This is a genomic window from Flavobacterium sandaracinum (genome assembly GCF_004349135.1).
Lineage (GTDB): Bacteria > Bacteroidota > Bacteroidia > Flavobacteriales > Flavobacteriaceae > Flavobacterium > Flavobacterium sandaracinum.
In genome coordinates, this window is the sequence record NZ_SMFN01000008.1 from 115,343 (window position 1) to 161,475 (window position 46,133).

The 46,133-nt window shown below is 35.7% G+C and carries 43 protein-coding genes (1 of these 43 cut by a window edge); 22 read left to right on the plus strand and 21 right to left on the minus strand.

Features of this window, described 5'->3' with window-relative positions; translation table 11 throughout:
- The 3 genes in view from E0F91_RS08765 to E0F91_RS08775 are tightly spaced (at most 48 nt apart) and all read left to right on the plus strand, a layout consistent with a single transcriptional unit that may run on beyond the window.
- On the plus strand, nucleotides 1-597 hold the end of the coding sequence (locus E0F91_RS08765; protein WP_132066047.1) for a LysM peptidoglycan-binding domain-containing protein. Its footprint begins 1,446 nt before the window's first position; only the last 597 of its 2,043 coding nucleotides appear in the window; its start codon lies beyond the left edge, outside the window; its stop codon occupies nucleotides 595-597.
- 48 nt (nucleotides 598-645) lie between these two features.
- Entirely contained in the window at nucleotides 646-1,629 is a 984-nt protein-coding gene (locus tag E0F91_RS08770; RefSeq protein ID WP_132066049.1) for a DUF4837 family protein, read from the plus strand.
- Nucleotides 1,630-1,666: 37 nt separating this feature from the next.
- Nucleotides 1,667-2,113: a GNAT family N-acetyltransferase gene (locus E0F91_RS08775; RefSeq protein ID WP_132066050.1), complete on the plus strand. Its 447-nt coding sequence runs from the start codon at nucleotides 1,667-1,669 to the stop codon at nucleotides 2,111-2,113.
- Here E0F91_RS08775 and E0F91_RS08780 read toward each other — a convergent pair whose 3' ends face one another.
- The 3 genes from E0F91_RS08780 to rnpA all read right to left on the minus strand — a co-directional run bounded on the left by E0F91_RS08780 (nucleotide 2,114) and on the right by rnpA (nucleotide 5,072).
- The gene (locus tag E0F91_RS08780; protein ID WP_132066052.1) at nucleotides 2,114-2,920 is read right to left on the minus strand and encodes an OmpA family protein; all 807 of its coding nucleotides are present in this window, start codon (nucleotides 2,918-2,920) and stop codon (nucleotides 2,114-2,116) included.
- A complete protein-coding gene (locus tag E0F91_RS08785; protein ID WP_132066054.1) occupies nucleotides 2,920-4,554 on the minus strand; it encodes a S41 family peptidase in 1,635 nt (544 codons plus the stop codon). The genes E0F91_RS08780 and E0F91_RS08785 overlap by 1 nt, the downstream gene beginning before the upstream one ends.
- 107 nt (nucleotides 4,555-4,661) lie before the next feature.
- Entirely contained in the window at nucleotides 4,662-5,072 is a 411-nt protein-coding gene (rnpA, locus tag E0F91_RS08790) for a ribonuclease P protein component (protein WP_132066056.1), read from the minus strand.
- Nucleotides 5,073-5,196: 124 nt separating this feature from the next.
- Here rnpA and E0F91_RS08795 point away from each other — a divergent pair, with 124 nt between their 5' ends.
- The 3 genes from E0F91_RS08795 to E0F91_RS08805 all read left to right on the plus strand — a co-directional run bounded on the left by E0F91_RS08795 (nucleotide 5,197) and on the right by E0F91_RS08805 (nucleotide 7,673).
- Entirely contained in the window at nucleotides 5,197-5,931 is a 735-nt protein-coding gene (locus tag E0F91_RS08795; RefSeq protein ID WP_132066058.1) for a lysophospholipid acyltransferase family protein, read from the plus strand.
- Between the two features lie 10 nt (nucleotides 5,932-5,941).
- Nucleotides 5,942-6,931: an acyl-ACP desaturase gene (locus E0F91_RS08800; RefSeq protein ID WP_132066059.1), complete on the plus strand. Its 990-nt coding sequence runs from the start codon at nucleotides 5,942-5,944 to the stop codon at nucleotides 6,929-6,931.
- Between the two features lie 88 nt (nucleotides 6,932-7,019).
- Nucleotides 7,020-7,673 carry an HD domain-containing protein gene (locus E0F91_RS08805; protein ID WP_132066061.1) on the plus strand — a complete coding sequence of 218 codons (654 nt, stop codon included), beginning with the start codon at nucleotides 7,020-7,022 and terminating at the stop codon, nucleotides 7,671-7,673.
- A 223-nt stretch (nucleotides 7,674-7,896) separates the two neighbouring features.
- Here the strand turns inward: E0F91_RS08805 and E0F91_RS17965 are convergent, their stop codons facing one another.
- The 9 genes from E0F91_RS17965 to E0F91_RS08850 form a co-directional block, all read right to left on the minus strand.
- Nucleotides 7,897-8,301: a hypothetical protein gene (locus E0F91_RS17965; protein WP_231380072.1), complete on the minus strand. Its 405-nt coding sequence runs from the start codon at nucleotides 8,299-8,301 to the stop codon at nucleotides 7,897-7,899.
- A gap of 153 nt (nucleotides 8,302-8,454) precedes the next feature.
- Nucleotides 8,455-11,106 carry a TonB-dependent receptor gene (locus E0F91_RS08815; protein ID WP_132066063.1) on the minus strand — a complete coding sequence of 884 codons (2,652 nt, stop codon included), beginning with the start codon at nucleotides 11,104-11,106 and terminating at the stop codon, nucleotides 8,455-8,457.
- Nucleotides 11,107-11,109: 3 nt separating this feature from the next.
- Entirely contained in the window at nucleotides 11,110-11,826 is a 717-nt protein-coding gene (locus E0F91_RS08820) for a GLPGLI family protein (protein WP_132066065.1), read from the minus strand.
- Nucleotides 11,827-12,253: 427 nt separating this feature from the next.
- Nucleotides 12,254-13,036 (minus strand): enoyl-CoA hydratase/isomerase family protein, encoded by a 783-nt coding sequence (locus E0F91_RS08825; protein ID WP_132066067.1) that lies wholly within the window; start codon nucleotides 13,034-13,036, stop codon nucleotides 12,254-12,256.
- Nucleotides 13,037-13,046: 10 nt separating this feature from the next.
- Nucleotides 13,047-14,519 carry a sensor histidine kinase gene (locus E0F91_RS08830; protein ID WP_424955342.1) on the minus strand — a complete coding sequence of 491 codons (1,473 nt, stop codon included), beginning with the start codon at nucleotides 14,517-14,519 and terminating at the stop codon, nucleotides 13,047-13,049.
- Nucleotides 14,520-14,593: 74 nt separating this feature from the next.
- Nucleotides 14,594-15,142 carry a CopD family protein gene (locus tag E0F91_RS08835; protein WP_132066069.1) on the minus strand — a complete coding sequence of 183 codons (549 nt, stop codon included), beginning with the start codon at nucleotides 15,140-15,142 and terminating at the stop codon, nucleotides 14,594-14,596.
- A complete protein-coding gene (locus tag E0F91_RS08840) occupies nucleotides 15,129-16,484 on the minus strand; it encodes an MATE family efflux transporter (protein WP_132066071.1) in 1,356 nt (451 codons plus the stop codon). Before E0F91_RS08840 ends, E0F91_RS08835 begins: the two co-directional genes overlap by 14 nt.
- On the minus strand, nucleotides 16,485-17,540 hold the full coding sequence (gene hemH, locus E0F91_RS08845; protein ID WP_132066134.1) for a ferrochelatase: 1,056 nt from the start codon (nucleotides 17,538-17,540) through the stop codon (nucleotides 16,485-16,487).
- Between the two features lie 159 nt (nucleotides 17,541-17,699).
- Nucleotides 17,700-18,575 (minus strand): helix-turn-helix domain-containing protein, encoded by an 876-nt coding sequence (locus E0F91_RS08850; protein ID WP_132066073.1) that lies wholly within the window; start codon nucleotides 18,573-18,575, stop codon nucleotides 17,700-17,702.
- A 228-nt stretch (nucleotides 18,576-18,803) separates the two neighbouring features.
- Here E0F91_RS08850 and hemA point away from each other — a divergent pair, with 228 nt between their 5' ends.
- The 12 genes from hemA to E0F91_RS08910 all read left to right on the plus strand — a co-directional run bounded on the left by hemA (nucleotide 18,804) and on the right by E0F91_RS08910 (nucleotide 29,792).
- Nucleotides 18,804-20,060, plus strand: coding sequence for a glutamyl-tRNA reductase (gene hemA / locus E0F91_RS08855; RefSeq protein ID WP_132066075.1), 1,257 nt, complete (start codon nucleotides 18,804-18,806; stop codon nucleotides 20,058-20,060).
- A 185-nt stretch (nucleotides 20,061-20,245) separates the two neighbouring features.
- Complete coding sequence (gene hemC, locus E0F91_RS08860; protein ID WP_132066077.1) at nucleotides 20,246-21,166, plus strand: hydroxymethylbilane synthase; 921 nt, start codon at nucleotides 20,246-20,248, stop codon at nucleotides 21,164-21,166.
- Nucleotides 21,166-21,843, plus strand: a complete 678-nt coding sequence (locus E0F91_RS08865; RefSeq protein WP_132066079.1) for a uroporphyrinogen-III synthase — start codon at nucleotides 21,166-21,168, stop codon at nucleotides 21,841-21,843. Before hemC ends, E0F91_RS08865 begins: the two co-directional genes overlap by 1 nt.
- An 84-nt stretch (nucleotides 21,844-21,927) precedes the next feature.
- Nucleotides 21,928-22,995 carry a uroporphyrinogen decarboxylase gene (gene hemE / locus E0F91_RS08870; RefSeq protein ID WP_132066080.1) on the plus strand — a complete coding sequence of 356 codons (1,068 nt, stop codon included), beginning with the start codon at nucleotides 21,928-21,930 and terminating at the stop codon, nucleotides 22,993-22,995.
- Nucleotides 22,996-23,300: 305 nt separating this feature from the next.
- The gene (locus E0F91_RS08875; protein ID WP_165930110.1) at nucleotides 23,301-23,834 is read left to right on the plus strand and encodes a GNAT family N-acetyltransferase; all 534 of its coding nucleotides are present in this window, start codon (nucleotides 23,301-23,303) and stop codon (nucleotides 23,832-23,834) included.
- The gene (gene hemF, locus E0F91_RS08880; protein ID WP_132066082.1) at nucleotides 23,831-24,739 is read left to right on the plus strand and encodes an oxygen-dependent coproporphyrinogen oxidase; all 909 of its coding nucleotides are present in this window, start codon (nucleotides 23,831-23,833) and stop codon (nucleotides 24,737-24,739) included. Before E0F91_RS08875 ends, hemF begins: the two co-directional genes overlap by 4 nt.
- Nucleotides 24,740-24,851: 112 nt before the next feature.
- On the plus strand, nucleotides 24,852-25,847 hold the full coding sequence (gene hemB, locus E0F91_RS08885) for a porphobilinogen synthase (protein WP_132066084.1): 996 nt from the start codon (nucleotides 24,852-24,854) through the stop codon (nucleotides 25,845-25,847).
- Between the two features lie 2 nt (nucleotides 25,848-25,849).
- A complete protein-coding gene (locus E0F91_RS08890; RefSeq protein WP_132066086.1) occupies nucleotides 25,850-26,359 on the plus strand; it encodes a DinB family protein in 510 nt (169 codons plus the stop codon).
- Nucleotides 26,360-26,398: 39 nt separating this feature from the next.
- The gene (locus E0F91_RS08895) at nucleotides 26,399-26,785 is read left to right on the plus strand and encodes a c-type cytochrome (RefSeq protein WP_132066088.1); all 387 of its coding nucleotides are present in this window, start codon (nucleotides 26,399-26,401) and stop codon (nucleotides 26,783-26,785) included.
- A 187-nt stretch (nucleotides 26,786-26,972) separates the two neighbouring features.
- Nucleotides 26,973-27,443 carry a methylated-DNA--[protein]-cysteine S-methyltransferase gene (locus E0F91_RS08900; RefSeq protein ID WP_132066090.1) on the plus strand — a complete coding sequence of 157 codons (471 nt, stop codon included), beginning with the start codon at nucleotides 26,973-26,975 and terminating at the stop codon, nucleotides 27,441-27,443.
- A gap of 82 nt (nucleotides 27,444-27,525) precedes the next feature.
- Nucleotides 27,526-28,239 carry a 3'-5' exonuclease gene (locus tag E0F91_RS08905; RefSeq protein WP_132066092.1) on the plus strand — a complete coding sequence of 238 codons (714 nt, stop codon included), beginning with the start codon at nucleotides 27,526-27,528 and terminating at the stop codon, nucleotides 28,237-28,239.
- Between the two features lie 113 nt (nucleotides 28,240-28,352).
- Nucleotides 28,353-29,792: a nucleoside recognition domain-containing protein gene (locus E0F91_RS08910; protein ID WP_132066094.1), complete on the plus strand. Its 1,440-nt coding sequence runs from the start codon at nucleotides 28,353-28,355 to the stop codon at nucleotides 29,790-29,792.
- Nucleotides 29,793-29,904: 112 nt separating this feature from the next.
- Here the strand turns inward: E0F91_RS08910 and E0F91_RS08915 are convergent, their stop codons facing one another.
- From E0F91_RS08915 to E0F91_RS08950, 8 genes are all read right to left on the minus strand, one after another.
- The gene (locus E0F91_RS08915) at nucleotides 29,905-30,564 is read right to left on the minus strand and encodes a CoA transferase subunit B (protein WP_132066096.1); all 660 of its coding nucleotides are present in this window, start codon (nucleotides 30,562-30,564) and stop codon (nucleotides 29,905-29,907) included.
- A 51-nt stretch (nucleotides 30,565-30,615) separates the two neighbouring features.
- Nucleotides 30,616-30,963, minus strand: a complete 348-nt coding sequence (locus tag E0F91_RS08920; RefSeq protein ID WP_132066098.1) for a four helix bundle protein — start codon at nucleotides 30,961-30,963, stop codon at nucleotides 30,616-30,618.
- A 30-nt stretch (nucleotides 30,964-30,993) separates the two neighbouring features.
- Nucleotides 30,994-31,695, minus strand: a complete 702-nt coding sequence (locus E0F91_RS08925) for a CoA transferase subunit A (RefSeq protein WP_132066100.1) — start codon at nucleotides 31,693-31,695, stop codon at nucleotides 30,994-30,996.
- A 91-nt stretch (nucleotides 31,696-31,786) separates the two neighbouring features.
- A complete protein-coding gene (locus tag E0F91_RS08930) occupies nucleotides 31,787-34,096 on the minus strand; it encodes a penicillin-binding protein 1A (protein ID WP_132066102.1) in 2,310 nt (769 codons plus the stop codon).
- A gap of 9 nt (nucleotides 34,097-34,105) precedes the next feature.
- Nucleotides 34,106-34,585: a gliding motility lipoprotein GldH gene (locus E0F91_RS08935; protein ID WP_132066104.1), complete on the minus strand. Its 480-nt coding sequence runs from the start codon at nucleotides 34,583-34,585 to the stop codon at nucleotides 34,106-34,108.
- Nucleotides 34,569-35,825: a PSP1 domain-containing protein gene (locus tag E0F91_RS08940; RefSeq protein ID WP_132066106.1), complete on the minus strand. Its 1,257-nt coding sequence runs from the start codon at nucleotides 35,823-35,825 to the stop codon at nucleotides 34,569-34,571. Before E0F91_RS08940 ends, E0F91_RS08935 begins: the two co-directional genes overlap by 17 nt.
- A 186-nt stretch (nucleotides 35,826-36,011) precedes the next feature.
- The gene (gene trhO / locus E0F91_RS08945; protein ID WP_132066108.1) at nucleotides 36,012-37,379 is read right to left on the minus strand and encodes an oxygen-dependent tRNA uridine(34) hydroxylase TrhO; all 1,368 of its coding nucleotides are present in this window, start codon (nucleotides 37,377-37,379) and stop codon (nucleotides 36,012-36,014) included.
- A gap of 1,760 nt (nucleotides 37,380-39,139) precedes the next feature.
- Nucleotides 39,140-39,931 (minus strand): DUF6503 family protein, encoded by a 792-nt coding sequence (locus tag E0F91_RS08950; protein WP_132066110.1) that lies wholly within the window; start codon nucleotides 39,929-39,931, stop codon nucleotides 39,140-39,142.
- 369 nt (nucleotides 39,932-40,300) lie between these two features.
- Between E0F91_RS08950 and metG the strand changes: the two genes are divergently transcribed.
- The 4 genes from metG (at nucleotide 40,301) to E0F91_RS08970 (ending at nucleotide 45,794) form a co-directional block, all read left to right on the plus strand.
- A complete protein-coding gene (gene metG, locus E0F91_RS08955; RefSeq protein ID WP_132066112.1) occupies nucleotides 40,301-42,358 on the plus strand; it encodes a methionine--tRNA ligase in 2,058 nt (685 codons plus the stop codon).
- 284 nt (nucleotides 42,359-42,642) lie between these two features.
- Nucleotides 42,643-43,560, plus strand: coding sequence for a DMT family transporter (locus tag E0F91_RS08960; protein WP_132066114.1), 918 nt, complete (start codon nucleotides 42,643-42,645; stop codon nucleotides 43,558-43,560).
- Nucleotide 43,561: 1 nt separating this feature from the next.
- Complete coding sequence (locus E0F91_RS08965; protein WP_132066116.1) at nucleotides 43,562-44,251, plus strand: HAD family hydrolase; 690 nt, start codon at nucleotides 43,562-43,564, stop codon at nucleotides 44,249-44,251.
- Between the two features lie 283 nt (nucleotides 44,252-44,534).
- Nucleotides 44,535-45,794: an OmpA family protein gene (locus E0F91_RS08970; RefSeq protein WP_132066117.1), complete on the plus strand. Its 1,260-nt coding sequence runs from the start codon at nucleotides 44,535-44,537 to the stop codon at nucleotides 45,792-45,794.
- Nucleotides 45,795-45,870: 76 nt separating this feature from the next.
- On the opposite strand, the gene E0F91_RS08975 is transcribed toward E0F91_RS08970, so the two are convergent.
- Nucleotides 45,871-46,133, minus strand: a 263-nt coding sequence (locus E0F91_RS08975; protein ID WP_165930111.1) for an IS3 family transposase, incomplete at its 5' end; no start/stop codon positions are given.

Below are 46,133 nucleotides of genomic sequence, written 5' to 3' on the forward strand. Positions count from 1 at the left end.
GTAAATAGTGCTTCAAGCACTTCTGCAACGGAGGAAGCAAAACTTTATTTGGTACAAAAAGGAGATAATCTAGGGAGCATTGCTACTAAATATGATGTTACAGTAGCAGATCTTCAAACCTGGAATGGGCTTTCGAGCGATGCAGTTCAAATAGGGGCTTCCTTGCAAATAGCGAATAACGAACTGGAGGCAAAACCAGCATTAGCTTCGATCCCAGAACGAAAAGATGTTGAATATATAGTTTTGAAAGGAGATAATTTAGGAGCTATTGCAAGTAAATTCGGAGCTTCCGTCGTGGATTTAAAACACTGGAATAAGTTGCCAGATAATACGATTACTATTGGAAAAACATTAATTGTTGCCAAAGATGAAATTGCCATTGTCACTGACAAGGCTACTGTTAATTCCTTCAAGAGTAAATCAAGTATAACGGCCTCCTCTAAAAAAGCACCTTCTAATTATTATGTCAAAAAAGGAGACTCTTTATTTAGTATAGCCAAAAAATATCCTGGCGTTACCACTTCGGATTTAAAAAAATGGAACGGTATTAGCGGTGAAGAAATCAAGCCTGGAATGAAGTTAAAAATTAACGGATAAATCAATTAACTTCTATAAATTTGGGTTTTACTTTATAATCGAATCGTAATGAATAAAGCCCATTTTTTATTTCTTTTTGTTTCTCTGCTTTTATTTTCTTGTAAAAAAGAGAATAATCTTGTACCACGTAAAACAACTGGTAAAATCAACACGATTTCTGTAATTATCGATGATCAGCTATGGAACGGGGATATTGGTGATAGCATTCGGAACAAGTTTGCCTCTCCGGTGATTGGATTACCGCAAGAGGAACCTTTATTCAATATCAATCAATATCCAGTCAAGCTTTTAGAAGGATTTATGACGGATACGCGAGCGATTATAGTGGTCAAAAAGGCAGAAGAAAACAAGTTTGAAATTCGAAAAAATCAATACGCTTCCCCTCAAAATGTATTCCATATTTCTGGAAAAACCAATGCCGATATTCTCGCTTGCATTGAAAAAAATGCGCTGCAAATGGTTCAGATGATCAAACAAGCTGAAATTGCCGAGAGCCAACGAATAAACAGCCTGTCCCTAATAGATCCTAAAATTATAGAGAACAAGTTTCACATTGGTCTACAGGTTCCCTCAGGATATGCCTATGTGCTTCAAAAAAGTAATTTTATGTGGCTAAAAAAGGAAATCATAGGCGGGAATACTAGTTTATTGCTCTATCAAGTTCCTTTGAATACCATTAATAAAGACACGGATTTAATTACCAGTATTATAAAAATGCGGGATTCCATAGGTCATCTGTACATAAGTGGAAAAGAACCAGAAACTAACATGATGACGGAAGAGGCCTACGCGCCTTATCTATTTAAGATCAATCTTGATGGAAAAGTTACTTATGAAACTAAGGGAACTTGGCAATTAAACAATGATTTTATGTCCGGACCTTTTATTAATTATGCTATTATTGATGCCGATTATAACCGAGTTTTGGTTTTAGAAGGGTTTTGTTACGCGCCTTCAAAAGATAAAAGGGATTTAATGCATGAACTCGAATCGATTATAAAATCAGTGGTAGTTGTTAAAAGAGTGCCTTAAATTTCTTTTATTTGCATTTTATAAAAAATATCTAGGCATGACAATACAATGGGAAATTAAGGCATTTGATGCCCTGACGGTACACGAGCTTTATGATTTATTACGCTTAAGAAGCGAAATTTTTGTGGTAGAGCAGAACTGTGTTTACCTAGATCTCGACGGAAAAGACAAAGTAGCATTGCATCTTATTGGTTCGTTTGAAGGCAAAATTGTCGCTCATTCCAGATTGTTTAAACCGGGAATCAGTTTTGATTATGCTTCTATCGGAAGGGTAACTGTTGATGCAAATTACCGCGACAGAAAATGGGGACATGATCTTATGCGGGAATCAATTGCTGGAATTGCGCATCATTTTGGCGAAAGCAAAATCACTATTGGAGCACAATTGTACCTGAAAAAATTCTATGAAAGTCATGGTTTTGTGCAAACCAGCGAAATGTATCTGGAAGATGATATTCCACATATTGAAATGAAACGAGAATAATTAGATTTTCAGAATTACAAACTCAACTCTGCGGTCCAGTGCTTCTCCTTGGCCTAAAGGAAACTTGTTTCCACTGCCTATATAATGCATTCTAAGGCTATTTATTCCTTTGTTCATCAGATAGCGATAGACATTTTTTGCACGATTCAAAGATAGTTTTCGTTCCTGTGTGTCTTTATCTATGGCATCTTGGTAATGACTAGGCGTGCAGCATACATGTCCTCTGATTTCGAATTCCATTGTTTTTTGCTGTTGCAAAAGTAGTACAATGGCATCCAATTCTTTCTTGGACTGTTCCGTTAATTTACTGCTGCCAAGGGCAAAAAGAATCTTTTCCAGATAAATACGATCTCCCACTTTATGGCTTTCCTGAAATGAAGTATAAATACCCTTCCCAAAACTATTTTTCTTAACAATAAATAAATCAACTCGCCTGTTTTTAGATCGGGTTTCGGACAGGTTTTCCACCTTATCTTTTTGTACAATTATACGTCCTTTGCCTTCAATAATGACAATCTTATTTTTGTTAAAACCATTTTCCGTAAGAATATTTTGAACCGTAATTACCCTGTTTTTTGACAATTCAAAATTATAATCGTTGGCGCCTCGATCATCGCAGTAGCCATAAATTTGTATCGATTCGATTTTGGTTGTATCGACTTTTTTTATAAAATCAACTATCGTTTGTATTTGATTGTTATTAAGTGTGAATTTGTCAAATTCAAAATATACCGTTTCTACAGGTTTACCCTGGGCTGATAAATAGCCCGAAAAAAGAAGCAGTACTATAACAGACAAATTTTTCATTATATTTTTAGAATAGATCTGTACTCGGTATTATTATTCAAAATGGTGATGGCTCTTTTGATCTCCGAATTGTTTTTGGTGTAATATTGGTACAATCCTTCTTGATACTGGTAGCGTTTGATGATTTCATCGACCATCAGGTTTTTGATTTCTTTTTGGTTTTTGTCCAATAAAGCATTCTCACTTTTCTGCAATGCGGTTAATAATTGTTGGTATTCGGCCTGGATAGATTCGTCCAGTTTCTCTTTTTTGGCTACAGCCAAAGTATTTTTCAAAGCCAATTCCGTTTCCGTGTCAAAGGAGAATTTTTCTACTTTCAGAAACTGTTTGAAATCGGAATAATCTGCATCCGAAATAACGGGAATCTGATTTCCTAAATTCGGATTTTTGTAATAATACCTCGTGGCATAGTTAAAAATTCCGTCGTTGCGAAGCAAAGCATTCGTTATTGGACTCGATTTTGTCTCTTCCAGTTCCACATCCGGCTGAATTCCTCCACCGTCATAAACGGTTCTGCCTTTTCTGGTTTTAAAAGCATTGAAGTTTTTCTCTTCCGTTTTGATGGCCACTCCATTTTTATCTTTTCGAGAATAATCCAAAGCCTGAATGCACCTCCCGGAAGGCGTGTAATAACGAGAAATGGTTACTTTTAGCTGCGTTCCATAGGTCAAATCTACCGGTCTTTGAACCAGTCCTTTTCCAAAACTACGGCTGCCCACTACCACAGCACGATCTAAATCCTGAAGTGCGCCAGCGACTATTTCTGATGCGGAGGCACTGCGGCCATTAACCAGAATGATCAATGGAATTTCAGTATCTACGGGATCTTTGGTTGTTTTGTAGGTGCTGTTGTGTTTTTCTATCTTGGATTTTGTTGTAACAATAATTTCGTTTTTTGGAACAAATAAATTACAGATATTAACGGCTTCATTCAAAAGTCCGCCCGGATTGTCTCGTACATCTAATATGATTCGTTCCGCACCTTCTCTTTTAAGTTGTTCCAAAGCTTCTTTGGTTTCCAAGGACGCTTTTTTGTTGAAATGCGATAGTACAATGTAACCCGTTTTATCGTCAATTTTTCCAAAGAAAGGAACTGACTTAATTTCGACTTCGTCAAGGACAATCTGAGTAGCGCTTACTTTTCCCTGACGGATGTATTTGATATCAATTTTCGTGTTTTTAGTACCTTTGAAAAGCTGAGAAGCCTCGTCTTTGAAATCAGATAAAAGTACGTCTCCTACCTGAATGATTTCATCACCTGCTTTCAAGCCTGCTTTGTCGGCAGGAAAATCTTTATAAGGTTCCTTGACGATTAATTTGGCTTCTTTCCGAGTCAATAAAGCGCCAATTCCAGTATATTCTCCAGTATTGTTGATCTTGAATCGCACCACATCCTGCTCGTTGAAATAGACGGTGTACGGATCTAAATTAGCCAACATTCCTTTGATGGCCTTGTCCATTAATTCACCGGGATTTGTCTCATCGACATAGTTCCGGTTCAATTCCTTGAAAAGTGTGGTAAATATCTCGATTTGCTTGGCAATTTCGAAAAAATCATCTTTGAAACTGGTTCCAATAAACAGAAATGCCGAAGCGACAACGGGAATTATGAATTTTTTTTTCAGGAAGTTCATAGGTTTAGATAGCTAAATTTGAGTCCACTAAAATAAGAATAAATCACCAAATAATTGTTCGGAGAGAATCTAAAGGCAACTTTGTTCAATTAAAACAGGTCAAATGTTTAAATTTCAGAAATAGAATCGCTTTCTGGTTCTGGCTTTTTACTGTTTTGAGCAATAAACTTCTCAAACAATTGAATGGTTTTGATATTAATTTCCTCGTACGTCAATCGGTCCTTCGTTTGGTAAAAAAACATAAAGGAATATGGTTGGTCTAGATTGTCAATCAATAGGTGTTTGTTCAGACGATAAGTTTCACGCAATACACGTTTGAAATAATTGCGGTCTACGGCTTTCTTGAAATTCTTTTTGGAAACAGAAACGCCCATTTTTATTTTTTCACTTTCGTCAAAAGAACCAGCTTTATACACCAATCGCAACGGATATTTAGATACTGATTTCCCTTCGGTAAACAATAATCCAATCGTAATTTTGCTTTTCAGCTTTTCGGTTTTCGGGTAAGTGAAATTCATTTTAATAGAAAAAATTCGTGGTTTTTGACTCGCAAAGTTACGATTAAACGTTGAGTCGGGATATTGTTTCCGATTTAAATAACGCTAAAAATATATTTCTTACTTTTGCCTTAAATTTTTAAGCATGCAAAAACTGATTTCGTATCCCATTTCCGTTATTTATTATTTATGTTTCGGTCTAACTTTGGTTATTTTTCATCCAATTCAGTGGGTTTGCTTCCATGTTTTTGGCTATCAAGCCCATAAAAAAAGTGTTGATTATCTGAACTTTTTCTTAGTGAAATGCACAAATCTGCTAGGAACAACATACAAGTTTGAAAATATTGAGAATATTCCAAAGAATGTACCCTTAATTTTTGTCTCTAATCATCAAAGCATGTACGATATTATTGCTATGATTTGGTTTTTTCGCCGTTTTCATTGTAAATTTGTTAGTAAGAAAGAATTAGGAAGTGGTATTCCAAGTGTATCGTTTAATTTGCGTCATGGGGGTTCAGTGCTTATCGATCGTAAAGATCCCAAACAAGCTATTCCTGCCATTAAAGGATTGGCAGAATATATTGAAAAACACAACCGTTCGGCCGTTATTTTTCCAGAAGGAACGAGAAGTAAGACTGGAAAACCAAAAGAGTTTTCTCAAACGGGATTGAAAATATTGTGCAAAAATGCTCCTTCAGCTTTCGTGGTTCCAATAAGCATAAACAATTCTTGGAAAATAGTTAAATACGGGTTTTTCCCCTTAGGTCTAGGAAATCGCCTTACCTTTGTAGTACATAAACCGTTAGCGGTTGCAGCGTATGATTTTGCGGAGTTAATGGAAAAGACAGAAGCAGCAGTAGTTCAAGGAATAAAAATTTAATTTATATATAATGTCAATAAAAAACATTCGATTAGAAGTAATGCAGTTTTTGGAAAAAAACGTAGACAGCTTTGTCGATCAGTATCTAATTCCAGTAGAAAAAATATGGCAACCAACTGATTTTTTGCCTAATTCTCAAAGTGATACTTTTTTTGATGAGGTCAAAGAATTACGTGAAATTGCAAAAGAATTACCATACGATTTCTGGGTAACATTAGTGGGAGATACTATTACTGAGGAAGCGTTGCCAACTTACGAATCCTGGTTAATGGATGTCGAAGGAATTGATAACGTGGAGAGAAATGGTTGGTCTAAATGGATTAGACAATGGACTGGTGAGGAAAACCGTCATGGTGATTTGTTGAACAAGTATTTGTATTTGTCAGGTCGTGTGAACATGCGTGAAGTTGAAATGACAACACAGCACTTGATCAACGATGGTTTTGATATTGGAACGGGAAGAGATCCTTACAAAAACTTTGTATACACTAGTTTTCAAGAATTAGCAACGTATGTTTCTCATAACCGAGTGGCGCAAATGGCTAAGAAATATGGAGACAACAAATTGTCTAAAATGTGCAAAATGATTGCTGGTGACGAAATGCGTCATCATCATGCGTACAGCGAATTTGTAACTCGTATTTTTCAGGTGGATCCAAGCGAAATGATGCTTGCTTTTCAATACATGATGAAAGCAAAAATTGTGATGCCAGCGCATTTCTTGAGAGAATCCGGTGAAAAAATAAGTACAGCATTTGAACAGTTTTCTGATTCAGCACAACGAATTGGGGTTTATACTGCAGCCGATTATGTAGATATTATGCAAAAATTAATTGACAAATGGGAAATTGACAAGATTTCTGGTTTGACAGATGAAGCAGAAAAAGCACGTGATTACCTGATGAAATTACCAGCTAGAATGGCCAGAATTTCAGAACGATTGGTAATTCCACAAGAATCCCATATTTTCAAATGGGTGGAGCCTGCTTTAATAAGATAGATTTCTGAATTCTAAATAAAGAATAAAAATGTTGGATTTTGAAGTTGAAGAACTTTGAAATTCAACATTTTTTTTAAATAAAATACAAATGATTAATCCTGATTTAATACCTAAAACAATTCTTTTTGTAAAAGAAAAATTAGAAAATGCCGAAGGAGGACACGACTGGTTTCACATAGAGCGTGTGTACAAAAACACGTTGTTAATTAGTAAAAATGAAGCTTGTGATACTGCAGTTGTGCAGCTTGGCGCTTTATTACACGACATTGCCGATAGTAAGTTTCACAATGGTGACGAAACGGTGGGACCAAGAATAGCTCGTGAATTTTTAGAATCTGAAAATGTTGATGAAGAAATAATCGAACATGTGGTAAATATTATTGAAAACATCTCCTACAAAGGTGGGAATTTCGAGAAAAAATTCACTTCGATAGAATTGAATGTCGTTCAGGATGCGGATCGTTTAGACGCGATTGGCGCGATCGGAATCGCCAGAACATTCAATTATGGTGGTTTTAAAAATAGAATGCTGTATGATCCTGAAATAGCGCCTAATTCAAGCATGAGCAAGGAAGAATACAAAAATAATGATTCGCCAACGCTCAATCACTTCTACGAAAAATTATTACTCTTAAAAGATAAGATGAATACCGAGACCGGAAAACAAATCGCACAAGAACGACACCGTTACATGGAAGGATTTCTAGCGCAGTTTTATGCGGAATGGGAAGGGGAGAAGTAGTTATCAGTTTTCAGTAATTTAGTTTCTCACGCTGGAAGCGTCTCTTTATCGTCTGTTAAAGTAAAATCAAACTAGTGTAAGGATTCCTTCATAATGACAAATTGAGTGGATAGTTTTAGTAGTAAAATAGTCCAAGCAGTTTGTCACGCTGGAAGCGTCTCATTGCTTACTACCTTTTAAATCAAAAATCAGTCCCGATAGCTATCGGGATTAATCAAAAATCTTAAATTGAAATCCCTTTTGCTTTCATTTCTAAAATCACATCTGATGCGTTCTTAAAAGTGGGCGCTTGTTCTATAATGGTTGCGACTCTTTTTTTGTTGAGTTTAAACGTGATGTCATTTTCCGTTGTAAACAGTAAAGCCGTCAAGAACGGATTATTCATAAAAGGAGCCAATATCATGAAAGCTTCGTCTAAGGTATGAAATGACTCTATTTCTTCCGTTTTGTACTTTGCAGTAAGGGAAAGACTGAAAACATCATTTTCTAATAAAACGGGACGAACATAAATGTTTTTTAGTTCGGTATCACCAATGGTTTTGGCAAGTGTTAATTTGGCGTAAGTTCCATTTTGGATGCTTTCTTTTACACTCTCCCAAAAAAGAGCAAATACAGGTTGGAAGGACATAGGCTCTTAGTATTAAGAATTAAATTTAATTTACAAAATTAGGTTTTGTTTGCGAAGAATGTACTAACTGATCAAGATATTTTTAGGATAAACGAATTGCTTTAAAACAATGCAATCATAGTAGGCATTAGCAAGGACTGTAAAGTTTTATAACTAAAATCGAAAACCTACACTAACAATTACAAATCTATTGATAAGGTTGTGAGAGGAAATAGATCTTGAAAAGTCCGAAATAGAAATGGTTTCAAAATTCTTATTATTTGTCAAATTTCTTCCTATTAGGGAATATTCTATTTTCTTGTTTTTGGAACTGAATGTTATTTCAGTATCTAGAAACAAATAGTTATTATCGACGGACAAATCGGGGCTAATGAAATTTAAAACCGTTGCAGTTTTAATTCTTTTATCTAGATTGTAAACTAGTTTTAGTGCATTTTTTAGTGAGCCAAAACGATTTTCATTACCGCCTTGTACTACTGTTGCGTAGTACATATAATAAGATTTATTTTCTAAAAAAGTATTTTTATCCAGCTTTATTCTCATGGAAAAGTCCAATAAAATGTTTCGTGATACGATATCTCTAATCTCTGTAGCGTTGATGCTATTTTTAGTATATGAAATAGAATAACGGGTATTGAATTCAAAAGTACTTCGCAAAGAATGAATGTATTTTTCTGCGTTTACAGTAGCACTGTAGTCTTGATTGCCATTGTTTAATAAAAAAGCCGTGGTTGTGCTAGTTTCGTTATTAATTAAGGATCTTATAAAATAATTATTGTCTCTTTGGTTGTGTTGAAGTTGTATTGATAATCGGTTTTGATGATACAAGTCATTGTAATTAAAATTTATACCGTATGCATGTGTTTTTAAAAAACCAAGATTAAATTCATTATTTATGAAGCTTCTATACCCCGTTTGAATTATTCCTTCAAAAAGATTGTTTTCCATTGGTGCATTTTGATTAAAGCTGTAACTTGAATTTATTTGTGTGTTTTGTGAGAACTTATAAATAAATTGTAAGCTTGGCGAAACAATCATTTTGTTTTCAAAAATAGTTTTTTGTTTTATGAAATCTTCAATATTAATAGTGAAGTATTGTGATTCTAAGTTTATTCTTAACCCAATTTTGTTTTTATTATAAGACCAGTTTGTTTTTAAAAACGGAAAATTGAGATTGTATTTCAGATCGTTACTGTAATCAATATCAGAAAAGGTTTGTTCATTTTCACTAACTGTTCTTAATAAACTTTTTAATTTATTTTGTATCGAAAAAAATCCTGCTTGTACTTGCCATGTAAATGAATTAAATGTGTGCAAATAATTAGAGGTACTGGAAAAAGTTATTTTATCAAAACGGCTGTCTTGATTGTTTTGTTGTATAAAGGTATCGTCGTTTTCATCAATACTGATGCCAGGTGACAAAATAAATTGTTGAGGTGCTGAACTTTTTATGAAATTTGTTTTTGATGTAAAAGCACTTTTATCACTTATTTTTTTGGTTAAATTAAAGTGATGCTTAGCATATTGATTTATGGATGTAATTTGATTATCCTGTTTTAAAGATTCATTTATTGAATTAGATACAAATTTAATTTCTTGATACTTTAGTTTCCCTGAATATTCCCAATGAAGCTTCTCCCTTTCTTTATTTTCAATATGGATGTTTCCATCATATAATTTGGGTGATTTGATGTTGTTTTCCGATTGATTGAAAGTAAAGGTTTCATTGTTAGCTGTAATAGTTGTTTCCTCTTTGTTGTTGCGTGATAATTGATCGTCATAAATACCAACATTCACTTTTAAAATAGTTTTTTTTGATAATTTATAAAGTGAATTGAAACTAGAATAAAAAGTTTTATTTATACGGTGAAATTTATCTTCTAATGGAGAATAGAAATTACCTTGATTTATTAAAGACCTAGCTGTTGAATTATTTTCCTTAAGATCTTCAAATGATACATTATTGGAGTAAAAGTCATACGGAGAATTATTTAAACCCACGTTATTGTATGTTGCAACTCCAAAACCCTTGATCTTGGCATTTATTATAATCCCAGTAGTATTAAAATCGTATTTATTTTTATATCCTAATCCTAGTTTTGAATTTCCGGAAAATTCACTTTTCCCTTTTTTCAATTTTAGGTTGATGGCAACATCTTCACTGTCATATATTCCTTTAAGTAATGAATTTTCACTGTATTTTTCGATTACTTCTACTTTATCAAGTAGAGCAGCATCCATGTTTTTAGACCCAACAATGTATTGATTGTCAAATAAATCATCTCCGTCTAGGAGCATTTTTTTTATTGATTTTCCATTGAATTTTATTTCTCCATTTTCAGAAATTTTTATCCCAGGTAATTTTTTTAATAGATCCTCAACTACTTTTTCTGAACCATCTTTGAATTTTTCAGAATCGTAAACTAGAGTATCCTTTTTTCGTATTATTTTTTTAGTATCAGTGATTACAACTTCTTTTAATGCGGTTATCCTTGTCTGCAGTTTAAAGTCTAATGTAATTGTTTCGCTATTTTTAAGGATTTTAAGATGCTTTTCATCTGTTTCGTGGGCATAAGAGGTTACAGCAATTATTATACTGTCCAACGGTTCTTTTAGTTTTACAAAATAGTCGCCTCGAGAATCAGTCGTTGTAAATTGATAAATGAGCTGAGGTGTTTGTGGTTTTTTTATTAAAATATTTGCAGTAACAGGATTTCCATTTGAATCTAAAATAGTTCCTTTTATAATTTGCGAATTAGAGTACTGGATGACTAGAAAAAATAACAATAGAACTAATTTTTTCACTTTTTAATATGTTATATAAACCTCTTTAGCTCCTTTATTCATTCCTCTGGAATATCCATTTGTATCCATTCTGCTGCGAGACTCATCATATTTCACTTTGTATTTATCTAAGTAATTTTGATAGGAAATCAAATTTGATTTTAGATATGGATTTTGTATGCTATTTGTTGTTTCTTTTAATTCTACTTTTTCTGCTAACATTGAATACGCTGCAGCTTCGTCATCAGAGGTAGCTTCTAGTATCATTCCTGGTAATCCTGAAAATTTCCACGGTCCATCGGAATAAGGTATGTCGGTAGTAAAATAAACAGTGTAATCTCTTCCTCTAAAACGTAAGATCGCCTTTTGACAAGTATAGCCTAAAATATTTTTTGTTTCTGATGTGATTTCCCAATCAAAACTTGGAAGATTATCCTTAACATCAAAAAACTTCATTTGTATATGATCATTATAGGTAACTATTTTGCTGTGTATCTCTTTGAAAAATGCAGGATTATTCTTTGTGGGAATCGAGAATGAATTATCATCAGCTGTTTGTGATTTTGATTTCATAAAATCTTCTTCATAAATAGATGTTTTACCATCTCCCGTCAAGTAACTTTTAAGATTAGTTATCAAACCTATGTCTTTTGAATTAAGGGTATAATCATATACTATATGATATTGCTGATTTTGAGCAAATGAGAAGAAGGTGATAAGGAGTGCGATATATTTAAACATATTCAATTGTTAAATGGATTAAACAGTAACGCTTTGGAGCGTTACTGTTATGATTTCAATTATTTTTTAGTTATTGAATTATTCTGCTGTAATCCTTGGAACTTCTGGATGAGCCGCTAAAAGTTGTTCTTTAGCAACATTACAATTATCCCCCGTGGTTATCATACCGCAAACTTCCCTATGATCTACATATATACCATTATAAGTTAGAGTTGCAGTGCAACAAGAACTAACATCGTTCACTTTAGGATTTTCTTTTGTGATTTCCTCTTTTGCGTTTGCAAATCCATTTACACTGATTAATAATACTGCAGCAATAAATAATAATTTTTCTTAATAATATGGTTTTATTTGTTAATATAAACCAAACTTACTGTGGGGGGGGGGTAAATTCCTAACAAAAAACGTTAAAATTGTCATAATTAACTTATTTTCCAATAAAGACCGCTTTTCTTTTCTCTAAGAAAGCCGTTGTTCCTTCTTTAAAATCTTCTGTGCCAAAACATTTTCCAAAGGCTTTTATTTCGGTTTCAAAGCCGTTTTTTCCTTCTTTGAAATTGGCATTCACTGCTTTTATAGCTTTGCCAATTGCGTAAGGAGAATTCTTTATTATTTTATTGGCTACACTTACACAATAATCAAGAAGTTCCCCTTCAGGAACAACGTGATTTACTAAACCGGTTCGGTATGCATCTTGCGCGGTTACCATTCCAGCGGTCATAATCATTTCCATGGCACGGCCTTTTCCTATCAATTGTGGCAAGCGCTGTGTTCCGCCATAACCAGGAATTACTCCTAAGGAAACTTCTGGCAATCCCATTTTTGCATTTTCTGAGGCAACTCTGAAATGACACGCCATCGCTAATTCTAATCCGCCACCCAATGCAAAACCATTCACTGCTGCAATAACAGGCGTTTTTAGATTCTCAATAAAATCGAATAATTTCTCTTGTCCTTCGGCCGCTAATTGAGTTCCTTCTTCAATCGAAAAATGAGCAAATTCAGAGATATCAGCACCGGCTACAAATGCTTTTTCACCGCTTCCTGTTAAAATAATAACTTGAATTTCATTGTTTTTTCCTAATGTTTTGAATGCTTTATTCAAATCAGAAATGGTAGCAACATTCAAAGCATTTAGTTTCGTAGGACGATTGATGGTGATCGTTGCAATGTTATTTTCAGTTGCAATTAGAATATTTTCGTAGTTCATAAGTGTATTTTTAGGTGTTAATTATGGGAAGTGAAACAATAAAAGTGGTTCCTTTTCCAAATTCAGTTTCAAAGGTAATCGTTCCTTTATAATTTTCGATAATGTTTTTTATAATTCCAAGACCAAGTCCCATTCCACTACTTTTTGTGGTGAATTTTGGTTCGAATATGCGGCTGATGTCTTTGGGCTCAATTCCAATTCCGTTGTCTGCAACCGTGATTAAAACGGTATTATTTTCTTTACGAATGCGGACCACAACTGATTTTTCTTCCTGTTGTTCTGGAATGGACTGAATGGCATTTTTAGCCAGATTCGTGATAATACGGATCAGTTGCGTTCGGTCAATTTTCGAAATAATTTCTGGAGAATCACTTTGGAAAACAATGTAATGTTCGTTGAAAATATCCATAGCGAGTTCTACAACAGCAACAACATTCAAGGTTTCATTTTGCTGTGCAGGCATCGAGGCAAAATTCGAAAAAGCTGAAGCTACTGCACTCATCGTATCAATTTGCTGAATTAACGTCTCCGAGTAATCGTTCATTTTCTGTTTTACATTGGGATCAGTCGGATCAAATTTTCGCTGAAAACTTTGGACCGTTAAACGCATTGGCGTAAGCGGATTCTTGATTTCATGCGCCACTTGTTTCGCCATTTCGCGCCACGCTTCTTCTCGTTCGCTTTGTGCTAACTTGATGGCACTTTTCTCTAATTCATCCACCATCGCATTGTATGCTTTAATCAACAAGTTTATTTCCTTGCTATTGGCTTCTAGAACAATTTTCTCATTTTTTTGGTTCAAACTCGTTTCGCTTAATTTATCGGAAATTGTTTTTAAAGATTTAGTGATGTAGGAGGATAGAAAATAAGCAAATGCGAAAGCTATGATAAGCATGAAGGTATAAACTTGACCTAGGCGAATTAGGAAACTTTTCAATTCATTTTCATAGTAGCCGTCATCTTCTACATAAGGCAAGTTTAAGATTCCCAATGGTTTGAATTTGTCGTCTTTGATTTGGCTAAAAGCCGAACGATTTTTTTTACCATCGATAGTTTTAATGTCCACGTATCTTTTTTCGATAGAGGAACGAACCAGTTTTAAAATATATTTGGGAATTGGCGGTGCCACTTTATCTACTGAAAAGGATTCTTTAGAGGATTTTAGCAATTTTCCGTCCAGACTGTAGATATTGATTTCGATGTTGTGAATGTGGGCTAATTCGTGAATTTTATCTTTAAAGATTAAGTCTAAATTAGCAGCATTGAGCGGGTAAGTGGTGGTGGAAAGAATGAAATTAATGTGCTGTTTTACGGCGTTTTCGTTGCGTTCTAATCGCTCTTGATGGTATTCTTTGGCTTCATTTTTAAATTGAATTATGGAGATTGAGGCAAGAATTATAGAAGCCATTAATATCAATACAATCATCGAAAGGAAAATCCTGATCCGTAACGAAAGCATTGCTATTTTGAAGCTTTTAAACATTTTTTTTTAGTTTAAGTCTCAGTCTCGGTTTACAGTTACAGTTGGAAACTGCTACAGAAAACTGGGACAGAAAACTATTTTTTCTCTCTAATTCTTTTGTAAAATTTGAACCCAAGCATAATCAAAATGGAGAATAAGAAAATCCCAATTACACCATATATCCAGTTGACCGCATTTTTTAAAACCACTAAAAATACGACAGCAAAGAGGATAATTGTTGCGCCTTCGTTCCATAATCGCATGAAAGTTGTGGTGTATTTTACCTCGTCATTTTGCAATTGATTGAATATCTGTTGGCATTTTGCATGGTACAAATACAACACAAATACAAAGCCAAGTTTTACGTGCATCCAAGGCATTTTTAACCACGCTTGACCTAAATCCGTAAAAAACAACATCCAAAAAGCAAAAATACTGGCTAAAACTGCTGATGGCCAAGTGATAATGTACCACAAGCGATACGTCATTATTTTGTACTGTTTTTGTAAAATTTCTTTCTCAGGCGAAGGTTTTTGGGCCGCCTCAATTTGATAAACAAACAAGCGAACAATGTAAAATAATCCCGCAAACCAGGTAATTACAAAGATGAGGTGCAGGGATTTTAGGTAATTATAGTATTCCATCGTTAGTTTGAATCAGTTTTGTATTCATTTCTTTTTTTAGAAAATAGCCAGTTAATATCGTTGATAAAACATCCGCAATTGGGAATGCAATCCACACGCCAAAAATACCTAAAAAATTTGGTAGAATCAGTACTAGTGGAATGAGGAAAAAGCCTTGTTTGCTTAAAGTCAAAAGCAATGCTTTTTTTGCCTTACCTGCCGCTTGAAAATAGGCAGCGCCAATGAGTTGAACAGCAATAATTGGTGAAGCAGCAAAAACCCAGCGTAAGGCTTCTGGGGTTTGGTCAATCACGAGAGCATCAGTTGTAAAAACGGCGACGATAGGTTTGGCAAAAATTAGAATAACCACAAAAATCAATGAAGCTAAAATAGCGGCATATTTTATCGAAAGTTGTACGCTTTCTTTGACCCTTGAATAATTTCCCGCTCCGTAATTAAAACCAGCAATGGGTAGAAATCCTTGTGTAATTCCCAGAATTGGAAACAGAGCAAACATCAACATTCGGCTAATAATTCCATAAATCGCTACAGAATGTTCGCCGCCATACGTGTACAAAGTATGGTTCAGGATGATGGATAAAATACTCACGACTCCTTGTCTGGAAAAAGTCACGAAACTCAGTTCAGAGATTTCTTTGACAATGGGCATTTTAAATTTAAAATGCTTCATTTTTAATTGCAGTTCACTTTTGAAAACAAAAAACCAAAGCACAAACAAGAAGCAGGTAAAATAAGAGATGGCTGTTGCCAAAGCAGCGCCCAACATTCCTAAATCTAAGTATTTGATAAAGAGAATATCTAAGGCGATATTTACAAAAGCTGGGATAATCATGGCAACCATCGCAAACTTGGCTTTGCCTTCGGCCCGAATCACATTGTTGCCCATCATACAAAGAGCTAGAAACGGAACACTAATAATTATGGGAGTAAAAAATTCTTTTGCAGGTTCCATTATGGCGCCTTTTGCACCAAAAAGCAGCAGCATTTCATCACTGAAAAAAAGACCAAATAGCACGAAAACTGACGCTAATAAAAAAGTCATCATGATTTGATTGCCAAATGTATGCAATGCTTTTTCCTTGTCATTTGCTCCCAATGCTCTGGAAAGTACAGAACCTCCGCCCACACCAATCGCCATTCCTAATGAAGAAATGAAAAAGGTGATGGGCAAAACTACGGTAACCGCAGCAATAGCTAAGGAACCAATCCATTGGCCTACAAATATGGTGTCGATTAAGATATTAACCGACATGAATAAAATCCCAATAGAAGACGGAACCGCTTGTTTTATCAAGAGTTTTTTGATATCCTGAGTTCCTAACTCATCGGCGGTAACGGCCATTTAAGCTGTGATTTTATCAGCATCAACTTTAATGGAAGAGGAAGCGTTTGACCAATTTGAAATCCAATTGCTCACGGTTTTACACCAGTCGTCGCTATCGTTCAAACAGGGAATCGCTTTGAAGTTTTCGCCTCCGTGGTGCAAAAATTCTTCATTGGCTTCCATCGCAATTTCTTCCAATGTTTCTAAACAATCCGATACAAATGCAGGGGTTACAACAGCTAAGTTTTTAATACCTTTCTCAGGCATTTTGTTCACTTCAACATCCGTGTAAGGAGTTAACCATTTGTCACCCGCTAATCGTGATTGAAAAGTCTGGCTGTATTTTCCTTCTGGAATACCGAGTAATTTCACCACTTGTTTAGTAGTTTCATAACATTGGTGACGGTAACAAAACTCATGCGCAGGTGAAGGGGTGTTGCAACAAGAACCGTCTATTTTACAATGTGATTTGGTGATGTCCGTCTTGCGAATGTGACGCTCTGGAATTCCATGGTAGGAGAATAACAGATGGTCGTAATCATATCCTTCTAAATGTCCTTTGATAGAATCGGCTAGGTTTTGTAAATAATCCGGTTTGTTATAAAAAGCAGGAACAATTGTAAATTTCATTTCTGGGAAATATTTTTTACGGTGCTCTTCAGCTAGTTCTAAAATGGTAGTGGTAGAAGCCATGGCGTGTTGCGGATACAACGGGAAAAGCAACACTTCAGTCACGCCTTTATCATGTAATTCTTGCAAACCAGATAGTAAAGATGGATTTCCATAACGCATGGCTAGTGATACAGGAACATCAACTAATTTTTGTACTTTCTCGTGCATTCTTTTAGAAATAACGACAAGTGGAGACCCTTCATCCCACCATATCTTGGCATAAGCTGCAGCTGATTTTTTAGGTCTTGTTTGCAAAATGATTCCACGAACTAATAAGGCTCGCAACAAAAACGGAACGTCAATTACGTACTTGTCCATTAAAAATTCATCTAAATACGGTTTTACGTCTTTTGCTGTTGGACTTTCTGGGGAACCTAAATTTACTAATAATACACCTTTCATATTTGCTATTTTTTTCATTATTGTCATTGCTTCGCCATTTTGGGTAAACCATCGTGTCCGAAGAATGAGGAATCTTGGTACAAAAGTAAATAAACTTACTTTTTTATAAATTGCGATTAACTATTTTTTATTTATTGTTTAATATAAGAAATCAATTGTTTATGGCATATTTGGGTTGATTGACATCAAATATTTCTTGGGTGTTGTGGCAAATTTCTTTTTGAATGCCGCTATAAAATGACTTCCGGTACTGTACCCAATTTTCAATCCTACTTCGTTTACATTATAAGAACCACTGTCTAGTAATTTTCGAGCAAAATCCATTTTGTAGTCAAACAGAAAACCATACACGGTATCGCCATAAATTTGTTTGAAACCCATTTTTAGTTTCTTTAGATTCAACCCGATTTCATCGGCCAATTCTTGTAATCCTGGCGGTTCAGCCATGTTTGCAATAATAATTTCTTTGGCTTTTCTAATTTTCATTACATTATCCTCATCAATTAAAAACGGACATTGTTCTGCGTTTGGATCTTCGGTTCTATTGAAATACAAACTCAATAATTCGTATCCTTTTCCTTTGTAATAGAGGTTTTTTATCGACGGATGCAAGCTGTAATGGAACAGTTGCGATAACACAATCGCCATCGAAGGGCTGATGTTTCCTTCGTTATAGTATTTTTTGTCCTTATTATCAGCACTTAAAAAAGTAATATAATCAGCTTCCGTCGAAAATAAAGCATGGAATTTTTTGATAGAAATAATTACCGATATTACCCAGGAATTTGGCGCTAATTCTAGGTTTAAAGGCAGTTCTTTTTGTGGATTGTATAAAAGCAATGATTTTTCCTCTTTCAGTTCCAAAGCATAATTGCCTTGGTTGAACATAAATTTGGCTTTCCCTTTAATTCCAAAGTGAAACTGAATCAATCCGCTACCTACTTCGCGTTGCACATTAAAGGAATCTAAGCTGTCATTTTGAAATCGAATCAGCGTAAAATCATCCTCAATTTTTATAATTTCCTGAGAACCCATAGCGATATTTTTTTTATATAAAAATGATATTTATCAAACCTATTTATTTAGAACAACTCTAAATAAAGCAATTCAAACAACTTGATTTCACTACAAAAATAGAATTTTTTACCGTAAAATAAGCAATTGGAACTAAAAAATCACTTAGCGATACAAAAAGAACTTCTAGCGTTACTTTTATAAATACTATAGTGATAATTTTGTTCCACTTTCTGGAAAAGTGCAAATATGGAAAACAATAACACATCAAAGCATCATTATTTTTACGCAGTTGGATTGAGCTATAAAAAAGCAGATGCTGAGATTAGAGGTAAGTTTAGTTTAGACGCTGCTGCAAAAACGCGTTTGCTGGAACAAGCTAAGAATGAAGGAATAGAGAGTTTAATAGTCACTTCTACCTGCAACCGTACTGAAATTTACGGGTATGCTGAACATCCCTTTCAATTAATTAAATTAATTTGCGAGAATAGTCAAGGCTCTGTTGAAGCATTTCAAAAAGTGGGCTTTGTCTATAAAAATCAAGAAGCTATTAGCCACATGTTTCGGGTAGGGACGGGTTTAGACAGTCAGATTTTGGGTGATTTTGAAATTATTGCTCAAATAAGAAATTCTTTTTCACAGTCAAAATCATTGGGTTTAGCTAATGCTTTTATGGAACGATTGGTGAATGCTGTTATCCAAGCCAGTAAAAAAATAAAAACGGATACAGAAATTAGTTCTGGCGCTACTTCGGTTTCTTTTGCTGCAGTGCGTTACATTATCAACAATGTGGAAGACATTGGAAACAAAAATATTTTATTGTTTGGTACAGGAAAAATTGGGAGAAATACCTGTGAAAATTTAGTAAAACACACTAAAAACGAACACATTACACTAATTAACCGAACCAAAGAAAAAGCAGAGAAATTAGCCGGAAAATTGAACCTAATCGTAAAAGATTATTCGGAACTGCATTTGGAACTTCAAAAAGCAGATGTGGTTGTGGTAGCTACTGGTGCTCAAAATCCAACAATTGACAAAGCAATTTTGAATCTGAAAAAACCAATGTTGATTTTGGATTTATCAATTCCGAAAAATGTTCATGAAAATGTAGAAGAAATTGAAGGAGTTACACTAGTTCACATGGATTATTTGTCGCAATTGACAGATGAGACTTTAGAAAACAGAAAAAAACACATTCCTGCTGCTGAAGCTATTATTGAGGAAATCAAAGAGGAATTTATTACTTGGACCAAAGGGCGAAAATTTGCTCCAACAATTCATGCATTGAAAGCGAAGTTAAATGCGATAAAAATCTCTGAATTGGATTTTCAAAGCAGGAAAATTTCAAATTTCAATGAAGAGCAAGCCGAAATAATCAGCAACAGAATTATCCAAAAAATAACGACTCATTTTGCCAATCATTTAAAAGACGATGATACAATGGTAGATGAAAGCATCGAATGGATTGAGAAAGTGTTCAAAATTGGCGCTACCGCAAAATAAATTTCCACTAGTTAGTAAATTAAAACTTTAGACCATCAGGTCATAGTAAAAAAGGATATAACCAAAATTATTTAAAAACATATAAGGCATTTAAGTTTGATAAAGAAAACACTGTTAACTTTTTTATATTTAAATCCAAGCTTCTTACATGTTCTTCACAACCTTATATGGTTCAAAAAAATAAAATGGCAGAAAAAGTTATTAGAATAGGAACCCGCGATAGTGAACTCGCGCTTTGGCAAGCCCATACTGTCGAAAAAAAACTAAATGATTTAGGACATAAAACCGAAATTATAGCGGTAAAATCACAAGGAGATATTATCCTTGACAAACCACTTTATGAATTAGGAATCACAGGAATTTTCACCAAAACGCTTGATATCGCTATGATCAATGGCGATGTAGATATTGCGGTGCATTCTATGAAAGATGTTCCTACGGCATTACCAATAGGAATTGTACAAGCTGCTGTTCTGGAAAGAGCGAATACATTAGATATTTTGGTACACAAAGGGAATCTTGATTTTCTAAATGGAGAAGGAACAATTGCCACAGGAAGTTTGCGTCGTCAGGCACAATGGTTGAACAAATATCCCAATCACAACGTAGTTGATTTACGTGGAAACGTCAATACAAGAATGCAGAAATTGCAGGAAAGCGATTGGAACGGTGCCGTTTTTGCAGCAGCAGGATTGGAGAGAATTAACTTGAAACCGTCCAATTATATTGATTTGGACTGGATGATTCCAGCGCCGGCTCAAGGCGCTATGGTTGTCGTTGCTATGGCAAATGATGAATTTTGCAGACAAGCGCTAAACGAACTCAACGATATTGATACCGAAGTGTGTACGCATATCGAAAGACAGTTTCTCAAAACACTCGAAGGCGGTTGTACGGCACCTATTGGCGCTTTAGCTGTTTTTGTAGAAGATGATATTGTTTTCAAAGGAGTACTTTTTTCATTGGATGGAAAACAAAAGTTTGAAGTCGAAAAAACAGTCCCGATGCAAGAATGGAAGAAATTAGGGTTTTACTGCGCACAAGAAATTTTAAAAAATGGCGGAGCAGAATTGATGATAGCAATTAAAAATACTTTGAAGAAATAATGAGTCAAACGAGCATTTTATCCACTAAAACTTTGTCAGACGAGCAAAGACAAGCGTTTCTTGACGCTAATTTTGATCTTTTAGAGCAGGATTTTATCGAAATTCAAAACAACCGTTTTGATTTAAAAACCATTAATACGAATTTGATTTTTAGTAGTCAAAATGCGGTTTTAAGTTTGGTAGAACAAAACGGATGGGAAGTTTTAAAAACGAAGCCTGTTTTTTGTGTTGGCATTAAAACCAAAGAATTACTAGAGTCGCATGGCTTTACAGTTGATGTTTATTTGGATTACGCATCTGAATTAGCCGAAATCATTACGCTGATTTATAATAAGGAAAGTTATACTTTCTTGAGCGGAAATTTGCGTAAAGAAACGTTGCCTGAGGCATTAAAAAGTGGAGGAATAACTTTTAATGAAATTGAAGTGTATCAAACCAAGTTGGCGCCTTTCAAAATATCCGACCAAGAAAAATTTGACGGAATTCTGTTTTTTAGCCCATCGGGTGTGGAGAGTTATTTGACCAATAACAAAATCAAGAATGAAGTTTGTTTTTGCATAGGCACTACTACCGCATCAGCATTAGAAACAAAGAAAATTAAAAACATAGTAATTGCCGAAACACCAACTATCGAAGAGTTGATTGTGGAAGTTATTGAATATTATAAAGCCCCCTAACCCCCGAAGGGGGAACATGGAATGGCGTAAATTACAATAAACTTAAAATTAGACGAATTAAAACAGTCATAAAGTAAAATATAAATGAACAGTAACGATAATCAAATTCCCCCTTCGGGGGTTAGGGGGCTTAAGAACGACTTATTTTTAAGAGCATTAAAAGGAGAAACAGTACAACGTCCACCAGTTTGGATGATGCGTCAAGCAGGAAGATACTTGCCGGAATTTATCGCTTTGCGTGATAAATATGATTTTTTCACCCGTTGTCAAACGCCAGAATTGGCTGCTGAAATTACCGTACAACCAATACGCAGAATAGCTCCAGATGCTGCTATTTTGTTTTCGGATATCTTGGTAATTCCACAAGCTATGGGAATTGATGTGGAGATGAAACCTAATTTTGGTCCGTATTTACCAAATCCTATTCGTACGATACAGGATGTAGAGAAAGTAATCGTTCCAGATGTTCATGAAACATTAGGATACGTTTTTGACGCCATCAAATTGACCAAAGAAATGCTGAACGATGAGGTGCCGTTAATTGGTTTCGCAGGTTCACCTTGGACGATTATGTGTTATGCTGTTGAAGGAAAAGGGTCTAAAAGTTTTGATATGGCTAAAGGATTTTGTTTTCAACATCCAGAAGCAGCACACGTTTTATTGCAAAAAATCACCGATACTACTATTGCCTACCTGATAGAAAAAGTAAAAGCGGGCGTAAATGCCGTGCAAATTTTTGACTCTTGGGGTGGAATGCTTTCGCCAGTAGATTACCAAGAATTCTCTTGGAAATACATCAATCAAATCATCGAAGCTTTGGCCGATCATGCGCCAGTAATTGTTTTCGGGAAAGGCTGTTGGTTTGCTTTGAACGAAATGGGAAAAAGTAGAGCTTCAGCACTTGGTGTAGATTGGACATGTTCGCCAAGAAATGCGAGATACTTATCCGGTGGAAACATCACGTTGCAAGGAAATTTTGATCCATCTAGATTGTTGTCTCCAATTCCAGTTATCAAGAAAATGGTACACGAAATGATTGACGAATTCGGAAAAGACAAATACATCGTGAATTTAGGTCACGGAATTTTACCAAATATCCCTGTGGATCACGCAAAAGCGTTTGTTGATGCGGTGAAGGAGTACGGGCAATAGGTTTTGTGAGATCTCCTGCAAGGTTTTTAGAACCTTGTAGGAGGGCTAAACGTTTTTGACTGGAATGTTCAATAAGTAAGCTGGTGCAAAAGTAAATTTATACTAAAAGAACAATTCTACCTGTACATTTAAAACCTTCAAGTCCAAATCTGTAAAGGATTAGAAGCAGTTGAAGGTCAAGCCAAATTAAAATAGGATCTTTTTGACTTATTGAAAAGATAGGCTTGAACCTATTTAGGCCAGAAGAAAAAGGAATTTTATAAAATTTATAGTTATAATTTAGACAAACCATCGACAATATTTTAGTGAAAGAGGATTTAGATAATTTTGGTATCAATACATTGAAAACTTCTGATGCCAAGCAGATGTTTCAGTTTATGTTTGATAATAAGGAACGATTTAAATTGTTTTTTCCACAAACATTGGAATTGAATAGTACTTTAGAAAAAACAGTAGCGTATATCGCAATTAAAAATAAAGAGATTGAAGAAAAGTCTAATTTCACTTTTGCCATCAGAAATAAAATACATAATGAAATTGTTGGATTGATCATTATTAAAAAAATAGATTGGGTGAGTTGTCAAGGTGAGCTAGCCTACTGCATTGGTTTAGAAGAGCAGGGCAGAGGTTTGACATCTTTTGCAGTTAAAAAAATGACTCAATTTGCTTTTGAAAAATTAAAACTGAAAACACTTCACATTATTGCACATAAAACTAATTTAGGCAGTGTAAAAGTGGCTGAGAATAATGAGTTTATTTGGCAAAAAACCTTGTTAAGGGAATTTACACCAACAAATCAAGCTCCGTTGGATATGGAGTTATATGAATTAAGAAAATGAAAGAGCAATTCTACCAATACATACAAAACCTTCAAGACCAAATCGTAGCTGGACTAGAAGCAGTTGACGGTCAAGCTAAATTTAAAGAAGATCTTTGGGATCGCCCAGAGGGTGGCGGAGGAAGAACGCGCGTGATAGAAAACGGAACAGTTTTTGAAAAAGGCGGTGTGAATATTTCAGCAGTTCATGGGAAATTACCGGAAGCCATGCAAAAGATGTTCAATGTAGGCGAAGCTGATTTTTTTGCCTGTGGATTAAGTCTGGTACTGCATCCAAAAAATCCAATGGTGCCAACCGTTCATGCCAACTGGCGTTATTTCGAAATGTACGATGATAATGGAAACGTAATCCAACAATGGTTTGGCGGCGGACAAGATTTAACACCGTATTATTTGTTTGAAGAAGACGCAATTCATTTTCATCAAACGTGTAAAACGGCCTGCGACAAACACAATCCTGAGTTTTATCCAAAATTTAAAAAACAATGTGATGCCTATTTCTGGAACGCTCACAGAAATGAAGCTCGCGGAATAGGAGGATTATTCTTCGATTATTGCAAAGCAACGGACGATATGACCATGGAAAATTGGTTCAATTTCGTATCCGAAGTTGGGAATAGTTTCCTGCAAGCTTACGTTCCTATTGTAGAAAAAAGAAAAAATCTACCCTACACACCAGAACAAAGAACTTGGCAGGAAATCCGTCGTGGGCGTTATGTAGAGTTTAATTTGGTACACGACAAAGGCACTTTATTTGGACTAAAAACCAACGGAAGAATCGAAAGTATTCTTATGAGTTTGCCGCCAAATGTTCAGTGGGTTTATGATCATCATGCAGCAGCCGGAAGCGAAGAGGAAAAATTAGTAAATGTGTTAGAAAATCCGAAAAATTGGATTGCAGATTGATGATTAACGATTTTTGATTTCAGATTTTCTGTTGTCACCAATTCGTTTTAAATCATAAATCATAAATCATAAATCATAAATCAGCAATCGCTAATCTAAAATCATAAATCATATGTTCCCATTACAAAGAGGTAGAAGATTACGCGTTAGCGAATCCATTCGTTCTATAGTTCGCGAAACGACTTTAAGTCCAAGTGATTTCATGTTTCCTATGTTTATTGCCGAAGGCGAAAATGTACAAGTAGCAATCCCTTCCATGCCCGGAATATTTCGTCGTTCGATTGATTTAACGGTCAAAGAAGTGAAAGAAATTTACGCTTTAGGTATTCGTGCGGTGAATATTTATGTCAAAGTTGACGAAAAGTTAAAGGACAATACTGGAAAAGAAGCTTGGAATAAAGATGGATTAATGCAAAAGGCCATTCGTGCTATCAAAGCGGCTTGTCCAGAAATGATCGTGATGCCAGATGTAGCTTTAGATCCGTATTCGATTTATGGTCATGACGGAATCATTGCAAACGGTGATGTAGAAAACGATTCGACGAATGAAGCTTTGGTGAAAATGGCTGTTTCTCATGCGCAAGCGGGTGCCGATTTTGTAGCGCCAAGCGATATGATGGACGGACGCGTGTTGCGTTTGCGCCAAGGATTAGACGCTGCGGGTTTTCATAATGTGGGAATCATGAGTTATTCGGCTAAATATGCTTCGGCATTTTACGGGCCGTTTCGGGATGCTCTTGATAGTGCACCAAAAGAAGCAGATGTGGTAGTACCAAAAGACAAAAAAACGTACCAAATGGATTATGCAAATCGTCTTGAAGCCATCAAAGAAGCATTGTGGGATGTAGAAGAAGGTGCCGATATGGTTATGGTAAAACCAGGAATTGCGTATTTAGACATCGTTCGTGAAGTTAAAAATGCGGTCAATGTGCCGGTAACCGTTTACCATGTTTCGGGGGAATATGCCATGATCAAAGCCGCATCAGAACGAGGTTGGCTCGATCATGATCAAACCATGATGGAACAACTTATGTGTATCAAGCGCGCTGGAGCCAGTTTAATTTCGACTTATTTCGCCAAAGAAGCTGCGATACTTTTAAACAAATAGAAATGAAAAAATGTCTAATAATAGCGGTTTTATTGCTTTCTAATAGCCTTTTTGCGCAAGTTGAAGTAGTTGCTACTTTCATCGAGAAATGGGATAATTCAAAGGATTATTTAGTAGCCGTTGCAGAGGCGATGCCGGAGGATAAATATGATTATAAACCTGCCGAACGTGAAATGTCGTTTAGAGAACAATTATTCCACATACAAGACAACATGAATTGGTTGAGCACAACACATTTTTCGGAAGAGAAATATGTGAAAAAAGAAGCTGTAAAAGGACTCTCGAAAGCACAAATTATCGCAGAAATCAAAGCATCTTTTGATAAAGCAAAGGCATTTGTACAAAAAACCAATGATGCTGAATTATCCCAAAAAGTAGCTTTTTTTGCTGGTCCCAAATCAAAATTGCAGATACTCAATTTGATGCAAGATCATGTTACGCATCACAGAGCGCAAATTTTAGTCTATTTGAATCTGAATCAAATTCAGCCACCCAAATATGTTGGTTGGTAATTTTTACTACTTTAGAACCAAATCATAAAAGAAATTAATATGAGAAAGTCATTGTTGTTATTCGCTGCTTTAGCCTTTGCTTCTTGTAAAAAAGAAGAAGTCAAAAAAGAACCTTTATACCCAACCACTACCGAAGAAGTTGCGCAAACTCCGACTGAATTAGGGAAAGAAATTTTTGAAGGTAAAGGAAATTGTGTCGCCTGTCATCAAGTTGCCGAAAAAGTGATAGGGCCAAGCCTGCAGGATATTGCCAAGATTTACAAAGATAAAAATGCGGATATGGTAGTGTTTCTTAAAGGGGAAGGCGAGCCTATTGTAGATCCAAGCCAGTACGAAGTCATGAAAACAAACTTCGCCGTTACAAAAGCGATGTCTGATACCGAATTGAAAGCCTTAGAAGCTTACGTTTACTCCAATTTGAAATAATTTATACTAAACTTTTTTTAGTATCTGGAGCTAATCCCGCTATCCGCTATATCTCTTGTGTTCGCTAGCGCTACCACAAGAGGATGCCGCTGCTATCGGGGCTAAAATAAAAGTACCATTCACAACCACGAATGGTTTTTTTATGCCCGTATGTGGTCTGCACAGATTATTTTTTTACCTTTAAGAAATGGAAACAGTCTTCATCAACACTCCGTTAGGAATTGCTGCCATTACCGGTGATGTACATGGGGTTTCTAAAATATCAGTTTTAGAGGAGGGCGAAATATCTGCACAAATTCCCTCTTTTTTACAAGAAGCAGTACAGCAACTTCAAGAATATTTTAATGCTCAAAGAATGGATTTCACCTTTAAACTCAATCCACAAGGAACCGAATTCCAACAAAAAGTATGGAAAGCATTACTCGATATTCCATTCGGGAAAACCAGAACGTATCTCGAACAATCTAAACTTTTAGGAGATGTCAAAGCCATTCGTGCCGTAGCTTCCGCCAATGGGAAAAATCCGCTTTGGATTGTCGTGCCTTGTCACAGAGTCATTGGAACTGATGGTTCGTTAACCGGTTATGCAGGAGGGTTATGGCGCAAAAAATGGCTGCTCGAACACGAAAACCCAACCACACAACAAAGTTTGTTTTAGTTATTTATGAATAAATTTTTTATATTCGTTTGGGAATATCCGTTCAAATCTGTTAAATCCGCGTCATCTGCGTGCCATAAAAATGATAGAAAAAATAAACCTCAATAACATTCTGTTTCTCGATATAGAAACCGTTCCTGAAGCCGAAAATTTCAATGCGTTAGATTCTGAAATGAAAGACCTTTGGGAGCACAAAACTCAATACCAGCGCAAAGACGATTTTTCGCCCGAAGAATTTTATGACCGAGCAGGCATTTGGGCCGAGTTTGGTAAAATTGTTTGTATTTCAGTAGGTTATTTTACCATCAAAGGTGATATTCGGAATTTTAGAGTTACTTCTTTCTTTGGAGAAGAAAAGAAAATTTTACTTGATTTCAATAACCTATTGAACAATCATTTCAACCAGCCGCAACATGTTTTGTGCGGGCATAATGCTAAGGAATTCGACATTCCGTTCCTCGCCCGACGCATGATTATCAATCAAATTGCTATTCCGAACAAGCTGAATTTATTTGGCAAAAAACCATGGGAAATTCCGCATTTAGATACCTTAGAATTATGGAAATTTGGAGATTACAAACATTTTACATCCTTAAAGTTAATGTGTAAAGTCCTAGGAATTCCTTCGTCCAAAGGCGATATTGACGGCAGTCAAGTAGGACATGTTTTTTATGTTGATAAAGACATTGACCGTATTGTTACCTATTGTGAGAAAGACACGATCGCTGTAGCGCAAATTTTCCTAAGATTGCGACGAGAGGATTTGCTGATAGAGGAGGAGATCATTCATGTCTAGCAATAGTATCAATTACACGTTTGCATTACTTTGAGGAAAATGCTTTGCGCACTTCGCGAATCCCCTTGCGCACTTTGCGGTTAATTTTTTTACATTTACAAAAATTATAAATTATGGTATTAAGTAGATTTTGGTTGGTCATTTTTATTTCAGCAATTGTATTTGTAGTGTTTAGTTTGTTTGCTGGAGATAGTTATACCATAGATCACGTTTTGAATGGGAAGAAAGATGACCCGATTCTAGTTTCTGAAAAATACATCGAACAAATTCCTGCTTTTATCAAAGATAGTATCAAGAAAGCGCCTAATCAAACCATGATTATCAATCGCGATACGCTAAATGCCGACACGACTTATGTTTTTAAAAATAAAACCGTAAAAATTTATAGTGGCGTTCAAAAATCAGATGGATTATTGCCAACATGCAAAAGCACTTTACTGGATTTGATACTTCCGTTAATGGCATATTTAGCGTTTTTCTGTGGGCTGATGGAGCTTTTAATTATTTCTGGAGCCTCTGGGAAATTGGCTAAAGGATTAAGTCCGGTATTTGTAAAGGTGTTTCCTAGTATTCCAAAAGACCATCCTTCTATTTCGTATATGACCTTAAATTTTGCTGCTAATTTCCTTGGGTTAGATTCAGCAGCTACGCCTTTTGGTCTAAAAGCCATGGAAAGTTTACAAGAAATAAATCCTGAAAAAGACAAGGCCAGCGATGCTCAAATTATGTTTATGTGCTTGCACGCTTCTGGTTTAACCTTAATAGCCACCTCTATTATTGGCTATCGGGCTGCTGCTGGTGCGACTAACCCCGCGGACGTAATGCTACCTTGTATTATCACCTCTTTTATCGGTACGATTGCCGCTTTTTTAATTGTGGGAATTAAGCAAAAAATTAATTTCAAAAGCGCTTCTTTGGTTGCGGCTTTGATGGCCTTAATAGCCGCAATCATTGGTTTGTTGATGTATGTAAATCATTTGGATTTAATTGGGAAAAACTATTTTACCTCTAATCTTTCGGCTTTAATATTGGTAGGGATAATTGCCTTTACTTTGATATTTTCCTTTATTAAAGAAAAAAAATTCACAGATGCTAAAACCACTGTTTTCGAGGCTTTTGTAGTAGGAGCCAATAATGGAGTAAAAACTGGAGTGACTATTTTTCCTTATGTTTTGGGAATGCTGGTGGCTATTTCTTTATTTAGAAACAGCGGTTTGTTTGAAATTATTAGCAACTGGATTGCTTTCATTTTTTCTAATATGGGAGTAAGTAAGCAAATTACAGATGCATTGCCAGTAGCCTTACTTCGTCCGTTTAGTTCTGCAGGATCAAGAGGATTTTTGATCGATTCCATGAATACTTTTGGCGCCGATTCTATGACAGGACGTTTGAGTAGTATTTTTCAATGTAGCGCTGAAAGCACTTTTTATGTGATTGCCGTTTACTTTGGTTCGGTGAATATCAAAAATACTCGTTATGCTTTAGGAACGATGCTTTTGGTGGATGTGATTTGCGTGATTACTGCAATTTTTGTAGCTAGCTGGTTTTTTTAGAAATAGATTCTAAAGAATTTTATTTGCGGAAAGTATTAAAACTGAACTATAAAAAACCCCAGACTCAATGGTATTTGAGTCTGGGGTTTTTTAGTGTTTTTAAACGCGTTCGTTATTCTATTTCCATTTCGGGAACAAAGCCTTCGATAATCAAATCAGCTTCAGTAGAAGCAATGATGTGCTCCACGGTCACCCCAGGGGCACGTTCTAAAAGTTTGAAACCTTGCGGTGTTATTTCTAAAACGGCTAATTCAGTTACTACTTTTTTAACACATCCTACTCCGGTTAAGGGCAACGTACATTTTTTAAGGATTTTGGATTCTCCGGCTTTATTAACGTGCATCATGGCAACGATAATGTTTTCTGCTGAAGCGACTAAATCCATTGCGCCTCCCATTCCTTTAACCATTTTACCAGGAATTTTCCAGTTGGCAATATCTCCGTTTTCGGCTACTTCCATAGCGCCAAGAATGGTTAGATCTACTTTTTGGGAGCGTATCATTCCAAAACTCATTGCTGAGTCAAAAAAAGAAGCTCCTGGAAGTGTTGTTATGGTTTGTTTTCCTGCGTTGATTAGATCAGCGTCTTCATCGCCCTCAAAGGGGAATGGACCCATGCCCAGAACGCCATTCTCACTTTGAAATTCAACGTCAATTCCTTCAGGAACATAATTAGCAACCAGTGTCGGAATCCCAATTCCAAGATTCACGTAGTAGTTGTGTTTTAATTCTTTTGCTATGCGTTTTGCAATTTGATTTTTATCTAAAGCCATTTCTTAATGTATCAATTTATGAATGTAACAATATATCAATTTTGAGAATTATTACTTATTATTTTTACTAGTGCTTAGGATTTTGTAAACTATTAATCCTAATTCATTAATTTGAATTTTCAGGCTTTCATCAAAAGGGTATGAAGATGCCTTTTCACAAAGCAAAAGCCAGTATTTTGTTTCCTCTAGTTCCTTGGCTGCAATTTTAATTTTATGGATAAAATCTGCTCTGCTTTCGGCATTTTGTGCTTCATGAATATTAGCGCCTATACTTGTTCCTGATTTTAATAGTTGATTGGCAATAATAAATTTGCGTTTATTTTCTAATATTTCACAAAAATCTATAATACCTAATGCAAAATCAATGGATTTAGAAACAACAATATTCTCTTTATCCATTTTTTGTTAATTGTTATATTGCTAAATTGTTTAATTTTTTGCGCGAACCGTTCGTTGTTCAATTCTTTTCTCGTATTTTTCACCTTGAAAAATCCTATTTACAAGTATTCCAGGAATATGAATTTCATTAGGATCTAAACTTCCTGCAGGTAATAATTCTTCGACTTCTGCAATGGTAACTTTTGCTGCTCCAGCCATACATGTATTAAAGTTTCTTGCCGTTCCTTTGAAAATTAGGTTTCCAGCCTCGTCCCCTTTCCAAGCTTTTACAATAGCAAAATCAGCTTTGTAGGCTAATTCCATGATATGCATCTTTCCGTTGAATTCTCGAACTTCTTTGCCTTGGGCTACTTCTGTTCCATATCCTGCAGGAGTAAAGAAAGCGGGAATTCCGGCTTGAGCTGCACGACATTTTTCAGCGAGTGTTCCTTGTGGAGTTAACTCTACATCTAATTCTCCAGAGAGCATTTGGCGTTCAAATTCGGCATTTTCTCCTACATAAGAAGAGATCATCTTCTTAATTTGACGCTTTTGCAAAAGCAATCCTAGGCCAAAATCGTCAACACCAGCATTGTTTGAAATACAGGTTAAATCCGTAGTTTCTTTTTTTACCAATTCGGCGATTGAATTTTCTGGAATACCACATAATCCAAAGCCGCCAAGCATAATAGTCATCCCATTTTCAATTCCTTGAAGGGCGTCTTGAACGTTGTTTACTTTTTTGTTAATCATAAAAATGAGTTGCTATGGTCCAATTTTATTTTAAAAGGATCAAATTATTTGTTGAAATTCCTCCTTGTTTTGACTACGAGAAATGGGGAGTTTATAATTCAAATTCATCAGTATTTTGCTCTACGGCAGTGGTGTCTATTACTTTTTTAGGAACGTAGCAGTCTACTTTTATAGAGAGATTTGCTGGTCTTTCAAAGTTTCCTTTAGAAACTTTAAGAGCGGGATCAGCGTAACATAATTTCATAAAGTATCCCCAAACCGGCAATGCTGCCGTGGCTCCCTGACCGTATGTTATGCTTTTAAAACGAGCGGAACGATCCTCGCAACCTACCCAAACTCCCGTTACAAGATTAGGAACCATTCCCATAAACCAACCATCAGATTGATTTTGTGTAGTACCTGTTTTTCCTGCAATAGGGTTTTTGAATTGGTAAGGATAACCGGTCCAACGGTTGTCTCCGCTTCCGCCACCAGTGGTTCGTAAACGATCTCCAGAACCACCCTCAGTTACACCTTCTAACAATTTGACAACCGCATAGGCGATATCTTTATTTAAAACATCATGTGACTCAGGAATTGGTTCGTAGATGATAACCCCACTTTTATCTTCAATTTTAGATATGAATTGTGGTTTCATATAAACCCCTTGATTGGCAAAGGTGCTGTAAGCAGCGACCATGTCTTCAACAGTTATTTCTACCGCTCCTAGAGCAATAGAGGGTTGTAAAGGAATTTCTGATTTCACTCCTAATTTATGCGCTAGATCAACAACGGCTTCTGGACCTACTTTGTCCATTAATTTTGCTGAAACAGTATTTATAGAGTTGGCTAAACCTCTCTTCAAGGTGACCATTCCGCGGTATCTATTATCTGAATTTTTTGGTTCCCAATCTTCAGTAACGTGATGGCGTCCTTTGCGAATCATAAACGGGCCATCAATAATCGAGTCACAAGGGGACATATTGAGTTGCTCGATGGCAGTGGCGTAAACGAATGGTTTGAATGTAGAGCCTACTTGTCTTGCTCCTTGTCCTACGTGATCGTATTGGAAATATTTATAATTAATTCCACCTACCCATGCCTTTACATTTCCTGTTTGTGGTTCCATTGCCATTAATCCAGACTGTAAAAAGTGCTTGTAATAGCGTATAGAATCTAAGGGTGTCATTATGGTATCTTTCTCCCCTTTCCAGGAAAAAACAGTCATTTTTGTTTTTTCGCTAAACGATTTTACAATATCTTCCTCGCTTTTATCCATTGATTTCATAACCGCCCAGCGATTAGATGATTTCATCGCTTGATTTAAAATACGTTGTGTTTCTACCGCAGAAATATTCACAAAAGGAGCATTTTTATTGCCTTTAGATTGCTTGAAAAACTCCTCCTGAAGGTTCGCCATGTGTGCTGTAACGGCTTCTTCGGCATGTAACTGCATCCTAGAATCGATGGTGGTGTATATTTTTAAACCATCCTTGTAAATATCATAATCTGAGCCATCTGATTTTTTATTCTCCTCAGCCCATTTTTTCATATAATCACGAAGGTATTCTCTAAAATAGGTTGCCGTTCCGTCTTTATGTGTTTCTAATTTGAAGTTTAATTTGATAGGTAAACTTTGTAGCCGTTCTTTTTCCTCTTTCGAAATTATTTTTCCTTTTTCCAATTGCAAAAGCACCACATTTCTTCGGTTTTTAACACCTTGTGGGTTTCGTATCGGGTTGTATAAACCAGAGTTTTTGAACATTCCCACTAATATTGCTGACTCGCTGATGGTTAAATCCTTTGGTTCTTTAGAAAAATAAGTTTTTGCTGCAGAACTTACCCCAACAGAATTATTTCCAAAATCATAGACATTACAATACATGGCAATGATTTCATTTTTAGTATATTGTCTTTCTAATCGAATAGCGATAATCCATTCTTTTATTTTTTGTACAATTCTAAAAGGTAGGAATTTAGATCCTTCTCCGTGGAATAATTGTTTGGCTAATTGTTGTGTTAACGTACTTGCACCACCGCTAGTTCCTAAACTCGAAATGGCTCTTAAAGTACCTCTTCCGTCAATGCCAGAATGTTCGTAAAAACGAGCGTCCTCTGTAGCAATTAATGCTTGTACTAAGTTTTTTGGCAAGTCTGAATACTTTAGTTGCGATCTGTTTTTTTCGAAATATTTACCGATCACGACTCCGTCAGCGGAAATAACTTCCGTTGCTAGATTGGAATCGGGATTTTCTAAATCTTCAAATGAGGGCATGGAGCCAAAGATTCCCCAAGAAGCAAATAAGAAAAACAAACCGACGCTTCCTAACCCGATAAAGAATATTTTCCAAAATTTCTTTTGAAAATGAGCAGTGTCCTTGCCATTACCTCTTGCTGGATTGTTGTTTTTTTTGATAGCCATAATACTATTTTATTCTTTTTTTTCTATTCTAAAACCTACTTCAGTAATTCCGTCTAGCGCTTTTACGCCAGGTACTTTACCATTTTCTCTGACCGCTTGTTTGATGTGTACCTTATATTTGGAGCGGAACCTAACATTTTCTTTGTAAAAGAGCTTACTTTCTTTGATATCTGAAAATCCGTCTCCTAATAAGGTTCCTTGCGGATCGGCCATTTGGTACTCTAATGTGTCCACTTTTGTAAAACCATTTGGTAATTCCAAAGCCACAATTAAAAACAAATTATTGTATTGATAATCATTGTTTGCTCTTAAATTAACAAATAAATCATATCGTTTTGTTGAGTCCAGTTCTGGTAAATTGAAGGTTACAACACTGTCTTTGTGCCAAGTAGTCCCAACAGACTTATATTGATCAAAAACTCTTTTTTTATCACAGGAAGAAAAGAGGATTACAAACAAAAGAAGTGTAGCGCTATTTTTTATCCACATTTTTAGTAATAATTATTGGTTTTCTTGGCTCCGTAGGTTTTTTGTCATTTGGAGTCTGACGGTTATTGTTTGCCGGTTTGTTGTTGTTAGCAACGATAGCATTTTCGCTAGCTGGTTTGCGTTTTTTATTTGGTTTCTTTTTTGCTTTAGGTTGGTCAAAACGTGTTAGGCTTTCTTGTCCCATGGCATTATTGAAGTTTTTCTCTGGTTCTACAAGAATTTCTATTGCAAAATCTTCTAGTGAAGAAACTTTGTTTTTTAGTTTATTTTCTGCAACAATTTCTTTGACTTGATCAATTTTCAAGACGTGCCAATTGGCAAAATTATTGGTGTAAGCAAACCACATCAATCCTTTGAATATGTCTTGCTTTTGGCAAATGGCATCTCCTTTTTCCGTGACCAATTTGGTTTCAAAATCTGGAAAATCTTTCAACGCATCCATGTAAGTGTCTAGCTCATAGTTCAAACAACATTTTAATTTCCCACATTGTCCTGCCAGTTTTTGAGGGTTCAATGAGAGTTGTTGGTACCGTGCTGCCGAAGTATTTACGCTTCTAAAATCAGTTAACCAAGTAGAACAACACAATTCTCTTCCGCAAGAACCGATTCCGCCCAAACGAGCTGCTTCCTGACGGAAACCTACTTGTTTCATCTCGATACGCGTACTGAATTCTTTTGCAAAATCTTTAATTAAAGCACGAAAATCGATTCGGTCATTTGCGGTGTAATAAAAAGTAGCTTTTGATCCATCACCTTGAAATTCAATATCCGAAATTTTCATTTCCAGCTTTTGAGCAATCGCTAATTCACGAGCACGAACCTTCATAGGTTCTTCTTTATCGCGAGCAGTAGACCAAATGTCAATGTCTTTTTGAGATGCTTTTCTGTAGATTTTTGGAATTTCATTACTCAAATGATTTACTCCTTTTTTCTTCATTTGAATTTTCACTAATTCGCCTGTTAGGGTAACAATTCCGATGTCATGACCAGGAGAAGCAACAGTAGCAACGATGTCGCCCATGCTTAACGTTAATTTCTCTGTATTGCGATAAAATTCTTTTCTTCCGTTTTTAAAACGGACTTCAACACAGTCAAAAGGGGCGTCACCATTAGGTAAGCTCATATTAGAAAGCCAATCGAATACCGTTAATTTATTGCAGCTATCGGTGCCGCAAGTCCCATTATTTTTACAACCCTTTGGTGCGCCACCATCAGAAGTTGAACAACTTGTACATGCCATAATCTTATATGTAGTGTTGCGACGAGCACAACTTAAGTTCTTAAAACGTTTAATTTGTAAAGATAGTATTTTTTAATTTTATGGAACAACGCCTATCTGAGCCAATAAATCATAAATTTTTTATAAAAAAACCCATTACAATTGGAGTTGTAATGGGGTAATTTGAAGGGATTTAAAGTGGTTTTTTTAGTCTAAAATCTTATACAATTTATCAGATAATCGAATTCTAAATGGCAATTTAAACGTACATGTATCTCCAGCATTCGCTATTTCTTTTGTTAAATCATTAACCAGCATTTCGGTTATTACTAGTTTTTGTTCGCCGGTTGTAGTTCCTTTTATTAAAATGGTATCGCCAATCTTGATTTCGTTTTCTTCAATTAAAAACTGACCAATACTTGGTTTTGGAAAAAAATGAGTTCCTTTTCCGATGTATTGTTTTTTAATTTTTATCTCTTTTTTAACGCCAGTTCTAGCATTTTTGGATGGTTTTTCGGCAACAAAAACAGCATGCGTTTCTTCATTATTTTTGAAAGTCAAAACGTCTGATTTTCCTTTTTTGAAAATTTTATTGCCGTTTTTAATACCTCTTCGAATGGCTTTTTGTTCCTCTTCTGGCAAATGAATCACAGTCACACATTCCGCAGAACAGCAGCCTTCCATTTTCTCTTTGCAAGAGTCACACTGAATGAAAAGCAAGTGGCATCCTTCGTTCGCGCAATTCGTATGCACATCGCAAGCTTTGCCACATTGATGGCATTGCGAAACGATATCGTCTGTTATTCTTTCGCCCAAGCGGTGATCAAATACGAAGTTTTTTCCAATGAATTTACTTTCAAGGTTTTCTTCCTTTATTTGTTTGGCATAATTGATAATTCCACCTTCTAACTGATATACATTTTTAAAACCTTGGTGTTTAAAGTAAGCCGAAGCTTTTTCGCAACGGATTCCACCCGTGCAGTACATTACCAAATTTTTATCTTCTTTAAAATCTTGTAATTGCTCGTTGATAATAGGCAACGATTCCCGAAAAGTATCTACATCTGGTGTAATTGCTCCTTTAAAATAGCCAATTTCACTCTCATAATGATTTCTAAAATCAACAACAATAGTATCTGGGTTTTCTAAAATTTCGTTGAATTCCTTCGCTTTCAAGTGAATTCCAATATTGGTAACATCAAAAGTAGTATCGTTCAAACCATCAGCCACAATCTTGTCACGTACTTTTACAGTTAGTTTCAAAAACGAATGATCGTCATGCTCTACGGCAATATTTAAACGGATTCCTTTCATGAAATCGTACTTTTCTATCGTGTCTTTGAACGCATAGAAATTATCAGCAGGCAGTGATAGTTGGGCGTTGATACCCTCACTGGCTACATAAATCCGACCCAGAACTTCAAGAGGGTTCCATGCCAGAAATAATTCATTACGAAATTGTGTTGGATCTGAAATTTGCGCATAAGCATAGAAAGACAAAGTAAGTCTCTGTTTTCCGGCATCATCAATCATGATGGCTCTTTCTTCTGCGCTTAAGGTGTTATACAGTTGCATGCTATAAACAGTTTAAGTTGAGAAATATATTTTTTGCAAAAGTAGGCAAAAAGGTTCAGAGGCGCAAAGTTTTGAAGGGACTAAGGTTCGCCATGAATAATAGATACTTAATTTTTCTTAATGTCTTATTGGCTTACTTTTCTTGGAGCTCATTCCAGCTTTCCGCTATATCTCTTGTTTCCGCTAGCGCTACAACAAGAGGATGCCGCTTCAATCTGGGCTAGGGGTGTTGGGATTAAAGGAATATTTTGTGGTTATTTTGTCATTCTGAGGAACGAAGAATCTCTGTATGCTGAGCAGCATCTACTGGCATGATAGTTTTTAGAAAGGTCAGGAGACCTTTTAACACCACCTCAAAGTTGGAAACTTTGCGAAGCAGACTTAGGTTCACCATGAATAGTAGACACTTAATTTTTCTTAATGTCTTAATGGTTTACTTTTTTTGGAGCTCATTCCAGTTTCCCACTATATCTCTTGTTTCTGCTAGCGCTAAAACAAGAGGATGTCGCTTTAATCTGGGCTAGGGGAGTTGGGATTAAAGGAATATTTTGTGGTTATTTTGTCATTCTGAGGAACGAAGAATCTCTGTATGCTGAGCAGCATCTACTGGCATGATAGTTTTTAGAAAGGTCAGGAGACCTTTTAACACCACCTCAAAGTTGGAAACTTTGCGGAGCAGACTTAGGTTCACCATGAATAGTAGACACTTAATTTTCCTTAATGTCTTAATGGTTTACTTTTTTTGGAGCTCATTCCAGTTTCCCACTATATCTCTTGTTTCCGCTAGTGCTACAACAAGAGGATGTCGCTTTAATCTGGGCTAGGAGAGTTGGGATTAAAGGAATATTTTGTGGTTATTTTGTCATTCTGAGGAACGAAGAATCTCTGCATGGTGAGCAACATCTACTGGCATGAGAGTTTTTAGAAAGGTCAGGAGACCTTTTAACACCACCTCAAAGTTGGAAACTTTGCGGAGCAGACTAAGGTTCGCCATGAATAGTAGATACTTAATTTTTCTTAATGTCTTAATGGTTTACTTTTTTGGGAGCTCATTCCAGCTTTCCGCTATATCTCTTGTTTCCGCTAGCACTACAACAAGAGGATGTCGCTTCAATCTGGGCTAGGGGAGTTGGGATTAAAGGAATATTTTGTGGTTATTTTGTCATTCTGAGGAACGAAGAATCTCTGCATGGTGAGCAACATCTACTGCCATGAGAGTTTTTAGAAAGGTCAGGAGACCTTTTAACACCACCTCAAAGTTGGAAACTTTGCGAAGCAGACTTAGGTTCACCATGAATAGTAGACACTTAATTTTTCTTAATGTCTTAATGGTTTACTTTTTTTGGAGCTCATTCCAGTTTCCCATTATATCTCTTTTTTCGAAAGCACTACAACAAGAGGATGTCGCTTCAATCTGGGCTAGGGGAGTTGGGATTAAAGGAATATTTTGTGGTTATTTTGTCATTCTGAGGAACGAAGAATCTCTGTATACTGAGCAGCATCTACTGGCATGATAGTTTTTAGAAAGGTCAGGAGACCTTTTAACACCACCTCAAAGTTGGAAACTTTGCGGAGCAGATGCGGAGACCCTTCCTTTTTCTTAACGATAGATTGTAGTAAAAAAATTGATGCAATGGTAAGTATACACCAGCAGAATACTCGTGCTAATGCGATGCAAAAGAGTTTGGAATCTTAAAGAGATTCGCCCGCTTTCTTAAAGATTTAAATTTTAAAGGTCGTAGATTTTGTAATCCAGTTGCTTACTTGTGATTATTAACGACATTCTCCGTCAGTATTTGAGATACTTCTTTTAGTTTTCCTTGTTCGTATAATTTAGGCAAGTCTTTTAAAGGCGTTTGCAAAGGCGCTTGATAATTAATGTAATCCTGAAAACTTACACCATCAATTACTCGTGTGTTAAAGGCAACCCTAAAGCGTACGCCACCATTATTAACGCGGTAATTATAAGCCAAGTAATCCATTTTGTGCGTTTCTTTGTTTATCCAATACTGATACTCATCATCAAAATCTTTTCCGCCACCGTCTTGACCAAAAGTTACACCTATTGCATCGTATTGCTGTCCTTTGATTGTGACCTCTTCAATAAATCCTTTGTTTACAGAGGCGTCTTGGAGTTTGTAGGGAAGTGCAGCAAAATATATAACTGAGTTTAATGCTTCAGAATACTTAGCTGAATCTTCTTTATTTAAAGGCTGTAACTTGCCATTTATGTACCGTTCAAACTTTTCGGGAGTCAGTATGTCTTTAATAAGTGAATCCCCTTTTTGAATTTCTGATGTGTATTGAAAATTTGCACCATTGTTCTGAAAACGATATTTTTTTTCTCTAAAAAGAAAGGAATAATCAGCGCTATTATACAAGTTTCCTCCATGAGCTTTGATGGCTCTAGTAATTATAGAATCTGCTTTTGAAAATTGTTTTTCGCTTGCAAGGGTGTCTTTATTTACCGCTGCTTCATTACTATCCTTTTTCTTGTTACAACACAATGAAAGTGCTGCCAATACGCAAAGTGTTAATAGGTTTTTTTTCATCTTCTAAATTTATTACATTTTATGCTAATAGTGATACTATTCAGCATTTTTTAACGTATTTAGAATTAGTGTTAGATTCTAGAGCAATGGGTTGATTGCGATTTTAGTGGAGTTAGTTTTGTCAGTATAATGCCTACTACAGGAGCTCTAGTCCAAGAGAATAAAAAAGGTTTCGCTGTAAAGCATTTGCTTTGGAACAGGTCGTTTTGAGTCCCAATAGTATTAGAAATTTTTATTGTTGTTGCTGTCAAAAAAAATAAGATTGTAATATCGTCTTTAAAACGAGACAGGAAATAGCTCCAAATAAAAATTCTATTCCTTATTTTTGCACCTCGTTCTGAATTAATTTCAGAATCTAAAAATAATTTTATGATACAGAATCCAAAAAGATATACGATTACAGCGGCATTGCCTTATACGAACGGACCAATTCACATTGGCCATTTGGCTGGGGTTTATGTACCTTCTGATATTTATTCTCGTTACTTGCGTTTGCAAGGGAGAGACGTTTTGTTTGTGTGCGGAAGCGACGAACACGGTGTTGCCATTTCGATGAAAGCCAAAAAAGAAGGTAGTACGCCGCAGCAAGTTATCGATAAATACGATGGAATTATTCGAAAATCGTTCATCGACTTTGATATTTCTTTTGATAATTACTCTCGGACTTCTGCTAAAATTCACCACGATACGGCTTCGGAATTTTTTAGAACTTTATATAAAAAAGGCGATTTTATCGAACAAGTAACGGAGCAATTATACGACGCGAAAGCAGATCAGTTTTTAGCGGATCGTTTTGTAATTGGTACTTGCCCAAAATGTGGCAACGAAGAAGCCTACGGTGATCAATGTGAAAAATGCGGTTCGACGCTAAACGCTACGGATTTGATTAACCCAAAATCGACTATTACGGGAGAAACTCCGATCATGAAATCAACGAAACACTGGTTTTTACCTTTGGATCGTTATGAAGATTTCTTGAAAGAATGGATTCTCGTTGGACATAAAAACGATTGGAAACCGAATGTTTACGGACAAGTAAAATCATGGATTGATGGCGGATTGGAGCCTCGTGCCGTAACGCGTGACCTCGATTGGGGAATTGATGTTCCCGTTGAAGGTGCCGAAGGAAAGAAATTATACGTGTGGTTTGATGCGCCAATTGGCTACATTTCATCTACAAAAGAATGGGCTTTGCGCGAAGGAAAAGATTGGGAGCCCTACTGGAAAGATCAAGATACCAAGCTGGTTCACTTTATAGGAAAAGACAATATTGTTTTTCACTGCATCATTTTTCCAGCGATGTTAAAAGCCGAAGGAAGCTATATTTTGCCAGATAATGTGCCTGCAAATGAGTTCTTAAACTTAGAAGGAAATAAATTATCGACGTCTAAAAACTGGGCGGTTTGGTTGCACGAGTATTTGGAAGATTTTCCAAATCAGCAAGATGTTTTGCGTTATGCACTGACATCAAACGCACCGGAAACAAAGGATAATGACTTTACTTGGAAAGATTTTCAGGCAAGAAATAATAACGAATTGGTAGCGATTTATGGTAATTTCATTAATCGGGTGGTGGTGTTGACCAATAAATATTACAATGGAGTAGTTCCTTCGCCGAATGAATTGTCTGAAGTGGACGAAGCGACTTTAACCGAATTGAAAGCGTATCCAGCAGTGATTTCGAGTTCTGTGGAAAGATACCGTTTCCGTGAAGCGTTGAGTGAATTGATGAATGTGGCGCGTTTAGGAAATAAATATTTAGCCGATGAAGAGCCTTGGAAAGTGATTAAAGATAATCCAGAACGCGTGCAAACACAAATGTATGTGGCTTTGCAAATCGCAGCAGCCTTGAGTTCTCTTTGCGAACCATTCTTGCCTTTTACCGCTAAGAAATTATCCCGAATATTAAAAATAGAATCTCCATTGTCATGGGCTACGGTTTCAGAAACTTCAGATTTGATCCCAGCAGGACACCAAATTGGAGAAGCAGAACTGCTTTTTGCCAAAATTGAAGATGAGGAAATCCAAAAACAAATAGATAAATTGGAAGCTACAAAAACAGCGAATAAAGCCGAAAACAAGGTGTCCGAACCACAAAAAGAAGCGATTCAATTTGAGGATTTTGCCAAAATGGATTTGCGCGTTGGAACCATTCTAGAAGCAGAAAAAATGCCAAAAGCCAACAAGCTTTTGATTTTGAAAGTAGATACAGGAATTGATGTCCGCACGATAGTTTCGGGAATTGCAGAGAGTTTTTCGCCAGAAGAAATTGTGGGTAAAAAAGTAACTGTTTTAGTGAACTTGGCACCAAGAAACCTACGCGGCGTAGAAAGTCAAGGAATGATTTTGATGACAACAAATGCAGAAGGAAAATTGGTTTTTGTAAATCCAGATGCTGAAGCAGCGAATGGGGAGACAATAAATTAACGCGATAGGTATAATTAGTTTTTACTGATAATTTTTCGTCAGTTCGAGTGATTTTCTCCGGAAGCCTCGGGAAGAAAATCGTATCGAGAACAAGAAAAATTATCATTAAAAATGATTCTCGATACATTTTTTATTTCATTGTACAAAAAACACTCGAACTGGTGTTATTCCTAATGGAGCCCAACGGGTTTTAAATCAAGAAAAATAGATAAAGACTTATTTCATTAATTTTTACCAATTTATTCGTGGAAATTGGTGAAATTCGTGTTTTTAATAGCCGGAAAATGAACAACGCCAAACCCAGATTAGCTTTAGCTTTTGGAATACTTTGTATTTCTATTTTTCCAATATTAGTAAAACTCAAACTCACTCCTGGATTGATTTCTGCATTTTACAGAATGGCCATCGCGCTCATGTTGCTTTTACCGTATGTACTTATTACAAAAAAACTTAAGCTTCCTCAAAAAAAATACTTGATTTTGGCTGTGATTTGCGGTATATTATTTGCCTCCGATGTGGCAGTATGGAATATTGCCATTCAGCATTCAAGTGCTACTCAGGCTTCTTTACTGACCAATTTATCTCCGCTTTGGGTGGGAATCATTTCGTACGTGTTTTTAAAAACTAAACCGGCAACTAATTTTTGGATTGGAACGATAGTGGCTTTGTTTGGAATGGCAATGTTAGTAGGTTTTCAGTTTTTTCTGGAATTGGATTTTGACACCGCTTTCCTTTTGGCCGTATTATCAGGAGTATTATATTCAATCTATTTATTAGTGAGTAAAAAAACCCTTTCTCAAATAGATGTACTTTCCTTTATGACCGTCAGTTTACTGGCATCCACCGTATATTTAGCGATTGTTTGTATATTCATGAATGAACCTTTTTCTGGTTTTTCAGATCTGGGATGGTTCGTTTTACTCATTCAAGCAGTGGTTTGTCAATTAATGGCATGGCTCTCTATTAGTTTTGCGACACAGCACATGCGACCTACAAGAGTTTCTCTAAGTTTGTTAGGTCAAGCAGTTATCACCTCGCTATTGGCATGGGTATTTCTGGATGAAAAAATCAGCTTAAATATGATTATTGGTGGTCTTATTTTGCTATTGGGTATCCGAATTACCTTTTACACTAAAAACCCTTTTGATAAAAAAAATAGTAAAAAACACAAAGAACATTCCTCTTTGATACTAAAAAATTAATATGAAAAATATAAAAGTAATCGCTTTTGATGCGGACGATACCTTATTTATAAATGAAACTTACTTTGCCGAAACCGAAGAAAAATTCTGCAGTTTAATGAGCGATTACCTGTCCAATCAAGGGATCTCTAAAGAACTTTTTAAAGTCGAAATTGATAATTTGCGATTATACGGATACGGAATCAAAGGGTATATTCTATCCATGATTGAAGCCGCAATGACTATTTCTAATCATACGCTACCAATTGAAATGATCGCAAAAATTATCCAATACGGAAAAGAATTATTAGAGAAACCAATTGTATTATTAGATGGTGTTGAGGAAACTTTAGAGGCTTTACACGGAAAATATAAATTAGTGGTGGCCACCAAAGGGGATTTATTGGACCAACGAAGAAAATTACACAATTCTGGTTTGGGACATTATTTTCATCACATTGAAGTCATGTCAGACAAGCAAGAAGTAGATTACACGGATTTGATTACACGTCTAGAGATACAGCCATCGGAATTTTTTATGATTGGAAATTCTTTAAAATCGGATGTTTTACCGGTTTTAGCCATTGGCGGACACGCCGTACATATTCCGTTTCACACGACTTGGGCACATGAAAAAATAGATCATAAGGTCGTTCATGCCAATTTTAGCGCGTTAGAAAAAATTACAGACGTTTTAAAGCGATTGGAGTAAGTGTTTTTCACAGTAAAAGAGTAGTAAGTAAAAAATTCATACGACTGTTTATCTTTTTTTCGTGACATCAAACCTTTCGTTCGAATAGTTTTCCAACACAAAAAACGATCAGTCCGAAATCGAATAAATCTTAAAATCATCAAAAATCTGACAAAAAGTTCTATAAAAACACACTAAACAGGCAGTTTTTATAGAATTAAAACGAATCGTTATATAATTTACACTTTAAAATTTATCATCATAGTTTGTGCTGTAGTTTTGTAAAAAATTAAAACATTACAACATGAAAAAAATCATATTCAGCCTAGTTTTTGGTGCGACTATTAGTACAATGAATGCACAAATGGAACCTGAAAAAAGCAGCGAAATGGATTATAATAAATGGTCTATTGAAGTTGCAGGAGGTGTAAACAAACCACAGCAACCAATGACACCTGGTTATTTTACATCTACGCCAAGTGCTTTTGTAGCGGATCTTGGAGTTAGATACATGTTCAACAACAAATTTGGTTTAAAAGCAGATATAGGATACAATAGTTTCCAAGCAAAAAAGGAGTCTATTGATTTCGAAACAAATTATTACAGAGCAAATTTACAAGCAGTTACCAATTTAGGGAGAATTTTGAATTTTGAGACTTGGACCAAGTCAATTGGTTTGTTATCACATACTGGTTTTGGTTATGCACAGTTAAGAAACCAAGACAATGACATTCAAGACAAGATGGGTAACTTTATTACTGGTGTAACTGGACAAGTTAAATTAAGTAACAGGCTTGCATTAACAGGAGATTTTACAACGATTGTTAATTTTAGTCAAGGAACTGCTTTTGATGGGGCGAGCCTTACTCCTGAAGCACGTGGTTTTCAAGGAATCCTTTTTAACGGTACTGTAGGTTTAACTGTTTATTTAGGTAAAAACGAAAAACATGCGGACTGGGTAATCGACAACGAGAATGAAATAGAAGAGTTAAGACAAAAAATTACTGATATCGAAACTTCGATGTTAGATACTGACAAAGATGGTGTAGCTGATTATTTAGATCAAGAAGCAAATACGCCCGAAGGAGCAATGGTTGATACCAAAGGAAGATCAATTGATAAAAACAACAATAATGTTCCAGACGAGACGGAAGCTTACATTTTAAAGAATTATGCTAGCAAAACTGGTGACAGTACGGTAGTTTATGATAATGAACTAATTAAAAGTTTAATTAATGGAGGTTATGTTGCTGTTTATTTTGACTTTGATAAATCTACTCCAACTAATGTTTCTACAGAAGGAACTGATTTTATCTTAACCTACTTGAGGAACAATCCTTCAGCTTCAGTGGACATTATTGGTCATGCTGACGAATTAGGAAGATCGGCTTACAATGACAAATTATCTAATGCAAGAGCTAAAAATGTTAAAAACACTTTAGTAAAAGCTAATATCGATGCATCAAGATTGAATTTAATTGCTGCTGGAGAAGATACTTCAGTAAACAAAGATTCTGAAAGTGCTAGAAAACTGGTTAGAAGAGTTACTTTCACAGTAAAATAATTTACTTTTTAGTACAACAAAAAGCCCTAAAGGAATTTTCTTTGGACTGCACCCAAAAGTTTAGACAAATTTATAATTAATTTTGATAATAATGAGCTCGATATTGTATCGGGCTCATTTTGTTTAAATTTGATTTAATTCTGTCGTTATTGTAATATACTATATACTCTTGAATCTCTTTTTTTAATTGATTTATTGAGTTGTACTTTTTAAGATAGAACAACTCCGATTTGAGTATTCCAAAGAAGTTTTCAATGATAGCATTATCTAAGCAATTGCCTTTTCTTGACATACTTTGTTTAATTCCTTTTTCCTTTAAGAGCTGTTGATATTGTCGCA

Coding starts and splice junctions, on each gene's coding strand:
- trhO (WP_132066108.1), bottom strand. CDS start 37,379: ATGCAACTGTATAACACCTTAAGCGCAGAAGAAAGAGCCATCATGATT.
- E0F91_RS08780 (WP_132066052.1), bottom strand. CDS start 2,920: ATGAAAAATTTGTCTGTTATAGTACTGCTTCTTTTTTCGGGCTATTTA.
- E0F91_RS08920 (WP_132066098.1), bottom strand. CDS start 30,963: ATGGATAAAGAGAATATTGTTGTTTCTAAATCCATTGATTTTGCATTA.
- E0F91_RS08925 (WP_132066100.1), bottom strand. CDS start 31,695: ATGATTAACAAAAAAGTAAACAACGTTCAAGACGCCCTTCAAGGAATT.
- E0F91_RS08840 (WP_132066071.1), bottom strand. CDS start 16,484: ATGGCCGTTACCGCCGATGAGTTAGGAACTCAGGATATCAAAAAACTC.
- E0F91_RS08775 (WP_132066050.1), top strand. CDS start 1,667: ATGACAATACAATGGGAAATTAAGGCATTTGATGCCCTGACGGTACAC.
- E0F91_RS08825 (WP_132066067.1), bottom strand. CDS start 13,036: ATGAACTACGAAAATATTCTAATTGCAACTGAAAATAACATTGCAACG.
- E0F91_RS08820 (WP_132066065.1), bottom strand. CDS start 11,826: ATGTTTAAATATATCGCACTCCTTATCACCTTCTTCTCATTTGCTCAA.
- E0F91_RS08960 (WP_132066114.1), top strand. CDS start 42,643: ATGAACAACGCCAAACCCAGATTAGCTTTAGCTTTTGGAATACTTTGT.
- metG (WP_132066112.1), top strand. CDS start 40,301: ATGATACAGAATCCAAAAAGATATACGATTACAGCGGCATTGCCTTAT.
- hemE (WP_132066080.1), top strand. CDS start 21,928: ATGAACAGTAACGATAATCAAATTCCCCCTTCGGGGGTTAGGGGGCTT.
- E0F91_RS08950 (WP_132066110.1), bottom strand. CDS start 39,931: ATGAAAAAAAACCTATTAACACTTTGCGTATTGGCAGCACTTTCATTG.
- E0F91_RS08900 (WP_132066090.1), top strand. CDS start 26,973: ATGGAAACAGTCTTCATCAACACTCCGTTAGGAATTGCTGCCATTACC.
- E0F91_RS08970 (WP_132066117.1), top strand. CDS start 44,535: ATGAAAAAAATCATATTCAGCCTAGTTTTTGGTGCGACTATTAGTACA.
- E0F91_RS08905 (WP_132066092.1), top strand. CDS start 27,526: ATGATAGAAAAAATAAACCTCAATAACATTCTGTTTCTCGATATAGAA.
- E0F91_RS08800 (WP_132066059.1), top strand. CDS start 5,942: ATGTCAATAAAAAACATTCGATTAGAAGTAATGCAGTTTTTGGAAAAA.
- hemH (WP_132066134.1), bottom strand. CDS start 17,540: ATGAAAGGTGTATTATTAGTAAATTTAGGTTCCCCAGAAAGTCCAACA.
- E0F91_RS08835 (WP_132066069.1), bottom strand. CDS start 15,142: ATGGAATACTATAATTACCTAAAATCCCTGCACCTCATCTTTGTAATT.
- E0F91_RS08830 (WP_424955342.1), bottom strand. CDS start 14,519: ATGTTTAAAAGCTTCAAAATAGCAATGCTTTCGTTACGGATCAGGATT.
- E0F91_RS17965 (WP_231380072.1), bottom strand. CDS start 8,301: ATGTCCTTCCAACCTGTATTTGCTCTTTTTTGGGAGAGTGTAAAAGAA.
- E0F91_RS08785 (WP_132066054.1), bottom strand. CDS start 4,554: ATGAACTTCCTGAAAAAAAAATTCATAATTCCCGTTGTCGCTTCGGCA.
- E0F91_RS08895 (WP_132066088.1), top strand. CDS start 26,399: ATGAGAAAGTCATTGTTGTTATTCGCTGCTTTAGCCTTTGCTTCTTGT.
- E0F91_RS08795 (WP_132066058.1), top strand. CDS start 5,197: ATGCAAAAACTGATTTCGTATCCCATTTCCGTTATTTATTATTTATGT.
- hemF (WP_132066082.1), top strand. CDS start 23,831: ATGAAAGAGCAATTCTACCAATACATACAAAACCTTCAAGACCAAATC.
- E0F91_RS08865 (WP_132066079.1), top strand. CDS start 21,166: ATGAGTCAAACGAGCATTTTATCCACTAAAACTTTGTCAGACGAGCAA.
- E0F91_RS08935 (WP_132066104.1), bottom strand. CDS start 34,585: ATGTGGATAAAAAATAGCGCTACACTTCTTTTGTTTGTAATCCTCTTT.
- rnpA (WP_132066056.1), bottom strand. CDS start 5,072: ATGAATTTCACTTACCCGAAAACCGAAAAGCTGAAAAGCAAAATTACG.
- E0F91_RS08965 (WP_132066116.1), top strand. CDS start 43,562: ATGAAAAATATAAAAGTAATCGCTTTTGATGCGGACGATACCTTATTT.
- E0F91_RS08940 (WP_132066106.1), bottom strand. CDS start 35,825: ATGGCATGTACAAGTTGTTCAACTTCTGATGGTGGCGCACCAAAGGGT.
- hemA (WP_132066075.1), top strand. CDS start 18,804: ATGGAAAACAATAACACATCAAAGCATCATTATTTTTACGCAGTTGGA.
- E0F91_RS08930 (WP_132066102.1), bottom strand. CDS start 34,096: ATGGCTATCAAAAAAAACAACAATCCAGCAAGAGGTAATGGCAAGGAC.
- E0F91_RS08770 (WP_132066049.1), top strand. CDS start 646: ATGAATAAAGCCCATTTTTTATTTCTTTTTGTTTCTCTGCTTTTATTT.
- E0F91_RS08890 (WP_132066086.1), top strand. CDS start 25,850: ATGAAAAAATGTCTAATAATAGCGGTTTTATTGCTTTCTAATAGCCTT.
- E0F91_RS08915 (WP_132066096.1), bottom strand. CDS start 30,564: ATGGCTTTAGATAAAAATCAAATTGCAAAACGCATAGCAAAAGAATTA.
- E0F91_RS08850 (WP_132066073.1), bottom strand. CDS start 18,575: ATGGGTTCTCAGGAAATTATAAAAATTGAGGATGATTTTACGCTGATT.
- E0F91_RS08805 (WP_132066061.1), top strand. CDS start 7,020: ATGATTAATCCTGATTTAATACCTAAAACAATTCTTTTTGTAAAAGAA.
- hemB (WP_132066084.1), top strand. CDS start 24,852: ATGTTCCCATTACAAAGAGGTAGAAGATTACGCGTTAGCGAATCCATT.
- hemC (WP_132066077.1), top strand. CDS start 20,246: ATGGCAGAAAAAGTTATTAGAATAGGAACCCGCGATAGTGAACTCGCG.
- E0F91_RS08910 (WP_132066094.1), top strand. CDS start 28,353: ATGGTATTAAGTAGATTTTGGTTGGTCATTTTTATTTCAGCAATTGTA.